Source organism: Streptomyces rapamycinicus NRRL 5491 (assembly GCF_024298965.1).
In the GTDB taxonomy this organism is placed as follows: Bacteria; Actinomycetota; Actinomycetes; order Streptomycetales; family Streptomycetaceae; genus Streptomyces; species Streptomyces rapamycinicus.
Window position 1 is genome coordinate 5,660,774 of record NZ_CP085193.1, and the last position, 55,533, is coordinate 5,716,306.

The 55,533-nt window shown below is 68.8% G+C and carries 65 protein-coding genes, 1 pseudogene and 1 riboswitch (2 of these 67 only partly in view); of the genes and pseudogenes, 49 read left to right on the plus strand and 17 right to left on the minus strand.

The window, feature by feature from the left end; genetic code table 11:
* Positions 1-189, plus strand: partial view of a hypothetical protein gene (locus LIV37_RS23380; RefSeq protein WP_020869567.1) — the end only. Its footprint begins 654 nt before the window's first position; the window shows 189 of its 843 coding nt (coding positions 655-843); its start codon lies off the left edge, out of view; the stop codon is at positions 187-189.
* A gap of 53 nt (positions 190-242) precedes the next feature.
* Positions 243-1,433, plus strand: a complete 1,191-nt coding sequence (locus LIV37_RS23385; protein WP_020869568.1) for a L,D-transpeptidase — start codon at positions 243-245, stop codon at positions 1,431-1,433.
* A 161-nt stretch (positions 1,434-1,594) separates the two neighbouring features.
* On the opposite strand, the gene LIV37_RS23390 is transcribed toward LIV37_RS23385, so the two are convergent.
* From LIV37_RS23390 to LIV37_RS23405, 4 genes are all read right to left on the minus strand, one after another.
* Positions 1,595-2,695 (minus strand): DEAD/DEAH box helicase, encoded by a 1,101-nt coding sequence (locus LIV37_RS23390; protein ID WP_020869569.1) that lies wholly within the window; start codon positions 2,693-2,695, stop codon positions 1,595-1,597.
* A complete protein-coding gene (gene drmB / locus LIV37_RS23395) occupies positions 2,692-4,617 on the minus strand; it encodes a DrmB family protein (protein ID WP_309471164.1) in 1,926 nt (641 codons plus the stop codon). Before drmB ends, LIV37_RS23390 begins: the two co-directional genes overlap by 4 nt.
* Positions 4,590-7,688, minus strand: coding sequence for a helicase-related protein (locus tag LIV37_RS23400; protein ID WP_338060215.1), 3,099 nt, complete (start codon positions 7,686-7,688; stop codon positions 4,590-4,592). The genes drmB and LIV37_RS23400 overlap by 28 nt, the downstream gene beginning before the upstream one ends.
* A gap of 62 nt (positions 7,689-7,750) precedes the next feature.
* Positions 7,751-9,310 carry an NERD domain-containing protein gene (locus LIV37_RS23405; protein WP_243146174.1) on the minus strand — a complete coding sequence of 520 codons (1,560 nt, stop codon included), beginning with the start codon at positions 9,308-9,310 and terminating at the stop codon, positions 7,751-7,753.
* On the opposite strand from LIV37_RS23405, the gene LIV37_RS23410 reads away from it, so the two are divergent.
* From LIV37_RS23410 to LIV37_RS23430, 4 genes are read left to right on the plus strand one after another with little or no spacing between them, the layout of a single operon-like run.
* Positions 9,294-9,473 carry a hypothetical protein gene (locus LIV37_RS23410; protein ID WP_167525767.1) on the plus strand — a complete coding sequence of 60 codons (180 nt, stop codon included), beginning with the start codon at positions 9,294-9,296 and terminating at the stop codon, positions 9,471-9,473. The genes LIV37_RS23405 and LIV37_RS23410 overlap by 17 nt on opposite strands.
* A gap of 39 nt (positions 9,474-9,512) precedes the next feature.
* Positions 9,513-13,130 carry a sigma-70 family RNA polymerase sigma factor gene (locus LIV37_RS52120; RefSeq protein WP_020869573.1) on the plus strand — a complete coding sequence of 1,206 codons (3,618 nt, stop codon included), beginning with the start codon at positions 9,513-9,515 and terminating at the stop codon, positions 13,128-13,130.
* Positions 13,127-14,119, plus strand: coding sequence for a hypothetical protein (locus LIV37_RS23425; RefSeq protein WP_020869574.1), 993 nt, complete (start codon positions 13,127-13,129; stop codon positions 14,117-14,119). The genes LIV37_RS52120 and LIV37_RS23425 overlap by 4 nt, the downstream gene beginning before the upstream one ends.
* Positions 14,116-15,003 carry a DUF6339 family protein gene (locus LIV37_RS23430; RefSeq protein WP_020869575.1) on the plus strand — a complete coding sequence of 296 codons (888 nt, stop codon included), beginning with the start codon at positions 14,116-14,118 and terminating at the stop codon, positions 15,001-15,003. The genes LIV37_RS23425 and LIV37_RS23430 overlap by 4 nt, the downstream gene beginning before the upstream one ends.
* Here LIV37_RS23430 and LIV37_RS23435 read toward each other — a convergent pair.
* The 5 genes from LIV37_RS23435 to LIV37_RS23455 all read right to left on the minus strand — a co-directional run bounded on the left by LIV37_RS23435 (position 14,972) and on the right by LIV37_RS23455 (position 18,592).
* On the minus strand, positions 14,972-16,285 hold the full coding sequence (locus LIV37_RS23435) for a DNA cytosine methyltransferase (protein ID WP_020869576.1): 1,314 nt from the start codon (positions 16,283-16,285) through the stop codon (positions 14,972-14,974). The genes LIV37_RS23430 and LIV37_RS23435 overlap by 32 nt on opposite strands.
* Positions 16,282-17,289 carry a DNA cytosine methyltransferase gene (locus LIV37_RS23440; protein WP_020869577.1) on the minus strand — a complete coding sequence of 336 codons (1,008 nt, stop codon included), beginning with the start codon at positions 17,287-17,289 and terminating at the stop codon, positions 16,282-16,284. The genes LIV37_RS23435 and LIV37_RS23440 overlap by 4 nt, the downstream gene beginning before the upstream one ends.
* A 10-nt stretch (positions 17,290-17,299) precedes the next feature.
* Positions 17,300-17,740, minus strand: a complete 441-nt coding sequence (locus tag LIV37_RS23445; RefSeq protein WP_121824596.1) for a very short patch repair endonuclease — start codon at positions 17,738-17,740, stop codon at positions 17,300-17,302.
* Positions 17,741-17,960: 220 nt separating this feature from the next.
* Positions 17,961-18,206: a hypothetical protein gene (locus LIV37_RS23450; RefSeq protein ID WP_148717809.1), complete on the minus strand. Its 246-nt coding sequence runs from the start codon at positions 18,204-18,206 to the stop codon at positions 17,961-17,963.
* Positions 18,185-18,592, minus strand: coding sequence for an ATP-binding protein (locus LIV37_RS23455; RefSeq protein WP_121824594.1), 408 nt, complete (start codon positions 18,590-18,592; stop codon positions 18,185-18,187). The genes LIV37_RS23450 and LIV37_RS23455 overlap by 22 nt, the downstream gene beginning before the upstream one ends.
* A 220-nt stretch (positions 18,593-18,812) precedes the next feature.
* Between LIV37_RS23455 and LIV37_RS23460 the strand changes: the two genes are divergently transcribed.
* The 4 genes from LIV37_RS23460 (at position 18,813) to LIV37_RS23475 (ending at position 20,653) form a co-directional block, all read left to right on the plus strand.
* Entirely contained in the window at positions 18,813-19,658 is an 846-nt protein-coding gene (locus LIV37_RS23460; RefSeq protein ID WP_121824593.1) for a helix-turn-helix domain-containing protein, read from the plus strand.
* On the plus strand, positions 19,658-19,867 hold the full coding sequence (locus tag LIV37_RS23465; RefSeq protein WP_020869580.1) for a DUF397 domain-containing protein: 210 nt from the start codon (positions 19,658-19,660) through the stop codon (positions 19,865-19,867). The genes LIV37_RS23460 and LIV37_RS23465 overlap by 1 nt, the downstream gene beginning before the upstream one ends.
* Positions 19,868-19,969: 102 nt before the next feature.
* The gene (locus LIV37_RS23470; RefSeq protein WP_020869581.1) at positions 19,970-20,278 is read left to right on the plus strand and encodes a hypothetical protein; all 309 of its coding nucleotides are present in this window, start codon (positions 19,970-19,972) and stop codon (positions 20,276-20,278) included.
* Positions 20,279-20,353: 75 nt separating this feature from the next.
* Complete coding sequence (locus LIV37_RS23475) at positions 20,354-20,653, plus strand: hypothetical protein (protein WP_121825312.1); 300 nt, start codon at positions 20,354-20,356, stop codon at positions 20,651-20,653.
* A 206-nt stretch (positions 20,654-20,859) separates the two neighbouring features.
* Here LIV37_RS23475 and LIV37_RS23480 read toward each other — a convergent pair whose 3' ends face one another.
* The 4 genes from LIV37_RS23480 to LIV37_RS23495 all read right to left on the minus strand — a co-directional run bounded on the left by LIV37_RS23480 (position 20,860) and on the right by LIV37_RS23495 (position 26,109).
* Positions 20,860-21,804 (minus strand): aldo/keto reductase, encoded by a 945-nt coding sequence (locus tag LIV37_RS23480; protein WP_020869583.1) that lies wholly within the window; start codon positions 21,802-21,804, stop codon positions 20,860-20,862.
* A 135-nt stretch (positions 21,805-21,939) separates the two neighbouring features.
* Positions 21,940-23,169 (minus strand): M23 family metallopeptidase, encoded by a 1,230-nt coding sequence (locus LIV37_RS23485; RefSeq protein ID WP_121824592.1) that lies wholly within the window; start codon positions 23,167-23,169, stop codon positions 21,940-21,942.
* Positions 23,170-23,180: 11 nt separating this feature from the next.
* Positions 23,181-23,316, minus strand: a riboswitch (cyclic di-AMP (ydaO/yuaA leader).
* Between the two features lie 344 nt (positions 23,317-23,660).
* Positions 23,661-25,043 carry a PP2C family protein-serine/threonine phosphatase gene (locus LIV37_RS23490; RefSeq protein WP_185057986.1) on the minus strand — a complete coding sequence of 461 codons (1,383 nt, stop codon included), beginning with the start codon at positions 25,041-25,043 and terminating at the stop codon, positions 23,661-23,663.
* Positions 25,044-25,338: 295 nt separating this feature from the next.
* On the minus strand, positions 25,339-26,109 hold the full coding sequence (locus LIV37_RS23495) for a DUF6227 family protein (RefSeq protein WP_121824591.1): 771 nt from the start codon (positions 26,107-26,109) through the stop codon (positions 25,339-25,341).
* Between the two features lie 612 nt (positions 26,110-26,721).
* Here LIV37_RS23495 and LIV37_RS23500 point away from each other — a divergent pair.
* The 3 genes from LIV37_RS23500 to LIV37_RS23510 all read left to right on the plus strand — a co-directional run bounded on the left by LIV37_RS23500 (position 26,722) and on the right by LIV37_RS23510 (position 28,614).
* Positions 26,722-27,078 carry a hypothetical protein gene (locus LIV37_RS23500; RefSeq protein ID WP_020869588.1) on the plus strand — a complete coding sequence of 119 codons (357 nt, stop codon included), beginning with the start codon at positions 26,722-26,724 and terminating at the stop codon, positions 27,076-27,078.
* A 120-nt stretch (positions 27,079-27,198) separates the two neighbouring features.
* Positions 27,199-27,798: a hypothetical protein gene (locus tag LIV37_RS23505; protein ID WP_243146173.1), complete on the plus strand. Its 600-nt coding sequence runs from the start codon at positions 27,199-27,201 to the stop codon at positions 27,796-27,798.
* A gap of 282 nt (positions 27,799-28,080) precedes the next feature.
* Positions 28,081-28,614, plus strand: coding sequence for a hypothetical protein (locus LIV37_RS23510; RefSeq protein ID WP_020869590.1), 534 nt, complete (start codon positions 28,081-28,083; stop codon positions 28,612-28,614).
* A 127-nt stretch (positions 28,615-28,741) separates the two neighbouring features.
* Here LIV37_RS23510 and LIV37_RS23515 read toward each other — a convergent pair whose 3' ends face one another.
* The 3 genes from LIV37_RS23515 to LIV37_RS23525 all read right to left on the minus strand — a co-directional run bounded on the left by LIV37_RS23515 (position 28,742) and on the right by LIV37_RS23525 (position 32,783).
* Positions 28,742-29,836, minus strand: a complete 1,095-nt coding sequence (locus tag LIV37_RS23515; RefSeq protein ID WP_121824589.1) for a right-handed parallel beta-helix repeat-containing protein — start codon at positions 29,834-29,836, stop codon at positions 28,742-28,744.
* Between the two features lie 658 nt (positions 29,837-30,494).
* On the minus strand, positions 30,495-32,069 hold the full coding sequence (locus LIV37_RS23520) for a site-specific integrase (RefSeq protein ID WP_020869592.1): 1,575 nt from the start codon (positions 32,067-32,069) through the stop codon (positions 30,495-30,497).
* A gap of 12 nt (positions 32,070-32,081) precedes the next feature.
* A complete protein-coding gene (locus tag LIV37_RS23525) occupies positions 32,082-32,783 on the minus strand; it encodes a helix-turn-helix domain-containing protein (RefSeq protein ID WP_020869593.1) in 702 nt (233 codons plus the stop codon).
* Positions 32,784-32,984: 201 nt separating this feature from the next.
* Between LIV37_RS23525 and LIV37_RS23530 the strand changes: the two are divergent.
* The 10 genes and pseudogenes from LIV37_RS23530 to LIV37_RS23575 all read left to right on the plus strand — a co-directional run.
* Positions 32,985-33,170 (plus strand): annotated as a pseudogene (locus LIV37_RS23530) (hypothetical protein); the annotation flags it as partial.
* A gap of 93 nt (positions 33,171-33,263) precedes the next feature.
* Positions 33,264-34,079, plus strand: coding sequence for a DUF6907 domain-containing protein (locus LIV37_RS23535; protein WP_020869595.1), 816 nt, complete (start codon positions 33,264-33,266; stop codon positions 34,077-34,079).
* On the plus strand, positions 34,076-34,267 hold the full coding sequence (locus LIV37_RS23540) for a hypothetical protein (RefSeq protein ID WP_254807112.1): 192 nt from the start codon (positions 34,076-34,078) through the stop codon (positions 34,265-34,267). Before LIV37_RS23535 ends, LIV37_RS23540 begins: the two co-directional genes overlap by 4 nt.
* Positions 34,264-34,581: a C5orf47 family protein gene (locus LIV37_RS23545; RefSeq protein WP_020869597.1), complete on the plus strand. Its 318-nt coding sequence runs from the start codon at positions 34,264-34,266 to the stop codon at positions 34,579-34,581. Before LIV37_RS23540 ends, LIV37_RS23545 begins: the two co-directional genes overlap by 4 nt.
* Positions 34,578-34,817 (plus strand): hypothetical protein, encoded by a 240-nt coding sequence (locus LIV37_RS23550; RefSeq protein WP_020869598.1) that lies wholly within the window; start codon positions 34,578-34,580, stop codon positions 34,815-34,817. The genes LIV37_RS23545 and LIV37_RS23550 overlap by 4 nt, the downstream gene beginning before the upstream one ends.
* 99 nt (positions 34,818-34,916) lie before the next feature.
* Positions 34,917-35,246: a hypothetical protein gene (locus tag LIV37_RS23555; protein WP_020869599.1), complete on the plus strand. Its 330-nt coding sequence runs from the start codon at positions 34,917-34,919 to the stop codon at positions 35,244-35,246.
* Complete coding sequence (locus tag LIV37_RS23560; protein ID WP_020869600.1) at positions 35,243-36,109, plus strand: toprim domain-containing protein; 867 nt, start codon at positions 35,243-35,245, stop codon at positions 36,107-36,109. The genes LIV37_RS23555 and LIV37_RS23560 overlap by 4 nt, the downstream gene beginning before the upstream one ends.
* A complete protein-coding gene (locus tag LIV37_RS23565; RefSeq protein ID WP_121824588.1) occupies positions 36,106-37,671 on the plus strand; it encodes a YfjI family protein in 1,566 nt (521 codons plus the stop codon). The genes LIV37_RS23560 and LIV37_RS23565 overlap by 4 nt, the downstream gene beginning before the upstream one ends.
* Before the next feature lie 200 nt (positions 37,672-37,871).
* Positions 37,872-38,525 carry a PDDEXK family nuclease gene (locus LIV37_RS23570; protein WP_020869602.1) on the plus strand — a complete coding sequence of 218 codons (654 nt, stop codon included), beginning with the start codon at positions 37,872-37,874 and terminating at the stop codon, positions 38,523-38,525.
* Positions 38,526-38,586: 61 nt separating this feature from the next.
* Positions 38,587-39,282 carry a hypothetical protein gene (locus LIV37_RS23575; RefSeq protein WP_020869603.1) on the plus strand — a complete coding sequence of 232 codons (696 nt, stop codon included), beginning with the start codon at positions 38,587-38,589 and terminating at the stop codon, positions 39,280-39,282.
* On the opposite strand, the gene LIV37_RS23580 is transcribed toward LIV37_RS23575, so the two are convergent.
* The gene (locus tag LIV37_RS23580; RefSeq protein ID WP_148717808.1) at positions 39,218-39,412 is read right to left on the minus strand and encodes a hypothetical protein; all 195 of its coding nucleotides are present in this window, start codon (positions 39,410-39,412) and stop codon (positions 39,218-39,220) included. The genes LIV37_RS23575 and LIV37_RS23580 overlap by 65 nt on opposite strands.
* Before the next feature lie 193 nt (positions 39,413-39,605).
* Here LIV37_RS23580 and LIV37_RS23585 point away from each other — a divergent pair, with 193 nt between their 5' ends.
* The 26 genes from LIV37_RS23585 to LIV37_RS23710 all read left to right on the plus strand — a co-directional run.
* Positions 39,606-39,764 (plus strand): hypothetical protein, encoded by a 159-nt coding sequence (locus LIV37_RS23585; RefSeq protein ID WP_020869605.1) that lies wholly within the window; start codon positions 39,606-39,608, stop codon positions 39,762-39,764.
* Entirely contained in the window at positions 39,761-40,048 is a 288-nt protein-coding gene (locus LIV37_RS23590) for a hypothetical protein (protein WP_020869606.1), read from the plus strand. The genes LIV37_RS23585 and LIV37_RS23590 overlap by 4 nt, the downstream gene beginning before the upstream one ends.
* Positions 40,045-40,230, plus strand: coding sequence for a hypothetical protein (locus LIV37_RS23595; RefSeq protein ID WP_020869607.1), 186 nt, complete (start codon positions 40,045-40,047; stop codon positions 40,228-40,230). The genes LIV37_RS23590 and LIV37_RS23595 overlap by 4 nt, the downstream gene beginning before the upstream one ends.
* Positions 40,227-40,415: a hypothetical protein gene (locus tag LIV37_RS23600; protein ID WP_020869608.1), complete on the plus strand. Its 189-nt coding sequence runs from the start codon at positions 40,227-40,229 to the stop codon at positions 40,413-40,415. Before LIV37_RS23595 ends, LIV37_RS23600 begins: the two co-directional genes overlap by 4 nt.
* Positions 40,412-40,795, plus strand: coding sequence for a DUF6907 domain-containing protein (locus LIV37_RS23605; RefSeq protein ID WP_020869609.1), 384 nt, complete (start codon positions 40,412-40,414; stop codon positions 40,793-40,795). Before LIV37_RS23600 ends, LIV37_RS23605 begins: the two co-directional genes overlap by 4 nt.
* Entirely contained in the window at positions 40,792-41,088 is a 297-nt protein-coding gene (locus LIV37_RS23610) for a hypothetical protein (RefSeq protein WP_020869610.1), read from the plus strand. The genes LIV37_RS23605 and LIV37_RS23610 overlap by 4 nt, the downstream gene beginning before the upstream one ends.
* Positions 41,089-41,229: 141 nt before the next feature.
* The gene (locus LIV37_RS23615) at positions 41,230-42,264 is read left to right on the plus strand and encodes a hypothetical protein (RefSeq protein ID WP_020869611.1); all 1,035 of its coding nucleotides are present in this window, start codon (positions 41,230-41,232) and stop codon (positions 42,262-42,264) included.
* Positions 42,261-42,680 (plus strand): hypothetical protein, encoded by a 420-nt coding sequence (locus LIV37_RS23620; RefSeq protein WP_020869612.1) that lies wholly within the window; start codon positions 42,261-42,263, stop codon positions 42,678-42,680. Before LIV37_RS23615 ends, LIV37_RS23620 begins: the two co-directional genes overlap by 4 nt.
* A complete protein-coding gene (locus LIV37_RS23625; RefSeq protein WP_020869613.1) occupies positions 42,677-43,180 on the plus strand; it encodes a hypothetical protein in 504 nt (167 codons plus the stop codon). Before LIV37_RS23620 ends, LIV37_RS23625 begins: the two co-directional genes overlap by 4 nt.
* Entirely contained in the window at positions 43,180-43,779 is a 600-nt protein-coding gene (locus LIV37_RS23630) for a hypothetical protein (protein ID WP_020869614.1), read from the plus strand. Before LIV37_RS23625 ends, LIV37_RS23630 begins: the two co-directional genes overlap by 1 nt.
* Positions 43,780-43,904: 125 nt before the next feature.
* Positions 43,905-44,117, plus strand: a complete 213-nt coding sequence (locus tag LIV37_RS23635; protein ID WP_121825309.1) for a MerR family transcriptional regulator — start codon at positions 43,905-43,907, stop codon at positions 44,115-44,117.
* Between the two features lie 125 nt (positions 44,118-44,242).
* Positions 44,243-44,515, plus strand: coding sequence for an HNH endonuclease (locus tag LIV37_RS23640; RefSeq protein WP_121824587.1), 273 nt, complete (start codon positions 44,243-44,245; stop codon positions 44,513-44,515).
* 6 nt (positions 44,516-44,521) lie between these two features.
* Complete coding sequence (locus LIV37_RS23645; protein ID WP_020869617.1) at positions 44,522-44,962, plus strand: AAA family ATPase; 441 nt, start codon at positions 44,522-44,524, stop codon at positions 44,960-44,962.
* 337 nt (positions 44,963-45,299) lie between these two features.
* Entirely contained in the window at positions 45,300-45,575 is a 276-nt protein-coding gene (locus tag LIV37_RS23650; RefSeq protein ID WP_020869618.1) for a hypothetical protein, read from the plus strand.
* Complete coding sequence (locus LIV37_RS23655; RefSeq protein ID WP_214663049.1) at positions 45,514-47,043, plus strand: phage terminase family protein; 1,530 nt, start codon at positions 45,514-45,516, stop codon at positions 47,041-47,043. Before LIV37_RS23650 ends, LIV37_RS23655 begins: the two co-directional genes overlap by 62 nt.
* A gap of 11 nt (positions 47,044-47,054) precedes the next feature.
* A complete protein-coding gene (locus LIV37_RS23660) occupies positions 47,055-48,206 on the plus strand; it encodes a phage portal protein (RefSeq protein WP_020869620.1) in 1,152 nt (383 codons plus the stop codon).
* Positions 48,203-48,889 (plus strand): HK97 family phage prohead protease, encoded by a 687-nt coding sequence (locus LIV37_RS23665; protein WP_020869621.1) that lies wholly within the window; start codon positions 48,203-48,205, stop codon positions 48,887-48,889. The genes LIV37_RS23660 and LIV37_RS23665 overlap by 4 nt, the downstream gene beginning before the upstream one ends.
* A 92-nt stretch (positions 48,890-48,981) precedes the next feature.
* A complete protein-coding gene (locus tag LIV37_RS23670; RefSeq protein ID WP_020869622.1) occupies positions 48,982-50,199 on the plus strand; it encodes a phage major capsid protein in 1,218 nt (405 codons plus the stop codon).
* 59 nt (positions 50,200-50,258) lie between these two features.
* On the plus strand, positions 50,259-50,477 hold the full coding sequence (locus LIV37_RS23675) for a hypothetical protein (RefSeq protein WP_020869623.1): 219 nt from the start codon (positions 50,259-50,261) through the stop codon (positions 50,475-50,477).
* 12 nt (positions 50,478-50,489) lie between these two features.
* Positions 50,490-51,041: a head-tail connector protein gene (locus LIV37_RS23680; RefSeq protein WP_020869624.1), complete on the plus strand. Its 552-nt coding sequence runs from the start codon at positions 50,490-50,492 to the stop codon at positions 51,039-51,041.
* Entirely contained in the window at positions 51,042-51,509 is a 468-nt protein-coding gene (locus LIV37_RS23685; protein ID WP_020869625.1) for a hypothetical protein, read from the plus strand. It abuts the gene before it with no gap.
* A 26-nt stretch (positions 51,510-51,535) separates the two neighbouring features.
* Positions 51,536-51,742: a hypothetical protein gene (locus tag LIV37_RS23690; protein ID WP_020869626.1), complete on the plus strand. Its 207-nt coding sequence runs from the start codon at positions 51,536-51,538 to the stop codon at positions 51,740-51,742.
* A 3-nt stretch (positions 51,743-51,745) separates the two neighbouring features.
* A complete protein-coding gene (locus tag LIV37_RS23695; protein ID WP_020869627.1) occupies positions 51,746-52,732 on the plus strand; it encodes a phage tail tube protein in 987 nt (328 codons plus the stop codon).
* Positions 52,733-52,741: 9 nt separating this feature from the next.
* A complete protein-coding gene (locus LIV37_RS23700) occupies positions 52,742-53,239 on the plus strand; it encodes a hypothetical protein (protein WP_020869628.1) in 498 nt (165 codons plus the stop codon).
* Between the two features lie 14 nt (positions 53,240-53,253).
* Positions 53,254-53,700 (plus strand): hypothetical protein, encoded by a 447-nt coding sequence (locus tag LIV37_RS23705; protein WP_020869629.1) that lies wholly within the window; start codon positions 53,254-53,256, stop codon positions 53,698-53,700.
* Positions 53,701-53,835: 135 nt separating this feature from the next.
* Positions 53,836-55,533, plus strand: the 5' portion of a protein-coding gene (locus LIV37_RS23710; protein ID WP_148717807.1) for a phage tail family protein. Its footprint extends 1,626 nt past the window's final position; 1,698 of the gene's 3,324 nt are visible here — the first part of the coding sequence; the start codon lies at positions 53,836-53,838; its stop codon lies off the right edge, out of view.

Genomic DNA, 55,533 nt, shown 5'->3' on the forward strand with positions numbered 1-55,533 from the left:
GTCCTGATGCGCTCGGGCACCCGGGTCGGGGTCCTACAGGCCGAGGGCATCGGCAGCCCGTCCGGCGACTACACCGACGGCCCCTCCGCCTACTGCATATCGGTCTCGCTGTGGCGCCTCGATCCCACCGCCACCGCTTCCCCCGGTCCCTACCGGGCCAACCCCGAGGAGGTGAAGAGGCGTTGCTGACCCACTCCTCCCCACCCATCACCGCTCCTCACGACTCCCGCAAGAGGTCCTCTGTGCTCTCCGTACGTTCCCTGCGCGCCCTCACGGTGCCCGCCATCGCCGTCGCCCTGCTCGCCGGATGCCAGTCGGCGTCGAAATCCGCCTCGGTGGACCCGGCCGACGCCAAGCCCGCCCGGATCACCATCACCCCGGGCAGCGACTCGGCGGCGATAGCCCCCGACGCCCCGGTCAAGGTGACCGCCTCGCACGGCACCCTCACCAAGGTCCGCATCGCCCCCGACGGCGCCGGTTCCCAGGCCGTCACGGTGACCGGCGCCCTCTCCCACTCCAAGACCAGCTGGCGCTCCAACCGCACCATGACCCCGGGCACGACCTACACCGTCGAGGCCACGGCCACCAACGCGGCCGACAAGACCGCCGTCCAGCACTCCACCTTCCGCACCCGCGCCGCCCAGCAGATCAACGGCGTCACCGTCACCCCGTCAAAGAACGCCACCGTCGGCGTGGGCCAGCCGGTCTCCCTGGCCTTCGACCATCCCGTTACCGACAAGGCAGCGGTGGAACGCAGCCTCTCCGTCTCCACCAGCCCGAAGGTCGAAGGCTCCTGGGGCTGGGTCAAGGACCCCCTCACCGGCATCGAGCGCGTCGACTGGCGCCCCAAGACCTACTGGCACAAGGGCACCAAGGTCACCCTCCGCGCCCACCTCAGCGGCGTGAACACCGGCGACTCCCGCTACCTCCGCCGCGATGTCTCGACCACCTTCACCATCGGCACGCCCCGGATCTCCAAGGTCGACATCAAGAACCACACGATGACCGTCTACGAGGACGGCCAGAAGCAGAAGACCATCCCCATATCCGCCGGCCAGCCCGCCTACCCCACCTGGAACGGCACCATGGTCGTCCTCGACAAGGCGCCCATGGTCAATATGACCAGCGAGTCCGTCGGCATAGCCGACCCCTACAACAAGGACGTCCCCTGGGCCGTCCACCTCACCACCTCGGGCACCTACGCCCACGCCGCCCCCTGGAACGAGGGCCTCGGCTACTTCGGCCAGACCAACCAAAGCCACGGCTGCGTCGGCATGTCCCTCGCCGACGGCAAGTGGTTCTACAACCGCGCCACCCGAGGCGACATCGTCGAGATAACCGGCTCCACCCGCGCCACAGTCTCCACCGGCAACGGCTTCGGCGACTGGAACCTCCCCTACCCCTCCTGGCAAAAGCTCAGCGCCCTGCACTGAGTCCCCACGCCCCTGCGGGCACCCACACCGCCAAGGGCGCGGGTGCCCGCCTGCCCGTGAGACCAACGATCGACGCCCTGAAGGCCCCGCGCCGCTGGTTGCCCTGCCCGGTTCGACGGTGACGGGGATAGGGACAGGCACCGCGTTGCCGATCCTCTTGGTCAGCCGGTGTGGCGGGCCAACAAGGATTCCGGGATGTTCGAAAGGATGGCGGGCTCGTGAGGACCGCGGTGAGCGAAGTGGAGATCCTCGCGTGCACGAGTGCACAGCACGAGGAGGCGGAGGCGTGCTTCGACACTGGTCGAGTCCTCCGTGTACGCGTCCAGATCCGGCACGAAGACGCTGTCGAACTCCATCCCCTTCATGCTGGCAGTGCTCACGATCCGGATGGGCCGCGACGTGAAATCGACAGTGTTCCGGTGTGGATCGCCGTACACATAGGCCTGGGTGTGTTTCGCGAGCCCCAGATCAGTGAGTCCACGCTGGACGTCCCGCAGCAAACGGGTCGATCGGCAGACGATCCCGATGCTCCGCTCCGGATGTGCGCTGAAGTACCGAGATATTCCCGTGAGGAGGTACCCCAAGGAGGGCACTTTCAGGACAGTGGGGGTACGGCCGGCGCGCGTCGGGACGAGCACCTCGTCCCGGTCTTTCGTGCGGAACTCGGAGGCCAGCATCGCGATTTCCCGACTGTTCCGGCGGTTCTCCCGCAACACCAGTGGATCCGCCTGTACGCCGAGGCACCGGCATATCTCGGACACGCTGCTCTCCTCGTCGCCAATCCGCTGGTTCTCATCCGCGAAAACGGTGACGCCGACACCGAGCACGCGGCACAGCCGATAAAAGCCGACGGGCAGATTCTGACCCTCGTCGATCACCAGATGCGCGGTCGATCTGACTTCACCCAGGACGCAGTCCCGCTGCATGTCGATCCAGTCGTAGCACCATCCCTCGTCGTCGGTCTGTGGGGGATCGGTCCCGAATCGACCGCGCCAGAAACCCCTGACCCACGAGTGGTAAGTGGTGACGCGAAGAGCTTCCGTGAGGTCCGGCGCAATCTGCGCGAGGTACTGACGCAGCGGTTGGGAGCGGGTGAGAAGTGTGACGTCACGACCGGCGGTCGCCAGTGCCCAGGCACGATAGACGGCCATCACGGTCTTTCCGGAGCCCGGCGCCCCGGTGATCACGTGGCTGCCATGGAACGGAAGGTCGACGACGGCGTGCTGCTCGGTCTCGAGGTCGAGGAGGGAAGGAATCCTCATGACAGATCGACGACTCCGGCCGACTCCTCGATGGCGGCCTGGAGGACCCCCCGAAAGAATCCGGGGACATCGCCTTCACCGATCAACAGTGTCCTGTCCAAAAGGGAATTGTCGATCTCGCAGCATGTCTCCGGTAGTAGCGTGCACGCATGGCACGCGGCGCGGTTGAGGTTGGCCAGAGACCTGCCGGTGGAGTCGGCGCACAGAGGGTCCTGCGAGCACCACTGCGCCGATTCGAGCAGCCTGATGAGAGTCTCCGCGAGGTTTGGTGGTTGCCCTTGGCGGACGAGGCCGCCCAGCGTTCCTTCCGCATCCCCGGCCGCCGTGTAGACGAACACGCCGGCCTGGGGCGGCAGATCGCTGCCCGGGGCGTGGCTTCGGGCGTAGACACGCTCTCGTAGGGACGCCGCGTTGTACCCGCTGTCATAGGAGAGTTGGCGGATGAAGTGATGGGCCAGGGTGTGCAGCATCACGAACCGTGGCAGGAGCTCAGGGCCCGTCTTGCCTCTCAGCCGGTCGGCTTTGAACGAGGCGCCCAGGTTGTTCTCGATGCGTCGCGTCCAGTCGCGCACCAACGGATGTCGCTCCCAGGCGCTCACACGTTCTTCGTCGACGGCGATGAAGATCCCTTCGCCGTATGTCTCCACGGCGGGCAGCCATGAGGCTCGGGCGTGTGTATTGACCGACACGACACGACCTCCCTCACCCTCTTCGCCGTCGCCCGAGCTGGGCTCGTACCGTGAGAAACCTTCGAGTGCGCGCACTTCGCGCACTCGATCCGCGACGACGACCGCGGAGATGCCCGCGTCCAGCTCCCGTAGGGATTCTGGATCGTCGGGGCGAATTCCCAGGTCGGTACGGCGCACGGAGAATGTCTTCGAATTAGTGACAGATTCCGGTTCGGAGAAGGCCGCCCATTCGGCAATGCTGAGGTCATCGTCGGAGTCCACGGCACTTGGCGCCGGCGCTATTTCTGCGGTATGGCGACGTCGCACGGTTTCCACGAACTCCTCCGAGACGCCGCACTCGAAGGCAATCGCCGCTTTCAGGTTATCGGAAACCGGGCCGCCGTCCGCGTCCTTGAAGAACGGCCAGAGAGCATGGTTGACGACCTTCTGGGACGATTCGTCTTCTTCGGACGGACCTGCGGGTGCGGGAATGTCGATCGCCGAGTGTGTAATCGGAAAATACACGTTGGAGGCACCGCGCTGTACCGCTTGCGGCTTTTCCTCGCAGGGATCCGCCTCATCGGCTTCGGAGTCCCAGGGGTGGGTTCCCGGACAGCGCAGACCCGTCTGCACAAGGATATTCTTCTGGCTGATCCCCGCAAGATTGCGACTCGCCGGGCAGGCGGCACAGACAACACGCAGGGCTTCCAGGCCAGAGGAGTCCGGAGTGGCGAGGAACCGGAGTCGGTAGGCCTGGCATTGCCGCTGGGAATGGCCCTCACTCCTGGAATGGGCCCATCGATGCCAATCGATGTCGGCCATATGACCTGCTCTGCATACCTGGATGAAACGCATGGGGGCCAGCTGCGGCCTTCCTGGACAACGCCCGCAGGTTGGTTGCCTGTCCCGTACCTCATGACCTGGGTTCCAGTGCAGCATGTTCCTGCACTGAGGGCAGAAGAGCCACTTGGGGAATCGGACGTACGTCGGACCGATACGGCTCGCGTACGCGGCCTTCCCGGACGGGATGACGGGGGCGGAGCGGAGTTCCTGGACCCCCAGTTTCCTCGCGAGACGCGGCGATTCGACCCGTTCGGCGCTCGCCGCCCAACTCCGGGTATCGGCGGCCACGAACGATTCGCCCCGCAGGTCGAGGATTCCCCCGACGCCGAAGGGAACGATGGTTTGCGCCCTGCGAACCTTACGGCGAATGTCCTTCACTGCTCTCACGTTCCCTTCACACGGACGACGCACTCACGGTCGACGTTGCGCATCGACTGTGCCGTCTCCCATATGCCGCCCTGCTTGCCGAAGTCGGTCAGGAGCGCCGTGTACGACCGTCCCTGGGACTGGTAGTAGAGGCGGCCGCCCTCGCCACGCGCGCTCCGGGCCTCCTGCTGCCAGGTCTCGATCAGATGGTCGAGCTCTTCTGCCGCGGCATCGGCTTCCTCGAGGTCGGCTCGTCGCACGTGATCCACGATGAGGTCACGGATCCGCGCGATTCCGTCCGCATGGTCGAGGATGTCCCCCGCTTTGTCCTCCGCGTTCAGGCCGAGACCGTGCCGGACGAGGATGGTGAGCACTGCGTGCAGGGCACGGTTACGCGAGGGCAAGGACCACGGCGTGACGCTGGTGGGTTCCACGTGCCGGTAGAGCGCACGGTGGTAGACACCGAACGACTCGTAGTGGGAACGGTCCCGTGGTTTGGTCGAGCGGAAGAGCGTGACGATCAGACCTGGTACATCACGACGGCCGACGCGGCTGGTGGCCTGAATGTATTCGGAGGTCGTCTTGGGTTGTCCGTTCATGACCATGAGGCCGAGCCGCGGCACGTCGACACCCACGGAGAGCATGTTGGTCGTGGCGAGGAAGGAGACGCTGCCGCGTTCCTTGAATTTCTTGCCCAGGCGCTCGAGCAGTCGTGGTTGAGCGGCGCGCGGGATGTTGCTGGTGAGCTCGACGACCGAGTCGTCGTCGAGCCTGCGACGCCGCGTGGCGTCCATCGTCAGATGTTCGAGACGTGCAGGGATGTCGTCCCGGGCGATCGTGACGGTTCGGCCGAGCTCCCGCAGACTGTTGTGGTAGGCGACCGTGGTCCAGTAGGCGTCGCGGAGGGTGTCGTCGTCGCAGATATCCTTCGGTGCCTGCAAGGCCGCGGCACCCACGTGAACCGTCGAGGTCGAGGCGGTGTGCCCCTGAGCCATGACGCCCACGTACAGACGTCCCGGTTTGTCCTCGTCCGGCGAGGCGAAGTACGACTGGCCCGCCGCAAGCCCCGACGGAGGGAACAGCTGCGCGGGCCGGCCGTAGAGGCCACGAATCTGGTCCTGGGAACGCCGGATGGTCGCCGTCGAAGCGATGACCTTCGGCACGGTGCCGCGCCAGGCGCAAAGTTCGAGGATGGCGGTCTCGTACAGACCGACGGTCGTTCCCAAGGGGCCGGCGAGCAGATGGAGCTCGTCCTGAATCACCAGGGAGGGAGCGCGCCTGCCATCTTTTCCGAACAGGTTGCCCGCCCTGGGCTCCCACGCGAGTCGCGCGAATTTGTCCACCGTGCCGAGGACGAACGTCGGGGGTTGCTGATAGATCTGCTCGTCCACCACGGAGACCGGAAGCCGTTCATGGAAGGAGCAGTTGTCGCGCGGGCAGAAGAACGACGTGGTGACGCCGTCGGCCTTGATGCCGAAATCTCGGTCGTGCCCCGGTCGTTCGGGAACGATCTCGGTACCGCACCACGGGCAGCGTTCCAGGAGAAACCGATCGTCGGGCTCGCTCATCTGCTTCAGAGTGGCGAGTTCGTCCTCCGCGTCGGAGATTTTGTTCGGCGTCGTCTCCTTGCCCACCCACAGACCGATGGAGATGGGCTCCTGTCCGAGATCGTGGGGCAGTGCTCCGTCGTTGCCCCGCCTGATGTATTCCAGGGCGCAGATGGCCGTCGCCGTCCGCTGGAACTGCTGTGTGGTGAGCAGACTCAGCGTGTAGCGGCTCAGAACGGCCGTGCCGCCCCCGTCGGCGCCGAACCGCAGGCGACGCCAGAGGATCTCGAAGCAGGCGGTGAGGAGGTAGGCCTCCGTCTTGCCTCCACCTGTGGGGAACCAGATGAGGTCGACCGTCTTCCTATCCTCATGCTCGGGTTTCATCAAGCTCTCGACGACGAGCAGGAAGTAGGCGAGCTGGAACGGATGCCAGGCGTAGTCCTCATCGGGTTCGGTCAGCTCGAGTACGTCGCCGTCCCGGCGGCGCCTGCGGCCGGCGAGCTCCGGGCGGCTGTGGAGCATCTGCAGCGCCATGGCTCGGTTGGCGAGCCGGAAGGCGGCGCGTGCTGCCTCTCCCGACGGGGTCGGCGCGGTGAGCACCTCCACCCCTGATGTCATGCGGTCGAGCGTGGTCTTGACGCGGTTTAGGATCCGTACGGCGGGTGCGGCGGCCCAGGAAGGCAAGTTCGTTGCCTGCGCCCGCTGTGTATCGAACCACTCGCGATAGCCCAGGACGAAGGCATCCAGCCCTGCCCGGAGCTCGTCTGCCGAAAGTTCGGGCCGGGACAGGTGCTTGAGATTGAGCACCAGAAGGTCCTTGGGCCCGTCGGGCTTGATGTGTGCCACCACCTGCCGCGGCATGACCTGTGCTCGCACTGTGGTGACCTTGTCCTGCTCGGTCCCGTCATCCCATTCGACGGCACAGCCATGACCCACGGCTCGCGTCACGACGTCCCGGTACTGGACGCGGAGCTCCTGTTCCTCCTGGTCGCGGCTGTTGAGGCGGGTGCTCGGATACTCGCGGATCCTGCCCTCGATCGTTGTCGCCTCGACACCGACCTGGAAGAGCATCAGGTCCCGGTCCTTGTGAGGGCTCTCCTCCTCCTCATGCGCGTTGGCGAGTACACAGGTGACGAGATGCCCCTCCGCGAACGGCCGCCAACGGACGTGGAGACGACCGTGCCCGTCCAGAACGGAGATCGGTTCCCTCTCCTCCACGGTCACGGTCGACTTCGTGGCGAGCCGCGGTTGGCGTTGCCAACTGCGCCGACCACCTTCGCGATGTGTGACGTAGCGCGACGCGTCGCACCTCACCTCGATGCTCCGGGCATCGGTGAAGAAGGAGAAGCCGAGCGACGACGGAAGCCACGCGTTCGCCTCGGCCACGGGATCGTCGGCGAAGCCGTCCTCCTCTCCGCCGCCGGCCGCCGTCTCGTTGGTCTCCTGTTCGCCGTCCTCCTGTGAGTGCTCCAGCAAGGAGGCCCCGCGCGGATACAACGTCCCCATGAGGTAGCGACGGTCCGGGGGATCGACGAGGGTCTCGTCCTCGCCGACGGCCGGGCCGACCAACTGCCGGCGGAGGTACGCCACGAACTCGTCGCGGTGTGCGGAGAGCCGCGATCCGGCGTCGTTCACTTGAGATGCCCCTGCCTCTTCAGTACGGCCATGCCCAGATCCTTCAAGGCCTGTTGGATGCCGGGACGGCAGGCGACCCAGAGCTGGGCGCGGGCCCTGGTCCAGGCCACGTAGAGCGCGTCGAGGCGGCCGTCGAGATGTCCGGGTTCGAGGTCTATCAGACAGACGACGTGGTTCTCATGACCCTTGAAGTCGGAGACTGACGACCAGGTGAGACGGTGCTTCGTGCGGTCGGTGCCGACGACGTCGGCGAATCGTTCGATCTTGGAAGCTCGCTGTGACAGACGGGCCGAGCTCGTCTGCCAGTCACCGGAAGCGGACAGCAGTGTGATGTCCCGCGGAGAGACCCCCTCCGCCACGAGTTCGTTCACATAGGCATCGAGAACGGTGGCCTCGTCCTGGGCGTCCGGCACATCGGTGAAACGGACCGGCCTGCCCTCACCCGCGGAGGCGACGCCCAGGTCGGCCCCGGTGTACAAACGGACCTGGTTGACGATCTGCACGGTGTTGCGGCAGTTGCGCTTCATGGGGCCGTACACGGTGCCCAGCGGGCGCAGGTACTCCCAGGCATCGGGATCGTAACCGTCCGGCGTCAGTACCTGATTGTTCTGGTCCAGCATGAAGATCCATCGTCCCTCGGCGAGGCCGCCCGGGACCAGAGCCTCCAGGGTGTCGAGGCTCTCGAAGGTCATCAGATCCTGCGCCTCGTCCACGATCAGATGGTCGAAGACGCGACCCTGAACCTCGTCGAGGCGCTCGAAGGGCAGGACGGTGATCGCGTCGTCGTCGACGACACGCCGCAGATGGGTCGCCAGTGTGGCGCTCGCACACGTGAACAGGACACTGCCGTGGGCGGACTTGCGACGGGCCGCCTCGGCCGCGAGGAAGGTTTTGCCGGTGCCGGCGCCGCCGGTCCAGATGAGACGGGGGTTGGACTCCAACTCGTCGAGCCTGTCCAACTGTTCATTGGTGAGACGCTCGAAGACGACGTCGAGATGGGTCAGCCGGGACTGCAGGTTGGGCACACGGTCGAAGTCCGGGCGGATGGCCTCCAACATCTTCGTACGCAGGGCGGCGCGGACAGGGGTGCGGGCCCATCTGTTCCTCGTGAGCCAGAAGCGCGTGGCTCGTTCCATGCCCTGCGCCAGGCCGCGTCCGCCGGCGAACGCGGTGCTGCCGAGATATTGCTCGGGCTCGAACTCGGTCGTGCGTTGGATGTCGACGTCCGTGGTGATCACGAGGTATCCGCTCGGAACCCCGTGGTTCCTCAAGTCTCCGATCAGGGATCCGATCTTTTGTTCGAGTGCATGCATGCCGCCGCTGGCCTGAGCGAAAGGACTCTCTTTCGGCCCCTCCTCACGATCGGGCGGACCGTAGTACCACTTCCCGTCGCGCTGGTGGACCCGACCGCCTTTGACCTCGATGAAGAGCAGAATGTCGGGCATGATGACAACGAAGTCGATCTCACCGACGCGCTTCTTGTCGTGTCGGGGGAGGTGAACCGTGTGCAGGGCAACGCTCTGGTCGTCCGGAATCGCCTTGAGCGCCGCGAACACGCTGCGCTCGGCCCGGCTCTTGGTGCTGCTCGAGATCTCGCTCGGAATGATGCGCATCCACTCTCCCCATGATGATGCCGACGCGATTTCAAAATACCCACTGATGGATCAACCGAGCGCACCCCCCGGCCGGCATGTGCTGGCAGCAACAGCCGGTGAGTGATGGACTATGCGGGCACAGGGACAGAGCGCGGGGGGCGTGATGGCGACGGAGCGGAACGGTGCCTTCGGCAGGGGGCCGAATGACGCTGGTTGGGAACTGCTGATCGGCCTCATGCGCCGGTTCACCGCCGAAGGACTTGAACGCCGTAGGGCTCTGCGGCAGGTGATGAGGGCGGCGCGCCTCGACGCGGAGGAGACCCAGGCCCTCTACGAGGCCGTGATAGCGGCCGAGTGTAACGAGGAGGAGCTCGAAGAGGAAGAAGACGTTCCGCGTAGTGCGAACCCCGACGACGGTGCCGGCCACGACGAGGATCCCGACGAGGTTGTCGACGACCTGGATTCCGCCGAGGACGACCTGAATTCCCTTGATGAGGAAGAGGTTGTTCCGGATTTCGAGTCGCTTCGGGGCACGGTGCGTGTGGACGACATGGACGCGGCGCGGCGCACCGCCCGGGACCTGCTGCAGGTCGATCGGAAGCGGGTGAACCCGCATCGGCGCCTGCTGACCGCCGAGGAGGAAGTGGGGCTCTGTCTCTTGTTCCGGGGCGCGGAAGGGCCCTCGGCCTCGTTAGCCGACGACTACGTGGCGACGCTTCCGCGAAACGGCGAGGCGCACCGGGCCTTCTCCGCGATGGTGGTCCACAATCAGCGTCTCGTTCACAAGATCCTGCAGAGTATGGGATGGGCAGGCCGCCCCATGTACGAGGATCTCGCGCAGCACGGCATGATCGGGCTCATGCGTGCCGTGGAGAAGTTCGATGTCTCCATGGGGTGCAAGTTCTCGACCTACGCCACCTGGTGGATTCGCCAGCACATCAGTCGCGCTGTGATGAACGAAGGGTCGGCTATTCGCCTCCCGGTGCACATCTGGACCGATGTGGACAAACTACGGAGGAAGGAGCGGGAGTTTTTCGACCAGGGCAGAAATCCCAACGTGGACGACCTTGCCCTGGCATCCGGGCTCAGTCCCGTAAAGGTGATGGAGTACTTGCGGCTGGGACGTCGGGCGGTTCTGTCGCTCGACCAGCCCGTCGGCGAGAACGTCACCCTCGGAGAACTGATAGTCGATGCCATTCGGCCGATTCCGGGTCCGGAACAGGTGCTGCGATCCGCGTTCGAGCGCGAGGAGCTGTACCAGTTCTTCGACGCATGCTCCTTCACGGCCAGAGTTCGGAAGATTCTTCTGCTGCGATTCGGTTTCGTCGACGGCACATCCTGGACGCTGGACCAGATCGGCCTGAAATTCGGGATCTCACGCGAACGTATTCGACAGATCGAGAAGAAGGCGCTGAAGAATCTGAGGACCCACCTGGGCTTGGAGTCCGACGACACCGACGCCGAACCTCGGCATTCGAAGGCCGCTCGACAGATCGCTCAGGAGACCGCTGACGCGACTACGCGGCGCGGAGGCCCCGAGAGACGCGACAATACGGAGGCCGGTGAGTCGCCGCCGGACGAGAGCGTCGGCACGCCCATGACGGAGAGCGGTTCCAACGGGAGAGAGGGAACGGTGACCTCGCAGGGAAACGGGTTCGGTCGATGGCTGGCCGAGCGGATGCGGGAAATCGGGATGGACGAGAGCCAACTGGCGGACCGTCTGGGGGTGACGCGAGCGCCCATCGACGGGTGGCTCGACGATCGCTCCGTGCCTCGGCCGGAGCTCTTGGCCAAGGTGCGCGGGATCTTGGGAGCGGAGGACGACGCAGGGCGGGAACCCGAGGTCGGGCCCGACCGACAGGACGAACCCGCGGAGACACCGGCCGTGTGGTACCACCGCCCCGGACACAAGGACGGCGGGCGGGAATTCGGCAACGCGGCGGCCTTCGCCTTCGAGGCCGACCTTGAGGTCCTGGCCCGTGAGGCCACCCAGAACAGCCTGGACGAGCGCCGCAGGACGAACGACGACCCGGTCAGGGTCCGGTACACCCTGCATGAGTTGACCGGCGAACCCCTCGCCCGGTTCCGCACGGCGATCCGCTGGGACGACATCCGTCCGCACTACGAGGCGGCCGCCGCGCAGGACCAGAAGGTCGGACGCCTGATCGGCGCGGGTTTGCGGGAGATGGGCGAACGGCAGCGTCTGATCCTCCTCCGGATCGACGACTACAACGCCAATGGGCTCACCGGTGACGACTACGAGGACGGCCGGTTCGCCGCAGTGGTACGGCGCCAACTCGACAGCCACAAATCGGATCCGACGGCCGGCGGTTCCTACGGCCTCGGGAAGGCCACGCTCTGGGCGACCAGCAGACTGGGGCTCGTCCTCATGAACTCCACACTCTCCGAGTCGCACGAGGGGCACACCCGGCGGCGGGTGATCGGCCGCCTCGATCTGCCCTGGCGGGAAGTGGGGGGCAGAAGGTTCGCCGGTCCCGCTTGGCTGGGCCGGCCGGACACCGAGGCGGACAATGCGGAGGTCGTCCGTTCCTGGTGGGCGGACGAGGAGACGGTCGAGAACCTGTATCTGACCCGCGACGGCGATGACCCGGGTACGTCCTTCCTGATCGTCGGAGCGCATGACGTGGCCAGCCTCGCCGGAGCCGGTCAGGGTCAGGATGGCGATGCCGGCGACGACGAGGACAGCCTGGAGCGCATGCACCAGAGGTTGGTCCGCGCCCTCGGACGCAACTTCTGGGCCGCGATGACAACAGGAGGAGGCCGCGGGCCACTGCTGGAGGCATCGGTGCGGACGCTGCGCAATGGCGTGGAATACCTCGAGGAGGAGCGGGTCGAACCCCATGTGCATCAACCCGCGCGCTCGCGCGCTCTTCAGGCCTTCCTGAGTGGCACCACGGTGGACCGCCTCACCGAGGCGGGACAGGTCGCCCTCGCCACCGTGTCGTTGAAGCTGCCCGAGAGGGACGGCCTCGCGGGAACGGCCGGCGAGCACAGAGCGGTGCTCCTCGTCACCGAGGCCACGGACGCCGACGGCAAGATCAACCAGGTGACGGCCATGCGCGGCAATCGCATGACGGTCAAGACCAGTTGGGTGCCCGGTCTCCCCGTGGGAACCAACCCGTTCCAGGCAGTTCTGCTCGCCGGCCGGGCGGCGGGGGACGACGCGCCGTTCGCGGCTCAGGCCGAGGAGTTTCTGCGCTGCTCCGAGCCGCCGGAGCACAACAAGTGGAGCCAGACCGAGGAGCTGAGGATGCGCTACTCGCCCTCGGCCCATCGCCGGATCGCGGCGTTGACGTCGGAGACCAACAAGGCCGTACACAAACTCGTGGCGATCCCCAAGGACCAGAAGCCGAGCGGCACAAGCAAGGTGAGCAAGCGGCTCAAGATCTCGGGCAAGTCCGCAGGTAAGGTCCCGGGGACGGTGACGCCCCCGAAACTGGACGACTTGGAGGCCGAGGTCGCCCCCTCCGGTGCATGGCAGATCACCGCCGCGGTCAAGGTGTCGCCCGGCGGGATCGAACCCTGGCGCATGAGTCCTGTCGCCAAGCTGGAGGTCCGTTCCGGCGCTCGGCCGGTGGTCAAGTGGGCGGAGCTCGTCGCTGTCAGCAACTGCGAGCTGACCGACGGGGTGCTGCATTTCGCGCCGGGGAGCCGTCGTGCCGTCTTCCGAGGCGTCACCGATGTGTCCACACATCCGGTGCGTGCCGCGCTGACGGGTCTCGTGGTGGAACTCCAGGAGAGCAAGGGAGGCGTGGCGTGAGGGTCTACCCGTACCCCCGACTGAGCGGCGCGGTGACCGCGCGTGTCACGGCCGTTCGGCTGCGCGGCCCCGGGGACGCCCGAGAGCAGTTGGACACCCGGGGATACTCGGTGGTCGAGCAGGTCGTGGCACTCGGCAGGGCCGAGCGCGAGGACTGGCAGACGGCACGGCTCTCCTTGACCGCGACGGTGCCGGCTCATGAGATCGAGAAGAAGGGCCACTGGTCCGACGTCGCCGTTGTCGCCGTTCTGTCGGAGGGGGCCACCAACGCACGCACCGTCACCCGGTTGGAACCGGGTCCGGAAAGCGGCAGGGAGTGGACCGGGGAGATCGAACTCGACCGGGACGACCATCTCGACCGTGCGTCCCTCGTTGTGTACGTGGTGGCCACTGTAGGGGGAATAGCGGGTCGGATCATCGCCTCGACAGACCAGGAGTGGCTGGTCGACGTGACGGCCGGCGTCCCCCTCAGAGATCGCGAACTGGACGTCAGCACGGTCAGCTTCGCCCGTGGCTCCGAGTGGCTGCGGAGTTTCCGCGACGCCCCCTGGATCGTGGACACCTCGGGGCGGATGCCCACCGTCCGCCTGAACTCGGATTTCGAGGGCCTCGTGGAGCTCGTGGAAGCCCAGGGCCCGAAGGTCGACAGCGTCGTGGGCGAGATGCTGCTGGCGCAGATGTGCGCCGATGTGTGGACCGCGGTCTTCCACACCGCCATCGGCGATCTGGAGATCGAGGACGACGGGACTCCGCTCTTTCCCCCCGACTGGCGAGGTGCGGTTCTGCGGGAGATGCTCCCGGACGTCGTTCCCGGACGGTCGGTGGAGGACGCTCTCCGAGAGGTGTACATACAGCGCGCCGGCGAGGGAAGTTGGACGGATCTACAACCGCGCATCCAGTACGCGGCCGCACGTCGTGCCGACATCCCCAGGACGCTGGCCGCAACCGTCCGCGACATCGAACGACTCGACCAGGAGACGCACGCGTGACTTCCCGCCCCGAGCACCTGCCGGAACGGCTCGCCCTGATCTCCGATGTGCAGGCCGCCGAGTACATCTCCAGGGGACTGCTCGAGGGACGCGACGACGTCCCTTCCATCGCCCTGAACAAGGTTGCCGAGCCCCTGCCCGGGGAGGGTGCGCGCCTGGGGCTGCACCGGGTCCGGGACCTGATCGACCAGGCGCTGGAAAGGTTCCGGGACGAGCGCCCCACGGCCGCGGACGCCTGGCTGGCGCCGCGACTGCACGAGACCCTCCGGCTGACCCGCCGGGAAGCGGCCGACAAGCGGCTGTGGACGTATCTGGCCCTGGGCGTGGCGCCGGACTACGTCATGTGGCGGCATCTGTCCGAAGCGAAGGCGGACGGTTCGCATGGCCGTGTGGCCCGCGACAGATTCGTCGGCCCGCACTACAAGCAGACGTTCGCCCGTCTCTGGTGGGCGGCCGAACTCTTCCGCGACGGCCCGGACTACCAGCCCGTCGTCGTGGCCTGCGGCAACCAGGACATGCTCAACTCCGCTCTGCGACTGGATGTCATCGATCACCGCCCCACCGCTCTGGCCCTCGTCAGGATGATGGAGCGAGGGACCGTACGCACCGGTCGGGAGGTGAACGCCCTGACGCCCGCGGTCAACGCTGCCGCGGCGACCCTGATGTACGACATCATCGCTCCGGACGTGGGACGTGACGGGGACGCGCTGCGCGACTGGATCGCGGCTGCCGAATCATCCCTCCCATCTCCCAGGAACCACCTGCCCGAGGGCCCGGAGGAGGAGCGGGCTCCCGAGGAGGCGGTGGGGAGACTCGTCGATCACTTCGAGGAACTGTTCGCGGATGCGCAGGTCAGGGGGCGGGCTTCCGGAGAGGGCGAGTGACCTTGTGCGACTCCGGGGAGCATTGGCTCTGATCACCGCATCCGAGGAGCCGCAGTTCCTCCGTGGTGGTCCGGGGCACACTCGGCCACGTGCCCGCGGCCGCCAACTCCTCGTCCGAGGGGGCGTCCCCCCGCAGCGCCCTGCCGAGTACGTGCATGCCCAGCCGCGGCGGCACCGCATTGCCGACCTGCTGGGCCTGGTCGTTCCCGGACCAGGGGAAGTTGTGCGGAAAGGTCTGGAGAACGCCGGCCTCCGGGATGGTGAAACGGTCGTATCGGTCGGCCTTGTACGCCGCGTCATCCGTGTAGACCTTGTTCCGGGAGACCTTCCCGGTGACCGTGAAGGCGGGTTCGGACGACAGGCGCCGACCCCGGTTCTTCGGGTCGCCCCCGGAGCCGTAGTTCGATACGACGAAGAACGTCAGATCACCTCGTGTCCGGAGCCGGGACACGTCCACGGATGAGTCCTTCAGCCGGCTCGCCGCGTCGAGGGCCTCCGCCATGGAGAGCCATTGCTCGCGCTCGGGAATCTCGGATTCGGTGGGGAGCATGTCCGTCTGCACGGCATTGCGCTTCCCCCGATGCAGGTCGAAGGGGAGATGAGTCGGTTCGAGCGGCTTGATGGCCCCGTCTCCGGGGCGCCGGGCGACGAGCACGGCACGTGTGCGCGTTTGAGGGACTCCGAACTCCTCGGTCTTCAGCTCCCAGCACTCCGCCTCGTACTTGACGCCCCTCAGCCGACCCTCTCCACCCCGCAGCAGCCTGGCGTAGACCTCCCAGAGGGGCAGGACCGCGGGGACCTGCTCCAGGACGATCGTCTTGTAGGGGTCGCGGCCCTCCGTCTCGATGGCCTTGAGGAGCCAGCGAAGGGGCTCCAGGACCAAGGCGGTGCGGGGGTCGCCGAGGGCGTGCAGCTCCTCGTCGATCTTCGCCTCGTCCTCCCCCTCCACCAAGCGGTGGATGAATTCCTCCACGGTGTCCAACGCTCGCCGTCCCACGCCGTTGCCCGCGACGGAGAAGGACTGGCAGGGCGGCCCGCCGGCGAGTACGTCGACCGATGTCGGAATCTCGTGGAACCGCTTCTCGCGCATGACGCTCACATCGGCGTGAATCGTCGGCAGTCCCGCCGCGTAGCGCGTCTCGCACGCGTTTTGGTCCCACTCGATCCCGATGCTCTTGAAGCCCAGGAAGTGCGCTGCCACGTCGAGCCCACCGGGACCCGCGAAGAGGTCCAGGATGCGGACACCGTCGAGATGGTGAGCTTGTGTTCCCGGGGTGTTCATGGGGTTGAAGTGTAGCCGGCGCCGGGGGCCGGGGATGCCCCCAGTGCGGCCGTGATCGCCAAGCCGAGTGCCTTGCCCACCGGCGGTGGGGAGGCATGCCCTGTCTGGCGATAGCGGGCCGTCTTCTTCCCGGCGAATCTCCAATCGGGCGGGAAGCCCTGGAGGAGCGCGGCCTGGTCGGTCGTGATCCTGACCATCCCGTCTCGCCCCGTCCCGGGGGCCCAGACGAAGTCCGGGCCGGGCACGTCGTCGGCCACGGTGCCACCGTCGACCCCGATCCGGGCCCATGCCTTCTTCGACCCCGTCGGTCCCAGATCCGGGCCTCCCCGTCGGTCCGACCCGCCCACCAAGGTCGGGGCCACGCAGAGCGCCTGGGCCGCCCACCGATCGGCGTCCCGCCAACCGCGCACGGCCATCGACCGGCGCAGAGCCCGTCCGACGGACAGATGCTCGCGCACGGTCGGCTCCGGCGGACGGAAGGCGTGGAAATACTCGTCCTTGAGCGCCACGAGCACGCCTTGCTTCCGCTCCTGCGGCACCCCGAAGTCGGCCGCGTTCAGGACGAACCACCGGAACCGGTAGCCGAGATGATCCAGCTCTTTGCGGATGAAGTCGCGTATCGGCTCGAAGTCCGGCGCGTTCACCAGCCCCGGTACGTTCTCGATGAGCAGGGCCCGCGGCCGGACGGCATGCGCCAGATAGACGGTCGCCTCCAGCAGCCGCAGTTCGGCCTCGGTGTCGGTCCGCGCGACGGCCGCGCTGGACTTCACGCGGGGCAGCCCGGCCGACAGCAGATCGACGTCGTAGATCTCCCGGTGCCGCGAAGGCGCGAAGTCCAGCAGGTCCGCCTCCAGGACCTGCCACGCCGGCCGGTTCATGCGCAGCGTTTCGCACGCCACGCGCTTCTTGTCCAGGAGCAGTACGGGGTCGAAGCCCGCCTGTTCCAGCCCCAGGGCCAACCCGCCTGCCCCCGCGCACACATCGACGAATCGCAGTTCGCTCATCGACCCCGCCCTATCGACGTCGTTTCCGTCTGTCGGCCTTCTCCCGGTCGACAGCCGCGGCCACCTGACGCATGACGGCGCCCGGTGACTCGTGTTCCCAGAAGCGCAGAACCGTCCAGCCCTCGGCGACCAACTGCGCGTTCGTCTCCTGGTCCCGCTCGATGTTGCGATCGAGCTTCTGGCGCCACCATTCCGCGTTCGCCTTGGGGCTGGTGGCGTGATCCGGGCAGCCGTGCCAGAAGCAGCCGTCGATGAGGACGGCCAACTTGACACCCGTGAAAGCGATGTCGATCTTCCGCCTGCACATGCCCGGCACCGGATAGTGGATCCGGTAGCGATATCCAGAGGCATGGAGCAGCTGCCGCACCGCCCGTTCGGCACTGGTGTCCACATTGGTCTGCCGACTCATCCGGGCCGAGACGTCGGGGCTGGAAGGGGGTGCTACGCGCATGGCCCCAGTCTCCTACTTCCCGATGACTTGCGATGTCGGAGCCGGAAAACGGGCCCGCCGCCGGACGCCGCTCCGGACGGAACTCGTACGCACCTCCTGCCGAAACAAGGACCGACACAACATCGACAGCGCGCCGCGAGCAGTCCGATGCGCTCCGTAATCGCCCGGCGGAGAGGTGCGGCCGGGCAGCCGATCCGGTCCAGCGCGCCCCTGCGCCCCGTCAGGCGATCTCGGACCCGGATTCGAAGTGGGTCTGGGCGCGGTCGAGGATGTCGTCGGGGTCGAGGCCGTGTGCGGTGAGCCAGTGCAGGAGATCCAGGATCAGCCTGGTTGCCGACTCTTCCAGGACGGGGCGGTGGGTGAGTCGTGCGGCCGGGCTGCCGACCGCACGGCCGTACGTCTCCATGACGGTCGTCGCGCGCCGGACGCGATGGCCGGACTCGTTCAGGGCAGGGATAGTTCGCACCAGATCCCCTTGCCGGCCGCCGTGCGGATCGTGCCCCAGGTGGCCGAGAGGCCAGTGAGGAGTTGGATACCGCGCCCGGACTCGTCGTCGGATGTGGGGCTGAGGCTCTGGGGCTCCTTGTGGCTGTTGTCGTGGAGTTCTACGCGTAGCTGATCGGCGTCCGCGACAAGGACGAGTGTGGCCGCGGCGCCCTGGCCTACGTGCTTGATCACGTTGGAGGCCAGCTCCGTGGCGATCAGCTGGGCCTCTTCGACGAGCGCGGACATCCCCCATGCGGCGAGCTCGGCCTTCACCGCTCTGCGCAGGCCGGCCAGCTGGAGCGGCTCTGCCGCGAAGGGGAGGATGCAGCGGCGTGGTTGGTGGTCGGTGACTGAGTAGCGGTGCATGGCCACACTCCTTGGGCGCTACGTCAGCGCTGTGCCCAGTCGTGTCCGTACGACCGCGCTGCGTAGTCTCGCTGATGCGAGTATGGCATTGAGAAGTCTCTCCATGTAACTTCTCACGGATTCTCGGAAGGGTGAATCCGGTGGTGTGGCAACTTCGGCCGCCCATAGCCTTGTTGCCGCTGGTCCCGTCGTGGCCAGCTCGGAGGGAGAGGTAGCCGTCATGCCAGCGCGGGCCACTACTCGTCGACGACAGCTCGGCGTCATGATGCGCAAGCTCCGAGCCCGTAAGGGAATGACGCTGGAGGAGGCAGGTCGCCTCGTCGGGGTTTCGAAAGCGACCGTCAGCCGGTACGAAACGCAGGAAGGGCCCGTGAAGTGGCCCATCGTGGACGCGCTGTGCCGTGAGTACGAAGCGAGTGAGGCGGAGCGGAAGGCCGTGGTCGGCCTCGCCAAGGACGTCAAGCGGCAGGGGTGGTGGACCTCCTTCGCGGATTCCCTGCCGGAGAGTATGAACCTGCTGTTCACGTTGGAGGACGAGGCGGTTCGAGAGGATCACTTCGCCTGCTTGTATGTGCCGGGGCTTCTGCAGACGCGTGGCTACACGGAAGCGGTGCAACACGCGTCGGAGATGAGGCTGTCCGCGGAGGAGATCGCGCGCCTGGTCGACCTCCGGATGAAGCGGCAGGAGATCCTGAGCCGACCGAAGCCACCACACCTGTGGGCCATCCTCGACGAGTCGGTGATCCGGCGCGTGGTCGGTTCGCGTGAGGTTATGCGGGAGCAGCTGGATCACTTGTTGCGCGCCAACGAGTCGCCTGACATCACCCTTCAGGTGCTGCCATTCGCCAAAGGCGCGCACTCAGCGGCCATGGGGAGCTTCGTGATCCTTGGGGGTGCCGAACGCTCACTGGACGTCGTGTACGTCGATATCCACGTCGGCTCGCTCTTCATGGAGAAGGACGAGGAACTGGAGCGCTACCGGGTCGCGTTCGACTACCTTCGCGCTCAGGCGCTGGACATGGCCTCGTCCTCCGCCCTCATCGAACGCGTCCGTGAGGAGATCTGATGCGCGAGCCCTGCATATCCGACAGAGACCGTGGCTGGTTCAAGTCCTCCTACAGCGGTGCCGGCAACACCGAATGTGTCGAAGCTGCTTTCCGGCCGGGCTCGACCGCCGTGCGGGACTCCAAGGATCCGGGCGGGCCCGTGATCGGGGTCTCGCACCGGGCGTGGGTGGACTTTGTGACGGCCGTGCGGGATGGGCAGTTGGGCTGAGGTTCGTGTTCGCGGAGTCCTGACCGCTTCATCCGTGCGGCTGCATGCCCGCCTTGCCCAGGCGTCTTGCTCAGTGCAGTGGCTGCGGACGATCATTCGGGGATGAGAACCGAGGTGCGGGCGTTCGTTGCCGATGGGCCGCTTCCCGATGAGGGGGCGAGTGGAGAAGAGATCGACAGGCGCGTCGAGCAGCTGGATGCGATCTCCGGGCCGGTCACGGCCCAGGAGGCCAGGGCTCTGGCCGACTGTTTTGGGCCGGACGATTGCCATGGCGTCGCGTGGACGCTGCTGCACCTCATCGAGACGGGCCCGAACCCCGTCCTCACCGTCAAGCCCGAGCCGGACGCCGACGAATGGCACGACCGGCTCTGGACGCGGGCCGTGAACGCGGGGCTCGTGGAGGGAGACTGACGGGCCGCCGACGGTTCCCCGTGTCTGCTGCGTAGGGTCGAGGGCCAGGAGATCCTTCGAGTGGGAGGTATGGGGATGGCTGGAGTGCCGGCGGGGGTTGTGGCTGCGGGTGGGTTGGTCGGGGGGTATTCGGTGGCTCGGTGGACCAAGAAGCGGCCCTTGGGTGGGGTCGCGCTCGCGGCCGCGGGGGCGGTGGCTGCTCGGGGGTGGCGGGAGAAGGCGGGGAACGGGACCGCCGCCGCGCTCAGTGCGGCTTATGTCGCCGCGTTCGCCGGGTCGCATCCGCTGGCGAAGAAGATCGGGGCCTGGCCGTCCGTCTTCGCCGCCGCCGGTGGCGTCGCCCTCGCGTCCTGGGCCCTTGCCGATCGGCGGTAACCCTCGCCGATCGGCGGTAAGCGGTCCTGGGGCGTGCGTCGCGGTTCGCGTATGTGCGGGTGCGGGTGGCTCCGGCGGGCGGGGCTCCAATACGCCCGCCCGCCGTCCTACGGCGCCCGTCCCGTCGCGTTCCGCTCAGTCCTTACGGCGCCGTCCCGTCGCCTTCCGCTCAGTCCTTACGGCGCCCGTCCCGCTCCGTCTTCCGCTCAGTCCGATGCCGACGTCAGCAGGTCCAGTTCCGGCTGGGTCAGCTTGAGGTCGACCGAGGCCAGGAGGGCGGGGAGCTGGTCGGTGGAGCTGGCGCTGGCCAGGGGGGCCACGACCGTGGGCTGGGCGAGGAGCCAGGCCAGGGCGACCGTGGCGGGCTCGGTGCGGTGGTTGGCGGCGACGTCGTCCAGGGCGGCGAGGACCTTCTGGCCGCGCTCGGTCTCCAGGTGCTTGGCCGCGCCCGTGGAGCGGGGGCTGTCGACGGCCGTGCCCGGGCGGTACTTGCCGGTGAGGAAGCCGGACGCCAGGGAGTAGTAGGGGATCGTCGCCAGGTCGTGGCGGGCTGCGACCTCGGACAGCTCGCCCTCGAAGGTGTCGCGCGAGACCAGGTTGTAGTGCGGCTGGAGGGCGACGTAGCGGGCCAGGTTCTCCTGGGTGGAGAAGGTCAGCTGGGCCTCCAGGCGGTCCGCGCCGACGTTGGACGCGGCGATCTCGCGGACCTTGCCCTCCCTGACCAGTTCGTCAAGGGTGGTGATGATCTCCTCCACCGGCACCGACGGGTCGTCGTAGTGGGTGTAGTAGAGGTCGATGTAGTCGGTGCGCAGCCGCTGGAGGGATTCCTCGACGCCCGATTTGATGGCGGACGAGGTCAGCCCGCGTGGTTCCGGGGAGCCGGCGCCCACCTTGGTGGCGAGGACGATGTCGGAGCGGTTGCCACGGGTGGCGAACCAGTTGCCGAGGATGGTCTCGGACTCGCCGCCCTCGTTGCCCGGTACCCAGGCGGAGTAGACGTCGGCGGTGTCGATGAAGTTTCCGCCCGCCGCCACATAGGCGTCGAGCACCCGGAAGGACTCGGCCTCGTTCGCGGTCCAGCCGAAGACGTTCCCGCCGAGAGAGAGCGGGAAGACGGACAGGTCACCGATCTTCTGTGTGTTGTCAGCCATACGTCGTTACAACGGTTGGCTGGACGGGGTTGTTCCTGCGTGCGTTCGTGAAGGTCGGTCCCGTCGGGACGTAAGGGGCCCAAAGCCGGCGGCCCTGGCGTCAAGGGGGGAGAGAGCGCCAGGGCCGCCGGGGTATCAGGGGTTCAGCCCGTGCTGGCGCAGCCAGGGCATCGGGTCGATCGGCGAGCCGCCACCCGGCCGGACCTCGAGGTGGAGGTGCGGGCCGGTCACATTGCCGGTGGCGCCGACGCGGGCGATGACGTCGCCCGTCGACACCTTGCCCGAGGTGACGACCATCGAGGACAGGTGGCAGAACCAGAGCTCGGTGCCGTCGCTCAGGGTCAGCACGATGCGGTAGCCGTACGAACCGGCCCAGCCCGCCTGGGTGATGGTGCCGCCGTGCAGCGCCTTGACCGGGGTGCCGGTCGGGGCGGCGAAGTCCTGGCCGGTGTGGTCGGCCGACCACATGTCGCCCGCCTGGCCGAAGCTGGCGGTCAGGGTGTACGAGCCGACGGGGAGGGTGTACGCGGCGGCGAGCCTGGCCTGGCGCTCGGCCGCGGCCTTCTTCTCGGCCGCCTCCTTCGCCCGCTGCTCGGCGGCCTTCTTCTCCGCCTCGGCCTTGGCCTTCCGCTTGGCGGCCGCCTCCGCGGCCTGGTCGGCGGCCTTGTCCGCGGCGGCCCTGGCGTCCTTGGCGGCGGCCTTCGCGGCGGCGGTGCGGCTGTCCTCGTCCGCCGCGTTCTGCTGGTTCTCGGCCTGCTGGAGGATGCGGGCGCGGAGCGCCTCGCCGGCGTCGGTGGTGCCGCGCTGCTCGTCCTCGCTGGTCAGACCGGCCTGGGAGAGCGGTGCGGCGGCGGTCTGCGCGCCGCTGTTGTCGTCCGACGCCCAGGAGCCGATGCCCGGCAGATCCTTGGCGGCGGGCAGGCTGGCCTTGACCTCATCGGCGACATGGCCGAGGTCCGGCATGGATATGGGGAGCGCGGGACGGTCCTTGGCGCTGGCCATACCGCCCGCACCGACCGCCGCGATCACGCCGACCCCGAGGACGGCGCCGCTGCGCGCCATGGTTCCGCCTCGCTGCTTGGCCACGCGGTGCCGGCCGCGTACGGGAGCGATGGACTCCTCAGTGGGGTTCCACTCCTCCCAGGTCTCGGCCTCGAATCCGGCACCCGGGCCCTCGGATGCGCCCTCATCCGCATAGCGGTCGTCGGGGGCGAACGCGTAAGGGTCGTCGGGGGCGAATCGGCCGTCCCCTGAGCTCATCCCGCCGCCGGCGTCGAAGCCGGGGCCGTAGGCGGTGGCGGTCCCCAAACCGCCTCCCCGTGTGCGATACGGGGCCTCGTCCAGGACAGACCTGTTGGACGCCACGGAGGCGCACTCCTTTCCTTCCCTCTCGCCTACCGGGTTAGCTGACGGGTTCGGAGCAGGAAGGTCTCCTACGGGTCAGGTTCGACCCGATTCACCCCAAGGTTGTTGGTTCCCCGGTTCCCTTGGTGCTGCTGGTGGTGCGGTACTGCCGCTGTGCGTACGGGATTCGGCGACGGCGCACGGTGCCGCCCTTGCGACGGTTGTGACGACCGCGCTGCGTTATCGAACGTTAATAGAGAGCGCGATGTGATTCCAAGCTGTTCCGAGGAATCCGCGCACCTTTGGCATGAACTTAGCACTCAAGAAGGGACAGATGGGGGCGAGTCGACGCACTGGGCAAGAGTTGGCAAAACCGCATACGGATCGATCGTGCATCAATTGTTATGCGGAGGGGGCTCGGTCGGTTACGCACGGTGTGCGGCGCGGTGTGGGTGCAGTGCGATGCGGTGCGGGTGCGGTGCGGCCGGTCGGCCGGTCGGCCGGTCGGTCGGCTACGGCGGCGTGGGGTTCGCCCTGTCGTTCCTCCCACCGTTGCCCTGCCCGTTGCCCCGCCCGTTCTCTCGCCCGCTGTCCCGCCCGTTGCCGCGGGCCGGGGTCCGACGGACCGCCAGCAGCGCCATGTCGTCCGGCGTCCCGCCACCCGTATGGCGCTCGACATCGGCCACCAAGGCGTCCAGCAGCTCCTGCGGACCGTCGAAGCGGCGGCCGCGCAGCCGCTCCTCCGGGTCATAGAACTCGCCATGGCGGTCCCGGGCCTCCGTCACCCCGTCCGTGAACAGCAGCAGCGTCTCGCCCTCCGCGAAGGCCAGCTCCATCACCCGGTCCGGCCAACCCGCCAACTCCCCCATCCCCACCGGCAGCGCCGACGCCTCCGGCTCCAGGGCCCGCACCGCGCCGCCCTCCTCCAGGAGCAGCGGCGGCGGATGGCCGCGGTTGATCAGCCGCAGGGTGGAGTCACCGCGCGGAATTTCGGCCACCACGGCCGTCGTGAACCCCTCGACCACCTCCAGGTCGGCCCGCCGGGCGCCCTCGCGCTGCAGCGCCCGCTCCAGGCGGCCCACGAGCGCCTCCAGGGTCGTCTCCTGCTCCGCGGCCTCCCGGAAGCAGCCCAGGAGGATCGCCACGACCTCCACGGCCCCCAGCCCCTTGCCGCGTACGTCCCCGACGGTCAGCCGTACGCCGTGCGGGGTGTCCTGGACCGCGTACAGGTCTCCGCCGATCGCCGCGTACTTCTCCGCCGGTACGTAGCGCGCGGCGATCTCCAGCCCGGCGAGCCGGGCGGGCGGCGCGGGCAGGACGGCGCGCTGGGCCGCCTCCGCGACACCGCGCGCCGAGGCGAGCCGGTGGTAGCTGCGGCGTACGACGCGGTTGATCACCACCGCCAGCACGGTCACGGTCGCCACCGTGATGATCTCGGTGGCCGCCTGGGTCGGGTCCCGCACCCCGTGCAACTCCGCCAGCAGACAGGCGGTGAGGACGGCGACGACGGCCGTGCCGATGGTCTGACGCAGCGGTAAGAGCGCCGCGGCGACCAAAGGGGCGGCGGCGAAGAAGGGCGAGGCGGTGTAGCCGGGCGGGGCGGCCAGGTCGAAGGCGATGCCGCCGAGGACGAGGACGGCGGGCACCCAGCGGGCCATACGGCGGCCCGGGGGCTCCCTACCGCTCTCCTCGGCCGGAGCAGGCCCCGGAATGGACGAACCGGCGGACGCGTCGGCGGCGGCATCGGCCGCGGCACCGGTGTCGATGAGCGTACGGAGGCGGGTGGTGGGGCGGCGGCGGGCGAGCGGGCGGCTCAGCCGGGGCCAGGCCGTACGCCGCTCCGTACGGCCCTCCGGAAGGGCGCCCGTACGAGCCCTGCTCCCTCGCACCCGCACCGGCTTCTCTCGCTTCCCTGGTCCGCGTCCCGCCGCCGCCACAGCGACACGGCGGCAAGGCGCCACCGTCGTCACGGCGTCACCGTCGTCGCCGTCGTCACCAGGCTTCCGGCTGACGGGCCGCCAGGCGAGCCGATGTCGGCCAAGCGGGTGCTGGGCGCCGTACGGGGGCGTCTCGCCGACCCCACGCATGCGGGGTGCGGGCGCGTCAGGGCCGCGACCGGCGGGCTGCGGACGGGCTACAGGCGGGCTACGAAGCGTCAGATACCGCGCACGCCGGGAGGCCCCGCGTACGTCAGAGGTCGACGCCCCGCGCGCGGGCGTGGCGGTCCGCCGCGAGCTCCGCCGAGACCTCGTCGGGATACACCTCGCACACCAGTCGGCCGTCCCGGGTCAGATTGTGCTCCAGCTCCCACAGCACGATCTCGTCCCCTCCTACGAGCAGGAAGGCGTGCTCATAGAAGCGGCACCAGGTCGCGTCGGGACCGCCGGGGCGGCGCCGGGGCTTGGGCGCGAGGGCGATGTCATGGGCGAACGCGGTGGCCAGCAGCCGCTCGGTCTCCTCGCCCGGGCGGTCGGGGTTCTCCGCGCGGCGCAGGACGCGACGGGCGTGGTCGGCCGAGTTGTCGGCCACATACGCGCGGGAGGTCTCCACCGGCTCGGCCGTGTGCAGCAGCTGATCCGGGAGCCACAGCGGTAACCCGCCGAGCTCCTCCCAGCGGGCGCCGCCGAGGCGCTCATGGACGCGGCGCTCGGCCAGCGTCAGGGCGTCCTCGTCCGCGTAGAGCTCGTACAGCGGGCGGCCGCCCTCGCCCGTGTTGTGCTCCAGTTCCCACAGCAGCAGGCTGCTGCCGTCGGGGAGCAGGAACACATGCCGAAAGGTGCTGTACCCGAGCTGGCCGCACCGCTCATTGCACTGCCGACAGGACCGCAGCTCGGACTGGTGCATCAGGGCGCTCCGCGCCTGGGCCAGCACCGCCTCGCCGATCTCGAAGCCGTTCTGCGCACGGGCGAGCAGCCCGTCCATCAGCTCGGAAGGGGTCCCTTCCCCTCGTGAGTGCCCCATGTCTCTCCTCCCGCCTCCCGGCGTTGATTCGCCGCGCCCCCCGGGCGACCACTTCGCGCACTTAGCGTAGCGGCGTGAACACGCGCCGCGCTGCGGTTCGGCGAAGCTGTCGGTGTGACCGTGCCTCACTCACTCCTGCGTCGTAGAGCCTGGATGTATCACTCGTCCGACCGGTCGAACAAGTCCCGGGGCGGGGGCAGGGCGGCTCGGTCGGTCGGCGCGAGGCCGTCTCCCAGCCGCCACGTGGCCATCGGAGCTCCACCGCCCCGTCACCACCCCGCCATCGTCCGGCCGTCGAGCGTCCGGGGGCCGCTCTCGCGCCTACGCCTCCACTCCCGTGCTTCCGCCGCTCCCCCGCCTCCGCCACCGCCACCGCCCCACTGCTGCCCGACACCCATCTGTCGCCCCCTCACATAAAAGGGATTCAGTCCTCTGCTGAGCCAAATGGAGCTCGCATTGGTCCCCCTTAGCGGGATTCTCGGATAACACGCACCGGAAGAGCCGCATTATGCCGGACGGGTGAAGCTGACTGGCGGCCCGAAGCCTTAACTGATGAGCTTCGTTGTGTCATGCGTCCGTGAATTCGCGGAGCAACCCAGACGGAGGAATTAAGTGAACATCGGCAAGAAGGCAGTTCTCCTGACCGCGGCCGCCGGCGCTCTGGTCATCGGTGGCGCGGGCGGTGCCCTGGCCAACAACAACGACGACTTCATCGTGCAGCTGAACAGCTGTGACACGGCCACCGGCACCACCACCAACACTGGCGCTGCCGCTCCCACCGGGGACCTCAACCTCGGTTCGGACTGCATCAACTTCAGCAACAGTGGTGGTTCCGTCGTCCAGGCCAACGACTGCGACACGGCCACCGGCATTACGGCCGTCACCGGCGGTACTGCCCCGACCGGCGACACCAACATCGGCTCCAACTGCGCGAACATCGCCGTCGACGACGACAGCGTCCGCCACTGAGTCGCTGACCCTTTCACGGTGTTCCCGTTCGCGGTAGCACCATGAGGCATCCCCCCGTTGGGAATCGCGGCCCTGGAAGCCTCCCTTCCAGGGCCGCTGCCATGAAAGAGGCTTTCGGTGATGGTGCTGAACGCACCGCGCCGAAATCCCGATTGGAGGCTCTTTATGCACATGCGCAATAGGACGGCGCTTCTTGCGGCGACCGTGGGCGCGCTGCTCATCGGCGGTGCGGGCGGAGCCGACGCCATCGATCCCGGTCCCAGCCGCGCGGCCGGCGCCAACGGCGGGACGCAGAGCAATCGCTGCACCACCAGTTCCGTCATCGGCACCGTCACCGTGGCGGCCGGCCCGACCGAGATCAGCAATGAGACCAACTGTGTCAACAGCGCCGAGTCGGGCGTGACGACGCAGGAGAACCGTTGTCGTACCCATTCCGTCGTCGGTCCGATCACCGTCGCGCTGGCCCCCGGATCCGAAATCAAGAACGGGACCAACTGCGTCAACGTCAGCGAGTCGGGCGGCGTGACGAAGCAAACCAACGACTGTCGCACCACCTCGGTGCTGGGCCCGATCACGATCGGCCCCGGTTCCGACGTCACCACCGAGACCAACTGCGTCAACTCCGCCGGCTCCGACCCCCAGAACGGAAGTCAGGAGAAGAGCTCGGGCGGCAACAAGAGCGGCAAGAGCGGTGGCAAGGGAAACCGTCAGCGGTCCTGAAACACCGAACCCCGGAACTCGCCACCGAGCTCCAAGACCATCCGCTCGACATGAATGCGGCCTCGGGGATATTTTCCCGGGGCCGCGTTCATCTTTTCGTTTTCACGGATGTCACACCACCCGACGCAAAGAATTTCACCGAATTCCGCATCGGCTGAATATACCTTTACTGTGGCGGATGGGTGACGCTTTCGGCCCTCCCGGATCCCGACCTGCGGAAATCTCGTTCAAGAGGTGTCTGCGGAATTTTCGCGGAGAACCCGATATGGAGGCACCAGAACAATGCAGATCGGCAAGAAGGCAGCTCTCATGGCCGCGGCGGCCGCGGGCACAATGGTGGTCGGCGGCGCCGGTAGCGCGAGTGCCCATGGCCTCTTCCCGCAGTCCAGCGGGGCTCAGCGAAACCTCTGTGAGACGGCCACCGGGGCCACCACCAACACCGGCGTGGCCGCCCCCACCGGCGACTTCAACCTCGGCTCGGACTGCATCAACTTCACCAACAGCGGTGCGGTCTCCCAGTCCAACGAGTGCGAAACGGCCACCGGCACCACCGTGGTCACCGGTGGCGCCGCCCCGACCGGCGACACCAACATCGGCTCCAACTGCACGAACATCGCCCTCGACGAGCCGGACCCGGTCGTGGTCGTGCACAAGGACCCGCCGAAGAAGCAGCACAAGGCCAAGGACTCGCACAAGGCCAAGAAGCACCACAAGGCCAAGGCCAAGGACCCGCACAAGAAGACCAAGTGCGCGCACAAGGTGACGAAGCACCACAAGGCCAAGGTCAAGGCGAAGAAGAAGGACTGCAAGCACTGACGGTCGCGCAGGCGGTCAGGCAGGCGGCGCCCCTGGAAGAATGGCTTTCCGGGGGCGCCGCGGCGTTGGGCCGGATCGTTTCAGCGGTCGTCATGCTTCTTTTCTTTTGAGCGATCGTCACGCTTTTTCAGCATCCGGCGAGGGCCGGTACGCACTGGTTCGGGTTGTTCCCGGTGACCGTGGTCGCGGAGAGCGCGATCGAGCCGCCGTCGGTGAAGATCCCACCGCCCTGGCCGCCATTGGCCGTATTACCGGTGACGATGTCGCCGGTCATTTGTGTGGTGCCCGCGTGCTGGAACACTCCGCCGCCGTTCAGCGTGGCGGTATTCCCGGACACGGTGGTGGCCAGCACGCGCAGGGCGCTGCCCATATTGGCGATACCGCCGCCGAAACTGCCCGCGGTGTTCTCGAGCACCCGGCTGCCGTTGAGCGTGAGATCTCCGATCGCGGTGGAGATGCCACCGCCCTCGAAGTTGGTGGTCCTGTTCCGCGCGATTGTGACGGCGCTCAGCAGCGTCGTCCCGAAGTTGCTGACGCCACCGCCCGAGCTGTCCGCGGTATTGTCCGAAATGTTGCCGCCCGAGACGCTGAGGGTGGCCGACGTACTGATGTGAATACCGCCGCCGTCGCCCGCGGAATTGTGTGTCACATCCGTGGACGAAAGCACCGCGGAGCCGCCGGAGGCGACCTCGATGCCTCCGCCGACGTTGCTCGCGGTGTTGCCCGTGACCGTGGACTGGGCCAGCCTCAGCGTGCCCTGGTCGAGGATGCCCCCGCCGTCGGTGCCCGCCCCCGAGGTCGCCCGGCCGCCCGAGAAGATCACGCCGCTGGCCGTGAGACTTCCGCCGGGCGCGATCTCCGCGATCCGGAAGTCTCCCGCGGACGCACTGCGTCTGATGGTGGATTGGGTGCCGGTGATGGACACGTCGCGGGTGATGAGAGGAAGGCCGTCGGCTCCATTGGGGCCGGTGAACGCCTCGGAGCCCAGCGTGTACACACACCCCGGGGTCAGGACGACGGACCCTCCCGAGGGCGAGCTGTTGGCCTCGCTCACCGCGTTGACCAGCGCCGCCGCGTCCCCACAGGGCACCGGGGCCGCCTTCTCACCCTCCTTTCCGCCGCCTCCCTTTCCTTCGGCGGACGCCGGAGCGGAGACCGCCCATGCCGATACCGCCAGCGCCATGACGGGGATCAAACCCCGGATCGTTGTCGCGAGTCGCACGAGGAGTCTCCTTACGCGTTTCCGAGCAGCGGGCCAGACGCAGCAGGTTCAGACTCTGTGGTCGAGTACCGCTCGGCATCCGCTCAAGCGCCGGTCGAGTGAGACTCGATCTCCTGTGCGACGGGAGTGAGAACCCCCCGGTCCCGGGCCGCGCAAGACCGCGCGACGGGACCCTCAGGAACGAGGAAACCGCAGGTCACCGATGGCGCCTGCGGTTTCCGAGGTGGGTCATCAGGGGCTCGAACCCTGAACCAATGGATTAAAAGTCTGCGGTAGCCCGAACGTGGACCGTTCCGCCACGTTCCGTCAAGTGTCGCCCTGTGCCGCCTAGTCACGGTTTCCGCTGGTCAGGATACCGCCGAGCATGACGTCTCGTGACGCTCCATCCGTCTAGTATCGCCCCGTTCCGCAACGTTCGGCCGAGCATTGGCCGAGCAAAAGGGCCCCGCCACCTGCGGTGACGGGGCCCTTCACGTTCTCCTCCAGGGTACCGGCGCGGCGCCCGGCTGTCAGCGCCCGGCCGTACCGTGGTGCTCGTCCTTATCCACGCTGCGGGCTGCTGCGTGACTCGGATGCGAACGAGGGCCGGACCCGACAGCACGGGTTCGGCCCTTCGCCATGCTGGTCACCGCCAGGGGTCCGCACCAGTGCGGACCCTTCACTGCTCGACGGGCACCGACGCCTTCCGCGCCCGCGGCACCACCGCGGCCGCCCTCTCCGTCAGCTCGTCTTCGTACTCCTGGAACATCGCCATGTACGTGTCCGACGTCAGGGTGATCGTGGAGTGACGCAGCTTCACCTTCGCGTCGTGCAGGTCCCCGCCGCCAGCCTTCACCAGCCCAGCCGCACCATGCCGCAGGTCCCGCAGGTTGATCGGCGGCAGGCCAGCCGCCTCGTAGATCTTCCGGAACTCCTTGCTGACGACGTCGGGGTGCAGCCACCTCCCGTCCTCGGCGGTGAACACCTTGCCGGTGTCCACCCAGTCCAGCGCGTCCCTGCCCTCTGCTCGGTCGCGCGCGGCCTGCTCGTTCCATGCATCGCGCTCGGCGAGCTGGCGCACGCGGTGCTCGCGCAGCACCGTCACCGTACCGCTGTCGATCTTCACCGAGGACATCGAGGCATCCGTCTTCGGCACGGTCTCGACCGGCGTCCACCCGTCAACCACGATCTCGGCCGTGACGTCGATGCGCTTCTCCTCGAAGTGGACGTCCGGCCACCCTTGGCCGACGCCCTCTCCTCGGCGGAAACCGTGATGCGCGACCAGGTGGTAGAAGCCGTACAGCCTGTGCCCCTCGGCCGCGTCGAGGAACGCGCCGAGCTGGACCGGAGTCCAGACCATGACGGGGCTCGGCCTCTCGCCCGTCGCCCACCAGCGCTTCACCCGCTCGTCCGTCCAGAGCAGACCGGTCGGCCGCTTCCCGCTCGCCATCTCCACGTGCGCGGCCGGGTTGAACGTGATGAGCTGCCGGGCGATCGCCGCGTTCAACGCGGCCCGCAGCGTGCGCCGGATACTCTGCCGCGTCGCCTCCCCGTTCGTCCTCCGGAACGGCTTCATCTCGGCGAGCTTCGCCCGTTCCTCAGCCAGCTGCTGCCGCACGGCGGCAGGCGGGCGGCCCGGCTTGGACCAGCGGCAGCGTGCTTCCTGCTCGCGCCGCGCCTGGTTCTCCGCCTCGGTCGCCTCGCTCTCTTCGACGATGGCGTCGAACATCTCCACCAGGTGGCCGACGTTCAGCCGGTCGAGTCGCAGGTGCCCGATGCGCGGCTTGAGGTGCACCCGGATGTGGGAGCGGTAGCCGTTGTTCGTGGTGTTGCGGGTCTTCTTGGAGGCCATCCACACGTCGAGCCATTCGGCGACGGTCGTCTTGCCGTCCAGCTCGACGCCCACGCCCAGCTTCCGGGAGACCTCGACCGGCTCGGGGATGGGGCCGCGGCTCTTCATCAGCCCGGCGAGCAGGTCGCCGACGCGGCGCTGCGCCTCCTCGTCGCCGTCCGCCAGGTCGAGGATGGCGCGGACGCGGTCGAGGGCGGCCTGCGCCTCCTTCGACCCTTCGTACCCGGTACGGCGGAAGCGCCGGCGCTTGCCGTGAGCGTCGACAGGGAGTTCCTGGTGGATCTCGTGGTTGCCGTGGTTGCGCTTGGCCAACTGGGGGCAGGACGCGCCGAGGCGCTTGCCGTCCGAGCCGCGGCACTCGCAGCGTTTCGTTACGCCGCCACCGCGGCGGGATGTGGGCACGAATCAATCTCCTTATTCGTCGCCGCTCTCTTTCTCTTCCCTCGCTAGCCTTTCCCATTCTTGCTGAGCGAATTCGTTGGCCTTCCGCTTTCGGGTCTCCAGGTCCTCCGTGTCGTACTTCAAATCCTCTTGCGCCTTATCGACATAGGCTTGATGCATCCAGCGCATCTCTAGGGCGAACATAACGTGAGGACTCTGCACGTCGTGCTTCGCGGCCAGGCGAAGAAATTCTTCCTCTCGCTCATACCTCGCTCTCGCTGCCTCGCGCCACGCATCGCGGGCGTCCTCCTCCAAGCTCTTGGCCCGCTCGTACCGCAGCCTGGCCGCATCAACGTCGAGGAGGGTGAAGTCGTCCCCCGGCCTGACGCGAAAGAATTCATCCCACATGATATCCAGGGCGCCAGCGATCGCCGTCATTTCATTGAGACGCCAGGGGCGCTCTCCTCGTTCGATCTTAGCGATCTGCGTCTGCGACAGCTTGACTCCGCCAGGGCGCTGTTTTGCAATTCGATCAGCGATCTGCTGTTGAGACATCCCCAATTCTTTGCGGATGCGCCTCAAGTTGAAGCTGGCCAGAGACTCGCTATCGAGCCCTTCAAGTGGATGTTCCATCCGCCCGTGCTTGTGCTCCAGCTCTGCGTCGCCCGTGACCGTGACGCTGAGCATCGCCTCGTCGGCGTCCACCTTGGCGGACACGTCGTCATGGTTCGTCATGACCCGAAGATATCAGGCGCTTACCGACTTGACAGCCCCAAGGGCCGGGGTACAGTCGTCTCATCGGTCCACAATGACCCCACATATTCAATCCATCACGGACCGATACGGAACGGCATGGAGCGACATCACAGCTCAGGAGGGGACGAACCGTTGAACGAACCGGCGACCACGAATGGCGGGCCCAGCCTGGCCCGGGGGATGCAGATGGAAGAGCTGCTTGCCCTGCCTGTCGCATTCGGCCTGGACACCTCGAACCGCGCCTTGCAGCTGGGACGCACCAAGGGGTTCGACCTGGCCAAGCGCGGCGAGTACCCGGTGCGTGTGCTGCGGGTCGGACGCACCTACAGAGTCACGCGCGCCGATCTGCTCCGCACCCTGGGGGTCGACCCCAACAGCGATGCCGACGGGGTTGCACCCCCGTCGGCATCGGGCGAACGCATCACAGAACCCACGGCTAAGTAGAGACAGGACACGCTCATGCAGAACCTTACCCGCGCGTCAGTACCGGCGACGACCGACCGGCGCGTACCGGCCATGGTCACCACCACCGCCCCACAGCCCGCCGTCGACTGCCCCGACAGGATCGCCTGGTGCCTCGGCGACCCGCGCGACCACTCCGACCCGCGCGAACACCTCCACAAGGGCCCCGAGCAGTCCATCAGCGGGGCCTACGGGGAGAACCTGCTGGGCTTCCACCTCACCCGGTGGGACGACGACACCCCCGTAATCACCTTCGAAGCTGGCGGCCAGTGGCAGGACCTCAGCCTCTCCCAGATGGACGAGCTGATCAGTGACGGCACTGGGCATTTCAACGCGCTCCGCGCCGCCCGCGCTCAGCTCGCTGCCCTCATCGATCAGGACCACGCCGCGCCCGCCGAGCCGCGCACCTTCACCTTCCCGCTCCGCGACGGCGGCACCCTCACCGAGACCTGCCCGCCCGACTGCAACCTCGACCACCAGCCGCAGACCGAGTTGCGCGAGGTCGCCGAGGACATCTGGCACCACATCGGCGACCAGCCTTCGCTGACGCTGACCGTCTTCGACGCCGAGGACGGCACCGCCGAGGACCAGTTCCTCTCCGCCCAGGTCACCGTCGCCCCACACGAGTCGGACCCCCGCCTCTGCGTGCCGCACGTGAACGTGGAGATCGCCCAGGACTACGCGGTCATGGAGGGAATGACCCCGGACGAGTTCGGCGCGGTTATCGACAAGCTCGCCGCGCACGTCGACCAGCTGCGCCGCGTCCACGCTCAGCTCGTCCAGGCTCGCGCCGACTGGCAGGCCCACGCGTGACCGCCCGCGACGACACCACGGCGGCCGGGGCCCCCCCCCCCGGCCGCCCGGCCCGGCCCGGACGGCCCGCCGACTACTGGGACCGCGTCCGCCGCATCGCCGCCGCCGCTCCGCCGCTGACCGCCGAGCAGCGCGTCCAACTCCGGGTGATCTTCCACCAGCCCGAGGCACGGAAGGCAGCAGCATGACGCGCACCCCGTACGACACGTTCCTGTCCGACCAGACCCTCGCCACCGCTCGCGACGCCGCCACCGACCCCCACACGGTCCCCGTCGCGATCACCGCGCCGAACGGCGAGCAATGCAGCTGGTGCGAGTGCCCCGACGGGCCCGACTCGCCGCACAACCAGCGCGGCTACCGCTGCCCCGGCTGCCCGCAACCGGCCGCCGCCGTCGTCAGCGTCCACGCCAGGCCCGTACTCCGGTACGACTTCCCGGCCTGCGACCGGCACCAGACGGACATCATCGCGTCCGTCGTCCGCACCGTAGGAGGTCGGCTGTGACCGCGCACCGCCCCGGCCAGTGGCCGGTAGAGCGCCCCGTCCCGCTGGAGGACCCGGGGAAGGAGCGGCGGCACACCCGGGAGCGGGCCCGCTTCACCCTCACCCTCGGCGCCATCCGCGCGGCCCTGGAGGAAGAGCCCTCCGAGCGCGCCATCCGGGCGGCCGCCAAGCGGTGGCATGAGGCGATCACCGCAGCGGCCGACGAGACCGCGGCCAAGCTGCGACGCACCGGCTAGCCGGGCCGCGCGGCCGAGCCCGGCCCTGACCCCCGCGGGTGCCGGGCCCGGTCGCGCATCACGAACCCCGTTCGTCGGCACGACAGAAAGCCACCGTTCGTGAACCCCAGTACCACCGGGCACCAGATGCCCACCCTCTTCGGGCTCGACGAGGACGCGGCCCCGCCCCCGCCGCGCGCCTCCCCGGCGCCCGAGCCGCAGCCCGCCGGCATCCGCCCTGCGGCCGCGCGGCTGGTGCCCACCAGCAGCCCGGACATGGCCGACCCCAAGCGGCGGCCGCTGCTGCTCCTCGTCGTGGACTGCCCGTACTGCGATCACCAGCACATCCACCCCGGCGGACACATCGGCGCGCCGCGGCCCTGCCCTCGCCGCTCCCGCTGCGTCGGCCACCCGGGCGGCAGCTACTACTTCCCGGAGGTGAGCCGGTGACCGACGGCATCGCGTTCAACCGCCTCGCTGACCTCCTGCGCGACCGCGGCGAACCCACCCGGTACCAAGGTGGAGCCCTACGAACCCGCGGGATCTGCCACGACGGCGACTCGCCCGGCACCGTCGCCATCCGGCGCGGCGCCAATGGCGGAGTCGTCATCTTCTGCCACAAGTGCCAGGGGAACGCCGAGTTCCTCGCCGCCCTCGGCTGGACCGAGGCCGACCTGTACGACCAGCCGCTCGCCGAGAGCGAGCGCCGCGCGCGCCCGGCCGATGACACCTGGATTCCGTGCAAGGAGCGCGGGCACCACCGCGTCGCCCAGTACGTGTACCGCGACGAGCACGGCGCCGTCGTCCAAGGCGCGACCCGCTGCAATGAGAAGTGCTTCGCCCAGTGGCGCCCAGACCCGGCCGCGAAGTCCGGCCGCCGCTGGCGCCTGACCGACGACCAGGGCAACCGGCTCGTCCGCACCGTGCCGTACCGCCTCCCCGAGATCCTCAAGGCCGTCGCTGCCGAGCGCGTCATCTGGATCGCCGAGGGCGAGAAGGACGTGCACGCCCTCGTCGACCACGGCCTCGAAGCCACCTGCAACGCGGGGGGCGCCGAGAAGTGGACCGCCGAGCACGCCCAGTTCCTCAAGGGCGCCGACGTCACGATCGTCGCCGACCGCGACGAGAAGGGGCGCAAGCACGCCGTGGCCGTCGTCGAGACTCTGCGCGGCATCGCCCGGTCGGTATACGTCGTCCAGGCCCGCGAGGGCAAAGACGCCGCCGACCACTTCGCCGCCGGGCACAGCGACCACCAGTTCCTCCAGGTCTGGGCTCCCGTCCCACACCCAGGCGACCGGGGGGCGCAGTCGTGAGCGAAGAGCCGAACTGGCAAGAGGACGTCAAGGAACCCGACTGGTCGTCCGGCGTGCACGCCGAGGACAGCGAGGGGTGGGACGCCCCAGTTCCCCTCGCGCCGCCGCCTCCGCTGCCGCTCGACGCCGCCCGGCTGCGCGGCATCGGGTTCATGGCGCAGGCGGTGGCGACCAGCCTTCAGGTGCCCGTCGACCTGCCGGCCTGGTTGGGGATGGCTGCCGCTTCCACTGCGGTCGGCGGGCGCCGGGCCGTCAGCCCGAAGCCGGACTGGACCGAGCCGGTCACCCTGTACACCATGCCGGTCGCCGCGCCCGGCGAGATGAAGTCGCCAGCCTTGAGCCTGATGGGCAGGCCCGTATACGCGGAAGAGGAGCGCCGTAGGGAGGCCGACAAGGTCGCGGTTGTCCGGGACCGGCGCAACCGAAAGATGGTCGAGTCCATGGTGTCTGAGGCTGAAACACGGGTCATCAAGGCCAAGGACGCCGCCGCGCGGTCCAAGGCGAAGCTCAACCTGGAGGCTGCCTACTCCGAACTGGAGGAGCTCGGCGCCCCCCTGGTGCACACGCAACTGGTCGCTGACGACACCACCCCCGAGGCGGCCATCGACTTGATCGCCGAGCAGGGCGAGCGCCTCGCGGTGCTCTCCACCGAGGGCTCGTTCCTCGGCAACGTCGGCGGCCGGTACTCCAAGAACGCCAACCCCGAGATCGTGCTCAAGGCGTGGAGCCACGAAACGCACTCGGTCAACCGCAAGAGCGGCCCGCCCGTCCTGCTCAAGCGGCCGAACCTCAGCCTCGGCCTGGCCGTGCAGCCCGGGTTCCTCACCGGCATGGGAGAGACCGGCGACGTCTTCGAGGCCCGCGGCCTCATGGCCCGGTTCATCTTCTCCATGCCGACGAGCCGGGTGGGAGAGCGGTCCTACGACAGCGATCCGATCCCGGCCGAGGTGAGCGCCGCGTACAACGCTGGGATCGCACGGATGATGCAGGTGGTCCACGACGACCCCGAGTACCGGGTGATGAGCCTGGATCAGAAGGCCCAGGACCTCTTCCGTGCGTTCTGGGAAGCGCTGGAGCCACGGCACAAGGCACACGGCGATCTCGCCGCCGTCGAGGGATGGGCGAAGAAGCTGCCGGGGCAGGTGCTGCGGATCGCCGCGGTGCTCGCGCTGTACGAGGAGCCGACCACGTTGATCGTGAGCGGCGAGGTCATGGACGACGCAATCGCACTCGTGCCGTACCTGATCCAGCACGCGCGCCTCGTCGCCGACCTCATGTCCGAAGAGCGCCAGTCCAAGCTCGGCCCCGCCCGCGCCGTCCTGGACTGGCTGCGCCGCGTCGACCAGCGAGGCCGCTTCGCCGCCAAGGACGTGGAGAAGGCCGTGCGGGGCCAGAAGTGGTGCACCGCCATGGAAGACGTGGACGCCGCTCTCGGCGCGCTGGAACACGCCGGGTGGGTCCGGAGGATCGAACCTCCGGTGCGCGAGGAGGGGGCGCGTGGCCGGCCGCCGAAGGCTCGCTTTGTGGCGCACCCGGAGACGTTCAAGGCGAAGGGCGGGTGAGTTCTTTCCATTAATTCCATGCCTCGAGGGGGCAGAGAACCGTCCTTGATTACTTACAGGTCCCCTATAAAGCCAATTTCAGAAGTAATTATTACTCTCTGTAATCAATGGAGGGGGTGAGCATGCGCGGACCGTGAGCGCGGGGCCACCTCAGCCCCAGAACTTCACCACTGCACGCCATGGAAAAAAGGGAAACAACCTTGACGCTTCAGCCCGCTGACACCCGCTACGCCAGCTACCGCTTCCGGTCTCGCCTCGAGGCTCGCTGGGCCGTCTTCTTCGACGCCCTCGGTATCCGCTGGGAGTACGAGCCTCAGCGCTTCGAGCTCTTGCCGCTGACGGAAGCCGTGCAGCAGCGCCTGCGCGAGGAACAGTTCCGCGACCCGCAGCCCGAGGACGCGATCCCGCTCGGCGACTTCCTGCCGAGCTTCTGGCTCCCCGCCCAAACCGCCTGGTTCCAGGTCGCTGCCACGGAGCCCACCGAGGCGGGGTGGGCCCGCTTCTTCCGGTTCTGCGACCTCAGCGACCAGCGAGCCTTCGTGGCCGTCGGCCCCCTGCCCGACCCTCGCACGGTCGAAGAGCACGGCCATCCGCAGGAAGACGGCTTCGAGATCCACACCTACGGCGACCAGCATTATGCCTGGACCCGGTGCCGTTGGTGCGGCTTCTACGACCTGACCTTCGATGCCCGGTCGGCCCGGACGCTCTGCGGCTGCCACAAGTCCAGGTACCCCGACCTCGACGCGCCGTGCTGCAACGGCGACAAGTGCTACCGCGGGGACGCCCCCGAGATCCTCGCCGCTTACGGCGCCGCCCGTGCAGCGCGCTTCGAGAACGACCCGAGCGGTTGCTGACCGGCCGGGCCTGTCCCAATCAGGCCCGGCGCTCGTCCATCCCACCACGAAGGAGGCTCCGATGGACTGCCAGCTCTGCCAGCGCGGTCTACGCGAGGACGAGGCTGCCCGGATCGCCTGCCGCCTCTGCCAGGCCGCGCTTGCCGGGCAGCTGCGCGAGCTGCCCGAGCTCTACCGGCAGCTCGGCGCCGAGCTGCTCCCCGGCGCTGGCGACCGGGGGCCGGCCGTCTCCGGTTCCCGGGGCCACGGCCTGCCGGTCAACGAGGACGCCCTCGACCTCCGGGCGTGGGGCGGGATGGTGTCCGCCCTTCAGGCTCACGAGGACGACTGGCGGCGCGCCCTGGGCATGCCGGTCGCCCCGTTCCGGGGCAGCGTCGAGCAGACCCTGACGGCCGCGGTGGAGTTCCTGGCCGGTCATCTGTGGTGGGCGTGCGAGAAGTACCCGGACGTCGATGGGCTGGCCGAGGACGTGCGGCGGCTGCGCGGTGCGGCGCTGTCGATCGTGGACCCGGAGGATCCGGCGACGAAGGCGAGGCGCATCGGGTACTGCCCGGCGGTGTACGAGGACGGGGCGGTGTGTGGTGCGGTGCTGCGGCACCGGCCGGGGGCCGGGTCGGTGGAGTGCCGTTGGTGTGGCGCGTCGTACCCGCCGTCGTCGTGGTCGGAGTTGGACCGCGCACAGCAAGCGGCGGCTACTCCTCCGGCTTCTGCGCCGGGCGTGCTGGGCGCTGAGGAAGCTCGTCCGTCTCGTGCGTGAGCCAGCGCAGGAAGGCGACCAGGTGCCCGTTCATGTCGCCCCCGACCTCGGCGACGGCGGCCTTGGCCCGTTCGTACAGCTCGGGCTCGGGCCGGAACGTCTTGGCGGGGTGCTTGTGGACCGAGGGCATAGCCGAATCCTCGCACGGTGTATTGCCACCCGTCCATGGGTGTGCGTAGAGTGGTGGCTAGCCACCTAGGCCAGCAAGAACGCACCACCCCATAACTGAATACGGCCCCCGCCGGTGCTACGAACACCGAACGAGGGCCTAACCGAAGCCCGGCAAGCCGGGCGTACTCCCTGACTAGACCAAGGAGTCGGCTATGGCCGATCTTGCCATGCCTGCGCGCACCGACGCGCCCCCGCCCACCCGCCGCCTCATCGCGGTCGGCACCATCCGCCGCACCGGCGGCCGCACCATCACCGTGCGCGCCACCGCGGCCGGCGTCACCGGAACCTCCCGCCCGGCGGTGAAGCCGTGACCCACAACCTCCCCGAGCCCGCCGCCGACCTGCTGCGCGCGATCCTCGAAGCGCTCGACATCCCGCACCCGGCCACGGTCGGCGACAGCGAGGTGCACGCCCGTGTGCTCGCCGACCGGGTCATGCACACGGTGGTCGCCCTGCACGGCGTCCTCGACGAGGGCGTGACCCGGCACCTCGGCATCGAGTGGACGACCGCACACCTGCGGGAGCGGCTCGCCGAGCACCCGCCCACCGGCTACCGGACCGCCGGCATCCCGCGCCCTGGTGGTGAGCGGCCGTGAAGCTGCCCACCTTCGTACCGACGCTCCCGGCCGCGATCGAGACCGCCCGCGAGTACCTCGCCCAGGCCGAGCGCGCTGACATCCACGACCACGGCCGGATCATCGAGTCCCACGCCACCCTCACCGTCTGCCTCGGCCAGCTGCTGGCCGCGCTCGACGCCGAGCAGGGGGTGACCCGGTGAAACTCCCCGGTTTCCGGTCCGGCTCCACCGGCCGCCCCGCCCAGACCCGCCGCCGTGACGCCGACCTCTCCTCGAAGCACATCGAAGAGGCGACCGCCGAGGCGTGCCGCGTCGATTACGTGGTCGGCGCCCCCGAGCGCGCCGCGTTCGACGCCCGCGGCCGAGCCGCTAAGGAGCGGCCGTGAGCGCGCCCCGCACGGTCACCGTGCACACCCGCGACCACGGCCCCGTCACCCTCACCTGCCCCACCTGGTGCACGACCGCCCACCCGGACGGGGGGTACCGGGTCGATATCTCCCACACGGGCGACGAGACCGGCCTCACCCTCGACACCACCCGCGGCACGGCCTACCTCATGCCGACCTTCCTGGAGCAGCGGCCGTACACCGAGCAGCGGCCCCCGGGCCGTGGGCTGTTCATCAACATCGGCCTGGACGGCGACTTCTACCCGTCCGACCCCGCGCAACTGCACGGCATCGCCGAGGCCCTCATCCGGCACGGCGCCCAGCTCCACGCGCTCGCCGGGCACCTCGCCGCGCTCCTCCGAGAGGAGGGCAGCCGATGAGCAAGCGCAACCGCCCCGGGAACTGCAAGGGCGACCGCGGCCGCATCAAGCGGTACACGCTCGCCCGCCGCCAGCGCGGCCGCTGCCTGTACTGCGCGGCCCCGTTCGCCCACCCGCTCGACGGCCGGCTCCGCCACTACGTGCCGTACCGGTGGTGGCCGGCCAACGCACGGCCCGCGCTGGTGCTCGCCTGTGGCCACTGTCCCGGCTCCACGAGCGCCGCCCTGCCCTGGCCACTCGTCTGGCTGCTCCTCGCCGCCGACTGCGCCCAGCAGGAAGGGAGCGCTGGCTGATGCTCCGTCTCTTCGCCGGCGTCCTGCTCATCGCCGAACTCGTCCTCCTGGCCGTGTGCGTCGTCCTCCGCGCCACCGCCTGATCCACCCCTGTCGCCGGGCCCACTCCTGCACGGGGTGGGCCCCGGAAGGACCCGATCCATGAACCGCGAGATCTGGCGGACTCTGACGTCCGCCTCGACCGCCTGGCGGGCTGCGCTGACCATCGTGTCGCTCGCCGCGATCGCCACCACCGGATGGTCCCTCTACGCCGTCGCCCGCCACTACGACGCCCCCGAGGGCATCTCAGGCGCAGCCGTCGCCGTATTCGACGGCGCCGCATACGCCTGCCTCCACCTCTCCAGCGAGGCATCCAAGGCCGGACGCAGCGCCGCCGGCGCCCGCCTGGCCACCCTCGTCATGACCGGCACCTCGGTCTACCTGAACGTCTTCCACGCCGACCTCATCGGCGGCGGCCTCGCCGCGGCCCTGCTGTTCTCCGTCCCCACCCTCGCCCTGCTCGCCGTCTCGGAGCTGTCCTGGGCCGGACCTCGGGCCGAGGCCCGCGCGCAGCTCGGCGAGCGCCCGTTCCGTCTGCCCGCGTTCGGCGGCTGGGCCTGGCTGCTGGCGCCCAAGCTCGCCGGGGCCACTGTGAAGCGGCGCGCGGTCGACCACATCGAGCACGCCGGACAGAGGTCCCCGAAGGACCCCAGTCCCGTCCCCTCGCGCCGTGCGACAGACATCCTGCGGGACCGGTTCGCCGAGATGGACCCCGCTGATGCGATCCGCATCGCCCATGATGCGCAGCCTGATATGCCCCCGCCGGAGCTGGCCGCGCTCCTCATCACCTACGGCGTGATCGTGGACGCCGTCCAGGTAGCCCTCATCCTCAACGGGCGCCCGCCGAGCATCGACCTCGACCGCGACGACGACGGTGATGCGGATGATGCGCATCAAGATGCGCCGCAGGTCCCGGCCCTGCCGCCCGTCACCAAGTCTCAGGCGATCATCGACGCCGCATCACACCTCGGCACCAGCGCATCAGCCGCCGACATCGCGAAGCGCGTCGAGCGCATCAACCGCATCACCGTGGACCCCGGCTACGTCCGCGCCGTCCTCTCCCGCGAGGCGAAGAAGGCCCGCCAGACGCCACAGAGCGACGAGGGCGTGGGCCAGGGCGGGGGCGGCTACGCGTGAACGAGCCCCGCATCATCCCGCCGCCCCCGGACTACGCGCCGACCGTCGGCCGCACCACCTGGTGGGCCAACACCCCGCCCGAGCCCACCGTCATCGTGCTGGCCGCCGAGGAGCCCCAGGAGCAGCCCAAGCGGCGCCTCCTGTCCGACGTGCGGTGGCGCCCCACCGCCGTCCTGTTCGCCCTCAGCCCCGGCCTGTGGTGGGCCCACACCCTCACCGACCCCGAGCTCACCACCGGCGGCGCCTACGTCATCAGCGGCATCACCGTGCTCATCACCGGCGGCCTCGACCACGCCCGCGGCTGGTGGATCACCCGCGTCGCCCTCTACGCCGCGCTCATCGGCCCCACGCTCGCCCTGCCCGGCCGCCCCGCCCTCGACCTCGCCCTCTACCTGATCACCGGAGCCACACCGTGAACGTCACACTCACCGCCGGAGGCATCCTCACCGGCCTCGCCCCCCTCGTCTGGTACGGCGCCCGCTGGGCCAAGACCAACCTCAAGAGCAAGACGAAGAACTGGAAGGAACTCATCCCCCTCGCCTACGGCTTCACCCTCGGCATCCTCGGCGCCATGTGCGTCGGCGGCCTCCTGGGCAAGCTGTTCGGACGCATCCGCCAGACCAGCAACGCCATCGGCAACAAAGGCCTGGGCACCACCACCGGCGCCGCCGATACCGCCGTCGCCGGCGCCCACGTCCAGCCCCTCACCACCGGCGGATCCATCCTCGTCGTACTCGCCTTCCTCGCCCTCATCGCACTCTGGAAGAAGATCAACAAAGACGACATCCGCATGATCGGCTCCGGCGCCTTCAGCGGCTCCACCGTCGGCACCACCGCCGGAATCGGCGGAACCGGCGCCCTCGCCCTCGTACCCGCCGTCAACAGCCTCGGCGACTCCCTGCTGAACAGCATCTGATGGCCACACTCCGCGAGACCGCCAGCCGGATCGAGACCGGCTCGGTCATCCTCGCCCGCCGCATCGGCCACGCCCTCACCCCCGAGGGCCGGCCGGTGCTGGCCATCATCCGCATCGGCGCCGCCTGCCTCACCGTCCCGCCGCTGTACGCCGCCATCGAGCGCTCACCGCTGATCCTCGCCCCGCTCGCCGTCGGCATCTGGTGCCGCCGCGCCTGGCACGCCAGCGCCCCCGCCCCGATCGACCCCGAGCAGACGCGCCGCCAACTCATCAAGGCCGTCCTCGAGCTCATCGGCGACCGACCCGGCATCCACCTGTCCGAGCTCTACCCCCGACTACTCGCCAGCCCCTACGGCGCGCGTCTGGACGAGACCCGGCTGCGCGCCGCCCTCACCGACGCCCGCATCACCATCCACCGGTCCATGCGCGTGGGCGACGTCGAGGGCCGCTCAGGCATCAAGCGGACCGACCTCGAGGCCCTCCTGCGCCCCGCTCCCCTCTCTCCAGTGCCCGACCCCTCTCCAACCGATGGAGACGCAGGTCAGGCCACACCGGAGAGCGGTGGAGAGCGAGCCGGAGAGCGGGCGGAGAGCGCCTGAACCACCCCTCTCGGAAGGGGTTACGTGCACAACTCAACTATCGAAGGGAGGCACCCCATGGGCTACTGCGAAAAGTGCGGATGGTGGACCCTGCCCGGCTGCGGGCACTGAGCCACACTGGCGTCATGGAGTTCATCGTCCCGCCCCTGGGCACCGTCACCACGGACCTGGCCGCCCTCAACTGCGGAGTGCGACCAGCCACCATCCGCGACTGGGTCCGCCGCGGCCTCCTCACCCGCTGCGGCGGCACCCCGAGGCGCCCCCTCTACCGTCTCGCCGACGTCGAGGCCGCCCGCTACGCGGCCAAGCCCAACCGCCCCGGACAGCGTGCCGCTTGACGTGCGACGATCCATGCGCCACGATCTCGGTGAACAGCTGTGCCCAAAACAGGCTGACCAGCGCTTCGAAGGCCCCGACCAGATCACCACCGGCCGGGGCCTTCGCCATGCCCGAGGGGGTGACCATGGCCAGCAACCCCCGCAACGGCCGGCCATACCGCCGCCTGGTCGCCGAGGTAAAAGCCCAGAGCATGCCCTGCTGGATCTGCGGCCACGACATCGACCCCACCCTCGACGCACGCAACACCTGGTCGTTCACCCTCGACCACGCCGTGCCCCTCAGCCGCGGTGGCAGCCTCCTCGACCCCTCCAACGCCCGCTCAGCGCACCGACGCTGCAACAGCGCCCGCGGCAACAGGCTCACCGTCCGCCAGCCCCGAGCCTCCCGCAGGTGGTGACCACACGTGCTGTACGTCGTCACCGGCCCGCCCGGCGCCGGCAAGTCCAGCTGGATCCGCGCCCACGCCAAGCCGACGGACATCGTCATCGACCTCGACCTCATGGCCCTCGCCATGGCCGGCCCCGGAGCCGACCACCACGCCCATAGCGACGTGCTGCTCAAGGTCGTACACCGTGCCCGGTTCGCCGCGCTGAACGAGGCGTACCAGCACCTCGACACCACCGACGTGTACGTCATCCACACACAGCCCAGCCCCAAGGCCCGAGCGAAGTACAAGCGGCTCAAGGGCAAGGTGATCGTGGTCGACCCGGGCCGCGACGTGGTCATGCAGCGGGTACGGGCCATGCGTCAGCCCGGCATGGAGGCTGTGGTCACACGCTGGTACAACCGCCGGCCCAAGGCAGCATCACACGGCGTGATGCCCCAGCGGTCCCGCGACTGGTAACCCACCGCACACAGCGTCAGCTCACGGACCGTGACCCCAGCGTCCAGCATCACCGAGCGCGACCACAGCAGCGCGAATGACCACGACGCGACGGCCTGAACGGAGATCATCCGGCCGAGCGGAGCCCTTCTTTAGTGGGCTTCCCGGGCGACCCAAACGCCCTTGTCGCCCGATTTTTTGCGCGCCGATTTGGATGCGAACTTGACGGCGAACTCACTTCAGAGGAATTAGCGATGTCGCGCTACGTGACATTGATGGTATTACGCTGCGTAATCACCCTATGGGTCACGCTATGTGACGGTGCGTCGGTTACGTCCCGTTGCGAGGGGGTGACGACGTGAGCGACGTGGAGAACGCTACCCGCTCCGAAGTGGATCAGCTCGGAGTCGGCCCGGTCGCGCCGGGGCTGACGGCGGCCGCGGTGGCGCTCGCTCGCCAGCTCGATGACGCCGAGGACGCGAAGGGTGCCGCAGCAGCGGCCCGTGAATTGCGCGCCATCATGTCTGACCTGCGGAAACTTGCTCCAGTGGAGTCGAAGGGGGACGCGGTCGATGACGTCAGTCGTAAGCGAGCCGAGCGTCGCGCCGCTCTCCAGCAGCAGGCCGGTGGGTGACGGGCCGGTATACGGCCATCAGCGCCCGCGGGTCCTCGCTGTGCCCGGGACGTTCCTGTCGAGCGCCGGGCAAGAGGCCGTCGACCTGGCGGCCCGGGCTGGGCTGCGGCTGGATCCGTGGCAGCAGTTCGTCCTCGAGGAGGGCATGGGCGAGAAGACGGACGGCAACTGGGCGTCGCCCGAGGTGGCGGTGAACGTGCCGCGTCAGAACGGGAAGGGCGGGATCATCGAGGCCCGCGAGTTGTGGGGCCTGTTCATCGGCGGCGAGCAGCTGATCCTGCACAGCGCACATGAGTTCAAGACGGCGAAGAACGCGTTCAAACGGATCGAGCGTCTGATCCGTGGATGCCCTGACCTGCACAAACGCGTCAAACGGTACTGGCAGACGGTCGGCGAGGAAGGCATCGAGCTGCACACCGGGCAGCTGCTGCGGTTCATCGCACGCTCGGGCGGGAGCGGCCGGGGCTTCACCGCGGACTGCATCGTGCTCGACGAGGACATGATCCTGGGCGACGACGCCATGGCCGCACTCGCGCCGACGCTGGCCGCCGTCGCCAACCCGCAGACCTGGTATCTCGGCTCGGCCGGGATCGGCCACCAGTCGGTGCAGCTCGGGAGGCTGCGGCGCCGGGCGCTGGCCGCGCTGGAGACCGGCGTGCCGGATCCGACGCTGGCCTACTTCGAGTGGTCGATCAACGAGCACCGCGACGAGTGCGGCCCGCAGTGCCAGGAGCATGACGAGGTGGTGGCCGCCGAGTCGGTCCTGAAGGCGAACCCGGCGATCGGGTATCGGCTCACCTTGGAGAAGTGCGCAAACGAGCGCCTGACCCTGGGGGACACGCTGTTCGGCCGTGAGCGGCTCGGCGTGGGCGACTACCCATCGGACTCGGCGGATACCTGGCAGGTCATCGGTGAGGACGCCTGGCGGGCGCTGGCGGATGCGGCGAGCCGACCGGATGACCCGGTGGCCTTTGCGATCGATACGACCCCGGAGCGGTCGCACAGTGCGATCGGCGTGGCGGGTGCCTCGGGGGCGGCAGTGCACGTCGAGGTGGTGGACCATCAGCCCGGCACGGGGTGGGTGGTGGAGCGGGCGGTGGAGCTGGACGGGCGCCACTCGCCGCGCTGCTGGGTGGTGGACGAGGGCGGCCCTGCAGGGTCGCTGATCCCGGATCTGCGGAAGGCGGGGCTGCTCGTCGTCTCGCCGAAGACCCGGCAGATCGCCCAGGCATGCGGCCAGTTCTACGACGCGGCGGCCGAGCAGGCGATCGTGCACATCGACAACGCGCCGCTGGCGGCGGCTCTGGCGGGCGCGCAGCAGCGTCCCCTGGGTGATGCGTGGGCGTGGGCCCGTAGGGGCGTGTCCGTGGATATCAGCCCGCTGGTGGCCGTGACGCTGGCGAAGTGGGGACTTGAGGCCGAGCTGGACGAGGACGAGCCCGGCGACGTCATGAACAGCGTGTGGTGAGGAGTGGGCGCATGAGCTGGTGGTGGCCATTCCGCCGCAGGGAGCAGCAGCGGGCGATCACGTATCAGGACGTGTGGGGGTCCGGCGGTGACCCTGCCGCGCTGCGCGGAGACTCCCAGGAACGGGCGCTGCGTCTGGCGCCGGTGTACGCGGCGACGCGGCTGCTGGCGGACTCGGTGGCGTCCCTGCCCACCAAGTCCTACCGGGAGGTTGGGGAGACGCGCAGGCCCGTTCCTTCCCCGCAGCTGTTCGTGCGGCCGGCGGCGACGGGCACGCGCTACGACTGGCTGCACCGGGCGATGACGTCGCTGACGCTGCGGGGGAACGCCTACGGGCTGATCGTGGCGTGGGACCGCGCGGGCTGGCCCTCGCAGATCGAATGGCTGCACCCCGATGACGTGAGCGTTGAGGACAACCTCGCGCCCCGTCCGGTGTGGTACGTCCAGGGCCGGCGCCTGGAGGACGGGCAGATGTTCCACGTTCCGGCCTACACGCTGCCCGGCCAGATCCTGGGGCTGTCGCCGATCCGCCAGTTCGCGCTGACCACGGACACCGGGCTGCTGGCCCAGCAGTTCGGGAGGGACTGGTTCGCCAACGGGTCGACCCCGGCCGCCGTGCTGGAGACTGACCGCGAGGTTCAGGCCGAGGCTGCGACCATTCTGAAGGCCCGGTTCAAACAGGCCGCCGAGGGGCGCGACGTCGCGGTGCTGGGACTGGGCACGAAGTACAAGCCCATCTCCGTACCGGCCGAGGAGTCGCAGTTCCTGGAGACCATCAAGGCATCGGCGAACCAGATCGCGGCGATCTACGGGGTGCCGCCGGAGAAGGTCGGCGGGACGACCGGCAACAGCCTCACCTACACCACCGTCGAGCTGAACAGCCTGGACATGCTGACGTGGACGCTGCGCCCATGGCTGGCCCGCCTGGAGGAAGCCCTGTCGCTGCTGCGGCCGCCGGATGAGTCGGTGAAGTTCAACGCGGACGCCATGCTGCGGACCGACACCCTCACCCGCTACCGGGCGCACTCGATCGCCCGCCGGATCGGGCTGAACAGCATCGACGAACTCAGGGCGCTCGAGGACGAGCAGCCCCTGCCGGACGGGCAGGGCCAGGACTACACCCCGCTGGGCGGACTGCCCCCGGACGGAAGCGAGAACCCATGAGCAGTGCCACAGAGCGCCGGTTCACGCGCGGCCTGGTCGAGGTCCGCGCAGCTGGCGAGACGCGCACGATCGGCGGCTATGCCGCGAAGTTCAACATGCTGTCGCGGAACCTGGGTGGATTCGTCGAGCGGATCGACCCCGGGTTCTTCGCGAAGTCCGAGGGCGACGGCTGGCCCGAGGCCATGGCCCGGTACAACCACGATGACAACATGCTGCTCGGCACCACCGACGGCGGGACGCTGCGGCTGGCGGTGGACGGCACCGGGCTGGATTACAGCGTGGATGTGCCGCAGGCGCGGGGGGACGTGTATGAGCTGGTGCAGCGGGGCGACGTGCGCCGCTCCAGCTTCGCGTTCTACACCTTCGCCGACGACTGGGGCATGACCGAGCAGGGTTTCCCGGTCCGGACGCTGCTGTCCGGCCAGCTGGTCGACGTCGCCCCGGTGAACACCCCCGCGTACCTGGACACCTCGACGGGGCTGCGGTCGCTGGCCGAGAAGAGCGGGGCCGACCTCGAAGAGGTGCGCGCGGCCGCGGCCGAGGACGGCGGCCTGCGCCGGTTCCTGGAGCCACCGGCCCCGAAGGTTATCGATCTGGCGCCGAACGGCTGGCAGGGCGACCCCCACCCGCCGCTGGCGCTGCGGCAGCGGCGCGCCGCGCTCTACCAGCGCCGCACCTTCTGAGGCAGGGCGACACCCACCTCGACATCCCTATCCACCAGGCACCCCTCGGCGCGGGCCGTGCGGGTGTCGTCGTCATGCCCAGGAGGGCAACCGTGAGCGACCTCATCAAGCGGCTGCAGGAACGCCGCGCGAACATCTGGGAGCAGGCCAAGGCCCTGCTCGACGCGGCCGAGGGCGAGAAGCGCGATCTGACCGCCGAGGAAGAGACCCAGTACCAGGCGCTGAACGCCGACCTGGACAGCATCGACGGCCGGGTCAAGGACATGGCCGAGGCCGAGCAGCGGGCCAAGGACGCGGACGCGGCGTTCGCCCAGTTGCTCGCCAAGACCCCCGAACCGCAGCAGCGCGGCAGGGCCGAGGACTCCGAGCTGCGCCGGTTCGCTCGCGGTGAGATCCGGTCCATCGACATCCGCCCTGAGGGCAAGGTCAACTTTCGTGACCTGGTCAAGGGCACCGCGACGGCGGGCGGCAACACCGTCCCGACCACGTTCTACGGGCAGCTGGTCGCGCACCTGATCGAGGTGTCCGGCGTGCTGATGGCCAACCCGACCGTGCTCAACACCGCCTCGGGCGAGAGCATCGAGGTGCCTATCACCACCGCCCACTCCACCGCCGCGATCACCTCCGAGGGCGGGGCCATCACCGAGTCGGACCCGGCGTTCGGCAAGCGGACCCTGGGCGCCTACAAGTACGGCGTCCTCATCCAGGCGTCCAGCGAGCTGCTGACCGACACCGGTGTCGACCTCGAGGGCTACCTGTCCATGCAGGCCGGGCGGGCGCTGGGCAACGCGGTGGGCGCCCACCTGGTGACCGGCGATGGATCGTCCAAGCCGACCGGCGTCGTCACCTCCGCCTCGACCGGCAAGACCGGCGGCACGGGCGTGGCCGGTGCGTTCACCGCGGACGACCTGATCGACCTGTTCTACAGCGTCATCTCCCCGTACCGGAACAGCCCGTCGTGCGGCTGGCTGATGCGGGACGCCACCATGGGCGCGGCCCGGAAGCTGAAGGACCAACAGGGGCAGTACCTGTGGCAGCCCTCGATCCAGCTCGGTGTGCCGGACACGCTGCTGGGCAAGCCGGTGTATACCGACCCGAACGTGGCTGCCGTCGCGACCTCGGCCAAATCGGTCGTCTTCGGCGACTTCGCCGCGTACTTCGTGCGCATGGCGGGCGGGGTGCGCTTCGAGCGCTCCGACGACTTCGCGTTCAACACCGACCTGACCACGTTCCGCGCGATCATCCGCGCGGACGGGCTCACCGTCGACCAGACCGGCGCCCTGAAGGTCTTCGCCGGCGCCGCCACCTGATCCCGCCCGGGGCGGCCCTCCGCCACCGCGAGGGCCGCCCCTGCTCGAAGGAGGAGCACATGAAGGTCCGTATGAAGGCGGCCATTTCCGGCACTCGCGACGGCGAGCCGTGGCCCGCGCGGGGCGGAGTCGTCGAGCTTCCACAGGACGAGGCCGAGCACCTGATTGGTGCCGGTCTGGCCGAGGACGCCGCGAGCGGTGAGCCGGTCGAGGAGACCGCCACCGTCAAGGCGGCCCCGGAGACGGCCACGCCCAAGCGCGGCCGGTCCAGCAAGTAGGGAGGGTCCCGTATGGCGCTGCTGACGCTGGACGAGGCCAAGGCGCAGCTGAACATCACCACGGTCACGCACGACGTCGAGTTGCAGGCATACGTCGACTCGGTCACCGCCATGGTCGAGTGGTACGTGGGTCCGGTGGAGAACCGGGCCGTGAGCGAGACCGTCAGCGGGCGCGGCCCCACCTTGTGCCTCACGCACGTCCCGGTTGTGTCCCTGACTTCGTTCACCCCGGTCCTCACCGGCGGCGCAGCCCTCGCTGTCTCTGACGTCACGGTCGACCTTCCGACGGGCGTGGTGCGGCGGCTGAACGGGGCCGCGTTCTGCGGTGGCCCCTGGACGGCCGCCTACACCGCGGGGCGTGGCAGCGTCCCGCCCACCCTCAACCTCGCCGGGCGCATGATGGTGCAGCACCTGTGGCGCACGCAGCAGGGCCCCGGGCGTCCGGGGCTGGGCGGGGCGGACGACTTCGACGTCACCCAGCCCGTGCCCGGCTTCGGCTACGCGGTGCCCAATCGGGTGCTGCAGCTGCTCCAGCCGTACCGGCTCCCGCCGGGGGTGGCGTAGATGGCGACCTCCCGCGTGCCCGCCTCGATCGAGGCGCTGCTGGCCATCTGGCGGGCGGCCCCGGGCCTGGCCGGCGTGCAGATCCTCGACGGCCCGCCGACCGGCGACCAGGCCAATGCGGACTACCTGACCGTGGGCTGGTCTCCCACCAGCGAGCTGGCGGTGGAGTTCGCCCAGGAGTTCAACGCGGCCGGCGCCCGCACCCGGGATGAGGAGTTCAGCATCCTGTGCTTCCTCGACACCTGGACCGGGGACACCGATGTGGCCGCCCGCCGGGCCCGGGCGTTCGAGCTCCTCGCCGTCTGCGAGGAGACGATCCGCGCGTCCAACTCCAATCCGACGGCACCGACGCTCAACGGTGCGGTGCTGTGGGCGGAGATCGCCAGCGGCTCGCTCATGCAGACCAACACCGACCAGGGTGTGCGCGCCGCGATCCCCTTCGTCGTGGCCTGCCGCGCCCGCATCTGAACCACTGCAATGTGAGGAGTACAGCCATGGCGCGTGTGCGCTTCATCGGCTCGGAGCCGGTGACGGTGCCGGAACTCGGCTCCCGGCTCGTCCAACCCGATGAGGTCGTCGAAGTGCCGGACGACCGCTACGAGGGCTACGTCTGCCAGCCCGTCACCTGGGAGTCCGTGGAGGAGCCCGGCACCAGGGCCGCGGCGAAGAAGACCGCGGCCAAGCCGCAGAAGGAGGGCTGATCCATGGCGATCGGATCCGGGCTCGGCGCTCAGCTGGGCATCAGCGCTGAGAGCACGTATGGCACGTTCGTGGCGCCGAGCAAGTTCATCGAGTTCACCAAGGAAAGCCTCGTCCTCAAGAAGACGACGGCCCAGAGTGCGGGTATCGCGGCTGGCCGTCTGCTGGCCCTGTCTTCCCGGCGAGTGCTGACCCGCAAGGAGGTCTCCGGCAGCATCGACCTGGAGGTCACCAACAAGGGCGTGGGCTTGCTGCTGCAGGCGCTCATGGGCACGACCGTCACGCCGGTGCAGCAGGCCGTCACGACCGCGTACCTGCAGACCCACACTCTGGCCGACACCGCGGGCAAGTCGCTGACGATCCAGAAGGGTGTGCCGCTCACGACCGGCACGGTGACGGACAAGTCGTTTCTGGGCTGCAAGGTCACCTCGGCTGAGTTCGCGTGTGAGGTGGGCGGCATGCTCACCGGCAGCTTCGAGTTCGACGGCAAGACGTGTGACGAGGCGCAGACCCTGGCGACCGCGTCCTACCCGGCGATGAGCCCGTTCCACTTCGGGCAGATGGCCGTGAAGACGGGCACGTTCGGCACGGAGACGGCCCGGGACGGCGTGCGCAAGATGGCGGTGAAGATCGAGCGGCCTCAGGCGGTCGAGCGGTTCTATGCCGGGCAGTCGGGGCTGAAGAAAGAGCCCATCTCCAATGATCAGGTGAAGATCACCGGGACCATGGAGACGGACTATATCGACACCGTCCTCGATGACCTGCACACCTCGGACGGGGCGACGTCCCTGGTGTGGGAGTTCATCGGGCCGATCATCGCGTCCACCTACGCGGAGACGTTCCGGATCACGCTGCCCGCCGTGCACTTCGACGAGGGCCCGCCGGTGGTGGACGGGTTCGACGTCATCAAGCCCACCCTGCAGTTCACGGGCCTGTACGACGGGACGAACCTGCCCAAGATCGAGTACATGAGCACCGACGTCACGCTGTGAGGTGACCGAGTGCGCGATGTACGGATCACCGGCACCGGGCAGCTGCTCAACCTGAGCCGGGACCTGCGGCGGGCGGGCGGGTCCCGGCTGCAACGGAACTTCGCCCGCAGGATCCGGCGGGCCGCGGAGCCGCTGCGCGACGGCCTGCAGACCGCGGTCCGCACGGTGCCCATCCGGAGTCAGGGCGGCAGCGGGCGCAGTGGGCCCAGCCCGACGACGCGGCCGCTGCGGGCCACGATCGCCGAGGCGATCCGGATCAGCGTCCGCGTCTCGGCCAATCCCGGCGCCCGGATCTGGATCGACCGGGGAGCGCTGCCGCCGGACATGCGGGCCATGCCGAACAAGATCGATGAGGCCAGGTGGCGGCACCCGGTGTTCGGCAACCGCAAACGCTGGGCCACCCAGTACGCGGCGCCCTGGTGGGACGTGACGATCCGCCGCCACACCGCCCGTATGGCCGCCGAAGTCGAGCGGGTCCTTGACGACGTCCAGCGTGACCTGAGCTGAAACGAGAGAACAACGTGATCATCGTCTACACGCCCGAGGACGGCGAAGAGCGCCGCTGGGACCTGAAGACCGCCCGCATCACGGCCGTCGAGGCCGAGGCCGTCGAGCGGGCGACCGGGCTGGAGTGGGAGCCGGCCAAGTCCAAGGTGCTCAACGGCAGCATGCTGGCGACGCGTGCGGTGGCGTGGGTGCTGATGAAGCGCGACCAGCCGACCCTGCGCTACACCGCGTTCGTGCCCGCGGCCGCCGAGCTCGGATTCGAGTTCGACGCGGAGGAGCTGGCCGCGATCCGCGAGGGCATCGAGACGAACGCCGACCTGGACGAGGACGAGCGCGCGGCGGCTCTGGCCCAGCTGGACGCGGCCACCCCCGGCGAGGACGGGGACGAGACGGCCGTGGAGGCGGACCCGGAGGCGGTCCCAAAAGACTCGGCCGCCGGAGCATCACTCACCGCCGCCTGAGCTACGAGCCGCTGCTGGCGCACCTGCTGCACATCCGCCCGTGGGAGATCGAACTGTTGACCATCGAGCAGTTCGAGCGGGCCATCGCCTGGATCGACGACCACAACCGGCAGCAGCAGGAGGAGGCGGGCAGGGATGTCTGAGCGGCGTATGCGCTTCACCCTCGACGGCAGCGACCGGCTGTCGCGGGTCCTGAACCAGGCCGGGGACGCCTCGGACCGCCTGGCCGCGAAGTTGCTGAAGCTCGGGGCCATCGGCGGCGCCGCACCGATGGGTGCCGCGGTGGTCGCGGGTACGGGGGCCATGGTCGCTGCGTTCGCCAGTGCGGGGGCGGCGGCGGGGGCGTTCGGCGCGGCCGTCAAGCCGCAGCTGACCGCGGTGACCGAGGCGTCCGACCTGTACACCAAGGCGCAGGATGCGGCGGCCAAGGGCGGCAAGGAGGCGGCGGCCGCACAGAAGGAGTACAAGGATGCGCTGGCGAAGATGCCTCCGGCGACGAGGGACACCGCGAAGGCGTTCATCGGGTTGAAGTCGGATTTCAGTAAGTGGTCGGACTCGCTCAGCAAGACGACGATGCCGATCTTCACCAAGGGGCTCGGCACGCTCCGGGCCATGCTCCCCAGCTTGACGCCGCTGGTGAAGACGGCGGCCGGTGCGTTGGGCGGGTTCGTCGACCGCATCGACAAGAGCGTGAAGGGCGGGGCGTTCGACCGTCTGGTGCAGAGGCTCGACGGCGCCGCGAAGACCACGTTCCCCGCGTTCCTCAACTCGGCGAAGAACATCGTCGTGGGGATCGCCGGGATCGTCAATGCGTTCTTGCCCGCCTCGGGCAAGATGTCCACCAGCCTCGAGGATCTGACCGCCAAGTTCGCCGCGTGGGGGCAGTCCCTCAAGGGCAGCGAGGGCTTCAGGAAGTTCCTCGACATGGCGGGCAACGGGGCCGGGATGCTCGGCACGCTGGGGGCGGCGGCCGGGAATCTGCTGGTGTCGCTGGCCCCGCTGCTGGGGACCACCGCGACCCTGGCCAATGGCTTCGCGAAGCTGATCAACGCTCTGCCGCCAGAGACGCTGCAGTTCATCGCGACGTCGCTGGTGGCGGTGCGGCTGGGTGTCCTGGGCTGGGCCGTGGCTCAGCGCGTCCTCAACGCGTCCATGCGCGCCAACGTGATCGGCGCGATCGTCACCGCCGTGATTCTCGTCGGGGCGGCGTTCGTGACCGCGTGGCAGAAGTCGCAGCGGTTCCGGGAGATCGTCACCACCGTGTTCGCCGGGCTGGCGCTGCCTGTCCTGGAGTTCGCCAAGATCGCGTTGCGGGGCTTCAAACTGGTGATCGGCGGCATCCTCACGTTCGTCTCCGCTGTGGCCGGCATCGGAGCCAAGGCATTCGGCTGGGTGCCCGGGGTGGGCAAATACTTCAAGAAGGGCGCGGACGCGGTCGAGCAGTACCGCAAGGACACGAACGCATCGTTCGACAAGGCCATCGGCAAGGTCGACGACTGGAAGAAGTCCGTGGCCAACATGCCGCGGAAGGTGAAGCTGCAGGGCGACATCACCGACCTGAAGGACAAGATCGCTGAGGCCAGGCAGAAGCTCGACGACAAGAACCTCAGCAAGGCGCGGAAGGCCAAGCTCGAGGCGGACATCCGCGAGTGGAACCAGAAGCTGCACAAGGCCCAGACCGACCTCGACCGCCTGAGCGGGAAGAAGGCCAAGCCGAAGATCGACGCCGAGCCCAGCGCGCTGTTCGACAAGGTCAAGCGCTCCCAGCTCGCTCTGGTCGGCATCAAGAGCCCCAAGCCGAAGATCGACGCCGAGCCGTCCGGGCTGTTCGGC

Bases quoted from the DNA above. Each gene is read 5' to 3' on its own strand.
- LIV37_RS23390 (WP_020869569.1), bottom strand. From the start codon at position 2,695: ATGAGGATTCCTTCCCTCCTCGACCTCGAGACCGAGCAGCACGCCGTC.
- LIV37_RS52120 (WP_020869573.1), top strand. From the start codon at position 9,513: ATGGCGACGGAGCGGAACGGTGCCTTCGGCAGGGGGCCGAATGACGCT.
- LIV37_RS23435 (WP_020869576.1), bottom strand. From the start codon at position 16,285: ATGAACACCCCGGGAACACAAGCTCACCATCTCGACGGTGTCCGCATC.
- LIV37_RS23440 (WP_020869577.1), bottom strand. From the start codon at position 17,289: ATGAGCGAACTGCGATTCGTCGATGTGTGCGCGGGGGCAGGCGGGTTG.
- LIV37_RS23445 (WP_121824596.1), bottom strand. From the start codon at position 17,740: ATGCGCGTAGCACCCCCTTCCAGCCCCGACGTCTCGGCCCGGATGAGT.
- LIV37_RS23455 (WP_121824594.1), bottom strand. From the start codon at position 18,592: ATGCACCGCTACTCAGTCACCGACCACCAACCACGCCGCTGCATCCTC.
- LIV37_RS23460 (WP_121824593.1), top strand. From the start codon at position 18,813: ATGCCAGCGCGGGCCACTACTCGTCGACGACAGCTCGGCGTCATGATG.
- LIV37_RS23465 (WP_020869580.1), top strand. From the start codon at position 19,658: ATGCGCGAGCCCTGCATATCCGACAGAGACCGTGGCTGGTTCAAGTCC.
- LIV37_RS23470 (WP_020869581.1), top strand. From the start codon at position 19,970: ATGAGAACCGAGGTGCGGGCGTTCGTTGCCGATGGGCCGCTTCCCGAT.
- LIV37_RS23475 (WP_121825312.1), top strand. From the start codon at position 20,354: ATGGCTGGAGTGCCGGCGGGGGTTGTGGCTGCGGGTGGGTTGGTCGGG.
- LIV37_RS23480 (WP_020869583.1), bottom strand. From the start codon at position 21,804: ATGGCTGACAACACACAGAAGATCGGTGACCTGTCCGTCTTCCCGCTC.
- LIV37_RS23495 (WP_121824591.1), bottom strand. From the start codon at position 26,109: ATGGGGCACTCACGAGGGGAAGGGACCCCTTCCGAGCTGATGGACGGG.
- LIV37_RS23505 (WP_243146173.1), top strand. From the start codon at position 27,199: ATGGTGCTGAACGCACCGCGCCGAAATCCCGATTGGAGGCTCTTTATG.
- LIV37_RS23510 (WP_020869590.1), top strand. From the start codon at position 28,081: ATGCAGATCGGCAAGAAGGCAGCTCTCATGGCCGCGGCGGCCGCGGGC.
- LIV37_RS23525 (WP_020869593.1), bottom strand. From the start codon at position 32,783: ATGACGAACCATGACGACGTGTCCGCCAAGGTGGACGCCGACGAGGCG.
- LIV37_RS23535 (WP_020869595.1), top strand. From the start codon at position 33,264: ATGCAGAACCTTACCCGCGCGTCAGTACCGGCGACGACCGACCGGCGC.
- LIV37_RS23545 (WP_020869597.1), top strand. From the start codon at position 34,264: ATGACGCGCACCCCGTACGACACGTTCCTGTCCGACCAGACCCTCGCC.
- LIV37_RS23575 (WP_020869603.1), top strand. From the start codon at position 38,587: ATGGACTGCCAGCTCTGCCAGCGCGGTCTACGCGAGGACGAGGCTGCC.
- LIV37_RS23580 (WP_148717808.1), bottom strand. From the start codon at position 39,412: ATGCCCTCGGTCCACAAGCACCCCGCCAAGACGTTCCGGCCCGAGCCC.
- LIV37_RS23585 (WP_020869605.1), top strand. From the start codon at position 39,606: ATGGCCGATCTTGCCATGCCTGCGCGCACCGACGCGCCCCCGCCCACC.
- LIV37_RS23610 (WP_020869610.1), top strand. From the start codon at position 40,792: ATGAGCAAGCGCAACCGCCCCGGGAACTGCAAGGGCGACCGCGGCCGC.
- LIV37_RS23615 (WP_020869611.1), top strand. From the start codon at position 41,230: ATGAACCGCGAGATCTGGCGGACTCTGACGTCCGCCTCGACCGCCTGG.
- LIV37_RS23630 (WP_020869614.1), top strand. From the start codon at position 43,180: ATGGCCACACTCCGCGAGACCGCCAGCCGGATCGAGACCGGCTCGGTC.
- LIV37_RS23635 (WP_121825309.1), top strand. From the start codon at position 43,905: ATGGAGTTCATCGTCCCGCCCCTGGGCACCGTCACCACGGACCTGGCC.
- LIV37_RS23640 (WP_121824587.1), top strand. From the start codon at position 44,243: ATGGCCAGCAACCCCCGCAACGGCCGGCCATACCGCCGCCTGGTCGCC.
- LIV37_RS23655 (WP_214663049.1), top strand. From the start codon at position 45,514: ATGACGTCAGTCGTAAGCGAGCCGAGCGTCGCGCCGCTCTCCAGCAGC.
- LIV37_RS23660 (WP_020869620.1), top strand. From the start codon at position 47,055: ATGAGCTGGTGGTGGCCATTCCGCCGCAGGGAGCAGCAGCGGGCGATC.
- LIV37_RS23665 (WP_020869621.1), top strand. From the start codon at position 48,203: ATGAGCAGTGCCACAGAGCGCCGGTTCACGCGCGGCCTGGTCGAGGTC.
- LIV37_RS23675 (WP_020869623.1), top strand. From the start codon at position 50,259: ATGAAGGTCCGTATGAAGGCGGCCATTTCCGGCACTCGCGACGGCGAG.
- LIV37_RS23680 (WP_020869624.1), top strand. From the start codon at position 50,490: ATGGCGCTGCTGACGCTGGACGAGGCCAAGGCGCAGCTGAACATCACC.
- LIV37_RS23685 (WP_020869625.1), top strand. From the start codon at position 51,042: ATGGCGACCTCCCGCGTGCCCGCCTCGATCGAGGCGCTGCTGGCCATC.
- LIV37_RS23690 (WP_020869626.1), top strand. From the start codon at position 51,536: ATGGCGCGTGTGCGCTTCATCGGCTCGGAGCCGGTGACGGTGCCGGAA.
- LIV37_RS23695 (WP_020869627.1), top strand. From the start codon at position 51,746: ATGGCGATCGGATCCGGGCTCGGCGCTCAGCTGGGCATCAGCGCTGAG.